This is a genomic window from Rhodococcus sp. 15-2388-1-1a (assembly GCF_002259145.1).
Classification (GTDB): domain Bacteria; phylum Actinomycetota; class Actinomycetes; order Mycobacteriales; family Mycobacteriaceae; genus Rhodococcoides.
Genome location: NZ_NPFP01000022.1, coordinates 1 through 55,838 on the forward strand (window position 1 = coordinate 1; position 55,838 = coordinate 55,838).

The 55,838-nt window shown below is 65.3% G+C and carries 57 protein-coding genes, 4 tRNA genes, 1 pseudogene and 2 riboswitches (1 of these 64 running past the window's edge); of the genes and pseudogenes, 39 read left to right on the forward strand and 23 right to left on the reverse strand.

Going from position 1 to position 55,838, the window contains the following annotated elements:
* The 5 genes and pseudogenes from CH302_RS30635 to CH302_RS14580 all read left to right on the forward strand — a co-directional run.
* Positions 1–113, forward strand: a pseudogene (locus CH302_RS30635) (citrate/2-methylcitrate synthase); the annotation flags it as partial.
* Between the two features lie 69 nt (positions 114–182).
* Positions 183–1,304 carry a phosphoserine transaminase gene (gene serC, locus CH302_RS14565; protein ID WP_037187390.1) on the forward strand — a complete coding sequence of 374 codons (1,122 nt, stop codon included), beginning with the start codon at positions 183–185 and terminating at the stop codon, positions 1,302–1,304.
* A 91-nt stretch (positions 1,305–1,395) separates the two neighbouring features.
* On the forward strand, positions 1,396–2,067 hold the full coding sequence (locus CH302_RS14570; RefSeq protein WP_037187391.1) for a rhomboid-like protein: 672 nt from the start codon (positions 1,396–1,398) through the stop codon (positions 2,065–2,067).
* Between the two features lie 112 nt (positions 2,068–2,179).
* Positions 2,180–3,085 (forward strand): septation protein SepH, encoded by a 906-nt coding sequence (gene sepH, locus CH302_RS14575; protein ID WP_037187393.1) that lies wholly within the window; start codon positions 2,180–2,182, stop codon positions 3,083–3,085.
* An 83-nt stretch (positions 3,086–3,168) separates the two neighbouring features.
* Positions 3,169–3,939 carry a DUF6928 family protein gene (locus CH302_RS14580; protein ID WP_441347076.1) on the forward strand — a complete coding sequence of 257 codons (771 nt, stop codon included), beginning with the start codon at positions 3,169–3,171 and terminating at the stop codon, positions 3,937–3,939.
* 114 nt (positions 3,940–4,053) lie between these two features.
* Here CH302_RS14580 and CH302_RS14585 read toward each other — a convergent pair whose 3' ends face one another.
* Together CH302_RS14585 and CH302_RS14590 are read right to left on the reverse strand one after the other, a co-directional pair.
* Complete coding sequence (locus CH302_RS14585; RefSeq protein ID WP_037187396.1) at positions 4,054–4,323, reverse strand: DUF2537 domain-containing protein; 270 nt, start codon at positions 4,321–4,323, stop codon at positions 4,054–4,056.
* Positions 4,320–5,123, reverse strand: a complete 804-nt coding sequence (locus CH302_RS14590; protein WP_037187398.1) for a TrmH family RNA methyltransferase — start codon at positions 5,121–5,123, stop codon at positions 4,320–4,322. The genes CH302_RS14585 and CH302_RS14590 overlap by 4 nt, the downstream gene beginning before the upstream one ends.
* Before the next feature lie 116 nt (positions 5,124–5,239).
* Here CH302_RS14590 and CH302_RS14595 point away from each other — a divergent pair, with 116 nt between their 5' ends.
* A complete protein-coding gene (locus CH302_RS14595) occupies positions 5,240–6,439 on the forward strand; it encodes a GNAT family N-acetyltransferase (protein WP_037187401.1) in 1,200 nt (399 codons plus the stop codon).
* Here the strand turns inward: CH302_RS14595 and CH302_RS14600 are convergent.
* A complete protein-coding gene (locus CH302_RS14600; protein WP_037187402.1) occupies positions 6,436–7,749 on the reverse strand; it encodes an MFS transporter in 1,314 nt (437 codons plus the stop codon). The genes CH302_RS14595 and CH302_RS14600 overlap by 4 nt on opposite strands.
* A gap of 144 nt (positions 7,750–7,893) precedes the next feature.
* On the opposite strand from CH302_RS14600, the gene CH302_RS14605 reads away from it, so the two are divergent.
* The 5 genes from CH302_RS14605 to CH302_RS14625 are packed head-to-tail and all read left to right on the forward strand — an operon-like array spanning position 7,894 to position 11,595.
* Positions 7,894–8,121 (forward strand): hypothetical protein, encoded by a 228-nt coding sequence (locus tag CH302_RS14605; RefSeq protein ID WP_176460708.1) that lies wholly within the window; start codon positions 7,894–7,896, stop codon positions 8,119–8,121.
* Positions 8,118–9,053 (forward strand): ABC transporter ATP-binding protein, encoded by a 936-nt coding sequence (locus CH302_RS14610; RefSeq protein ID WP_037187404.1) that lies wholly within the window; start codon positions 8,118–8,120, stop codon positions 9,051–9,053. The genes CH302_RS14605 and CH302_RS14610 overlap by 4 nt, the downstream gene beginning before the upstream one ends.
* Positions 9,050–9,823 (forward strand): ABC transporter permease, encoded by a 774-nt coding sequence (locus CH302_RS14615; RefSeq protein WP_037187405.1) that lies wholly within the window; start codon positions 9,050–9,052, stop codon positions 9,821–9,823. The genes CH302_RS14610 and CH302_RS14615 overlap by 4 nt, the downstream gene beginning before the upstream one ends.
* A 39-nt stretch (positions 9,824–9,862) precedes the next feature.
* Positions 9,863–10,993 (forward strand): sensor histidine kinase, encoded by a 1,131-nt coding sequence (locus tag CH302_RS14620; RefSeq protein ID WP_052047311.1) that lies wholly within the window; start codon positions 9,863–9,865, stop codon positions 10,991–10,993.
* A complete protein-coding gene (locus tag CH302_RS14625) occupies positions 10,990–11,595 on the forward strand; it encodes a response regulator transcription factor (RefSeq protein WP_037187407.1) in 606 nt (201 codons plus the stop codon). The genes CH302_RS14620 and CH302_RS14625 overlap by 4 nt, the downstream gene beginning before the upstream one ends.
* A 7-nt stretch (positions 11,596–11,602) precedes the next feature.
* Here the strand turns inward: CH302_RS14625 and CH302_RS14630 are convergent, their stop codons facing one another.
* The 3 genes from CH302_RS14630 to CH302_RS14640 are packed head-to-tail and all read right to left on the reverse strand — an operon-like array spanning position 11,603 to position 14,864.
* Positions 11,603–12,874 carry an MFS transporter gene (locus tag CH302_RS14630; RefSeq protein WP_094649965.1) on the reverse strand — a complete coding sequence of 424 codons (1,272 nt, stop codon included), beginning with the start codon at positions 12,872–12,874 and terminating at the stop codon, positions 11,603–11,605.
* A 57-nt stretch (positions 12,875–12,931) separates the two neighbouring features.
* A complete protein-coding gene (locus tag CH302_RS14635; protein ID WP_037188786.1) occupies positions 12,932–13,360 on the reverse strand; it encodes a MarR family winged helix-turn-helix transcriptional regulator in 429 nt (142 codons plus the stop codon).
* A gap of 52 nt (positions 13,361–13,412) precedes the next feature.
* A complete protein-coding gene (locus CH302_RS14640) occupies positions 13,413–14,864 on the reverse strand; it encodes an NCS2 family permease (protein WP_037187411.1) in 1,452 nt (483 codons plus the stop codon).
* A gap of 59 nt (positions 14,865–14,923) precedes the next feature.
* Between CH302_RS14640 and CH302_RS14645 the strand changes: the two genes are divergently transcribed.
* Both CH302_RS14645 and CH302_RS30085 read left to right on the forward strand, forming a co-directional pair.
* Positions 14,924–15,163 (forward strand): DUF2530 domain-containing protein, encoded by a 240-nt coding sequence (locus CH302_RS14645; protein WP_037187412.1) that lies wholly within the window; start codon positions 14,924–14,926, stop codon positions 15,161–15,163.
* Positions 15,164–15,304: 141 nt separating this feature from the next.
* Positions 15,305–15,448, forward strand: a complete 144-nt coding sequence (locus CH302_RS30085; RefSeq protein ID WP_155289340.1) for a hypothetical protein — start codon at positions 15,305–15,307, stop codon at positions 15,446–15,448.
* On the opposite strand, the gene CH302_RS14650 is transcribed toward CH302_RS30085, so the two are convergent.
* The 3 genes from CH302_RS14650 to CH302_RS14660 are packed head-to-tail and all read right to left on the reverse strand — an operon-like array spanning position 15,417 to position 19,700.
* Positions 15,417–15,968, reverse strand: coding sequence for a phosphatase PAP2 family protein (locus tag CH302_RS14650; RefSeq protein ID WP_176460709.1), 552 nt, complete (start codon positions 15,966–15,968; stop codon positions 15,417–15,419). The two genes, CH302_RS30085 and CH302_RS14650, sit on opposite strands and share 32 nt — an antisense overlap.
* Positions 15,958–18,678 carry a sacsin N-terminal ATP-binding-like domain-containing protein gene (locus CH302_RS14655; protein WP_230596142.1) on the reverse strand — a complete coding sequence of 907 codons (2,721 nt, stop codon included), beginning with the start codon at positions 18,676–18,678 and terminating at the stop codon, positions 15,958–15,960. Before CH302_RS14655 ends, CH302_RS14650 begins: the two co-directional genes overlap by 11 nt.
* 23 nt (positions 18,679–18,701) lie before the next feature.
* A complete protein-coding gene (locus CH302_RS14660) occupies positions 18,702–19,700 on the reverse strand; it encodes a DUF3027 domain-containing protein (protein ID WP_082323470.1) in 999 nt (332 codons plus the stop codon).
* 41 nt (positions 19,701–19,741) lie between these two features.
* Between CH302_RS14660 and CH302_RS14665 the strand changes: the two genes are divergently transcribed.
* Genes CH302_RS14665 through CH302_RS14675 form a run of 3 tightly spaced genes read left to right on the forward strand, consistent with a single transcriptional unit; the run spans position 19,742 to position 22,846 of the window.
* Complete coding sequence (locus CH302_RS14665) at positions 19,742–20,572, forward strand: glutaminyl-peptide cyclotransferase (RefSeq protein ID WP_037188792.1); 831 nt, start codon at positions 19,742–19,744, stop codon at positions 20,570–20,572.
* A gap of 4 nt (positions 20,573–20,576) precedes the next feature.
* Complete coding sequence (locus CH302_RS14670) at positions 20,577–22,337, forward strand: MFS transporter (RefSeq protein ID WP_196250534.1); 1,761 nt, start codon at positions 20,577–20,579, stop codon at positions 22,335–22,337.
* Positions 22,334–22,846, forward strand: a complete 513-nt coding sequence (locus CH302_RS14675; protein WP_037187417.1) for a DUF2771 domain-containing protein — start codon at positions 22,334–22,336, stop codon at positions 22,844–22,846. The genes CH302_RS14670 and CH302_RS14675 overlap by 4 nt, the downstream gene beginning before the upstream one ends.
* Before the next feature lie 13 nt (positions 22,847–22,859).
* On the opposite strand, the gene CH302_RS14680 is transcribed toward CH302_RS14675, so the two are convergent.
* Positions 22,860–23,276 carry a cold-shock protein gene (locus CH302_RS14680; protein ID WP_170945744.1) on the reverse strand — a complete coding sequence of 139 codons (417 nt, stop codon included), beginning with the start codon at positions 23,274–23,276 and terminating at the stop codon, positions 22,860–22,862.
* A gap of 198 nt (positions 23,277–23,474) precedes the next feature.
* Here CH302_RS14680 and CH302_RS14685 point away from each other — a divergent pair, with 198 nt between their 5' ends.
* The 3 genes from CH302_RS14685 (at position 23,475) to CH302_RS14695 (ending at position 25,167) form a co-directional block, all read left to right on the forward strand.
* Positions 23,475–23,693 (forward strand): hypothetical protein, encoded by a 219-nt coding sequence (locus CH302_RS14685; protein ID WP_037188795.1) that lies wholly within the window; start codon positions 23,475–23,477, stop codon positions 23,691–23,693.
* Between the two features lie 2 nt (positions 23,694–23,695).
* A complete protein-coding gene (locus CH302_RS14690; RefSeq protein ID WP_037187421.1) occupies positions 23,696–24,070 on the forward strand; it encodes a YccF domain-containing protein in 375 nt (124 codons plus the stop codon).
* Between the two features lie 276 nt (positions 24,071–24,346).
* A riboswitch (cyclic di-AMP (ydaO/yuaA leader) is annotated at positions 24,347–24,547 on the forward strand.
* Positions 24,548–24,555: 8 nt separating this feature from the next.
* Positions 24,556–25,167: a transglycosylase family protein gene (locus CH302_RS14695; RefSeq protein WP_037187423.1), complete on the forward strand. Its 612-nt coding sequence runs from the start codon at positions 24,556–24,558 to the stop codon at positions 25,165–25,167.
* 77 nt (positions 25,168–25,244) lie between these two features.
* On the opposite strand, the gene CH302_RS14700 is transcribed toward CH302_RS14695, so the two are convergent.
* Positions 25,245–25,433: a hypothetical protein gene (locus CH302_RS14700; RefSeq protein ID WP_008719333.1), complete on the reverse strand. Its 189-nt coding sequence runs from the start codon at positions 25,431–25,433 to the stop codon at positions 25,245–25,247.
* 61 nt (positions 25,434–25,494) lie between these two features.
* On the opposite strand from CH302_RS14700, the gene CH302_RS14705 reads away from it, so the two are divergent.
* From CH302_RS14705 to CH302_RS14715, 3 genes are all read left to right on the forward strand, one after another.
* Positions 25,495–27,786, forward strand: a complete 2,292-nt coding sequence (locus CH302_RS14705) for a helicase-associated domain-containing protein (RefSeq protein WP_037187425.1) — start codon at positions 25,495–25,497, stop codon at positions 27,784–27,786.
* Positions 27,787–27,875: 89 nt separating this feature from the next.
* The gene (locus CH302_RS14710; protein ID WP_037187427.1) at positions 27,876–29,531 is read left to right on the forward strand and encodes a DNA repair helicase XPB; all 1,656 of its coding nucleotides are present in this window, start codon (positions 27,876–27,878) and stop codon (positions 29,529–29,531) included.
* A 39-nt stretch (positions 29,532–29,570) separates the two neighbouring features.
* The gene (locus tag CH302_RS14715; protein WP_037187429.1) at positions 29,571–30,239 is read left to right on the forward strand and encodes a DUF3239 domain-containing protein; all 669 of its coding nucleotides are present in this window, start codon (positions 29,571–29,573) and stop codon (positions 30,237–30,239) included.
* 16 nt (positions 30,240–30,255) lie between these two features.
* Here CH302_RS14715 and CH302_RS14720 read toward each other — a convergent pair whose 3' ends face one another.
* Positions 30,256–31,242: an LLM class F420-dependent oxidoreductase gene (locus CH302_RS14720; protein WP_037187432.1), complete on the reverse strand. Its 987-nt coding sequence runs from the start codon at positions 31,240–31,242 to the stop codon at positions 30,256–30,258.
* Positions 31,243–31,304: 62 nt separating this feature from the next.
* On the opposite strand from CH302_RS14720, the gene CH302_RS14725 reads away from it, so the two are divergent.
* Both CH302_RS14725 and CH302_RS14730 read left to right on the forward strand, forming a co-directional pair.
* Positions 31,305–32,477, forward strand: a complete 1,173-nt coding sequence (locus CH302_RS14725; RefSeq protein WP_037187434.1) for a pyridoxal phosphate-dependent aminotransferase — start codon at positions 31,305–31,307, stop codon at positions 32,475–32,477.
* Positions 32,474–33,499, forward strand: a complete 1,026-nt coding sequence (locus CH302_RS14730; protein ID WP_037187437.1) for an AraC family transcriptional regulator — start codon at positions 32,474–32,476, stop codon at positions 33,497–33,499. Before CH302_RS14725 ends, CH302_RS14730 begins: the two co-directional genes overlap by 4 nt.
* Here the strand turns inward: CH302_RS14730 and CH302_RS14735 are convergent.
* Positions 33,492–33,917 carry a VOC family protein gene (locus CH302_RS14735; protein ID WP_037187439.1) on the reverse strand — a complete coding sequence of 142 codons (426 nt, stop codon included), beginning with the start codon at positions 33,915–33,917 and terminating at the stop codon, positions 33,492–33,494. The two genes, CH302_RS14730 and CH302_RS14735, sit on opposite strands and share 8 nt — an antisense overlap.
* 59 nt (positions 33,918–33,976) lie before the next feature.
* Between CH302_RS14735 and CH302_RS14740 the strand changes: the two genes are divergently transcribed.
* Complete coding sequence (locus CH302_RS14740; RefSeq protein WP_037187441.1) at positions 33,977–34,597, forward strand: alpha-ketoglutarate-dependent dioxygenase AlkB; 621 nt, start codon at positions 33,977–33,979, stop codon at positions 34,595–34,597.
* A gap of 11 nt (positions 34,598–34,608) precedes the next feature.
* On the opposite strand, the gene CH302_RS14745 is transcribed toward CH302_RS14740, so the two are convergent.
* Positions 34,609–35,697 carry a 3-deoxy-7-phosphoheptulonate synthase gene (locus CH302_RS14745; RefSeq protein ID WP_037188796.1) on the reverse strand — a complete coding sequence of 363 codons (1,089 nt, stop codon included), beginning with the start codon at positions 35,695–35,697 and terminating at the stop codon, positions 34,609–34,611.
* A 257-nt stretch (positions 35,698–35,954) separates the two neighbouring features.
* Positions 35,955–36,150, forward strand: a riboswitch (cobalamin riboswitch).
* A 130-nt stretch (positions 36,151–36,280) separates the two neighbouring features.
* On the opposite strand from CH302_RS14745, the gene metE reads away from it, so the two are divergent.
* From metE to CH302_RS14775, 6 genes are all read left to right on the forward strand, one after another.
* Positions 36,281–38,536 carry a 5-methyltetrahydropteroyltriglutamate--homocysteine S-methyltransferase gene (gene metE / locus CH302_RS14750; protein ID WP_037187443.1) on the forward strand — a complete coding sequence of 752 codons (2,256 nt, stop codon included), beginning with the start codon at positions 36,281–36,283 and terminating at the stop codon, positions 38,534–38,536.
* A 107-nt stretch (positions 38,537–38,643) separates the two neighbouring features.
* Entirely contained in the window at positions 38,644–39,687 is a 1,044-nt protein-coding gene (locus tag CH302_RS14755) for an ABC transporter substrate-binding protein (protein WP_037187445.1), read from the forward strand.
* A gap of 96 nt (positions 39,688–39,783) precedes the next feature.
* On the forward strand, positions 39,784–40,242 hold the full coding sequence (locus CH302_RS14760; RefSeq protein WP_037187447.1) for a MarR family winged helix-turn-helix transcriptional regulator: 459 nt from the start codon (positions 39,784–39,786) through the stop codon (positions 40,240–40,242).
* Complete coding sequence (locus tag CH302_RS14765) at positions 40,239–40,664, forward strand: organic hydroperoxide resistance protein (RefSeq protein WP_037187450.1); 426 nt, start codon at positions 40,239–40,241, stop codon at positions 40,662–40,664. Before CH302_RS14760 ends, CH302_RS14765 begins: the two co-directional genes overlap by 4 nt.
* A gap of 11 nt (positions 40,665–40,675) precedes the next feature.
* On the forward strand, positions 40,676–41,671 hold the full coding sequence (locus tag CH302_RS14770) for an NADP-dependent oxidoreductase (RefSeq protein WP_037187452.1): 996 nt from the start codon (positions 40,676–40,678) through the stop codon (positions 41,669–41,671).
* 89 nt (positions 41,672–41,760) lie between these two features.
* A complete protein-coding gene (locus tag CH302_RS14775) occupies positions 41,761–42,678 on the forward strand; it encodes a pseudouridine synthase (RefSeq protein WP_037187454.1) in 918 nt (305 codons plus the stop codon).
* Here CH302_RS14775 and CH302_RS14780 read toward each other — a convergent pair.
* Complete coding sequence (locus CH302_RS14780; RefSeq protein WP_052047315.1) at positions 42,605–43,732, reverse strand: hypothetical protein; 1,128 nt, start codon at positions 43,730–43,732, stop codon at positions 42,605–42,607. The two genes, CH302_RS14775 and CH302_RS14780, sit on opposite strands and share 74 nt — an antisense overlap.
* 98 nt (positions 43,733–43,830) lie before the next feature.
* On the opposite strand from CH302_RS14780, the gene CH302_RS14785 reads away from it, so the two are divergent.
* Positions 43,831–44,415, forward strand: a complete 585-nt coding sequence (locus CH302_RS14785; RefSeq protein ID WP_037187456.1) for a helix-turn-helix domain-containing protein — start codon at positions 43,831–43,833, stop codon at positions 44,413–44,415.
* 90 nt (positions 44,416–44,505) lie between these two features.
* Positions 44,506–44,805: an ANTAR domain-containing protein gene (locus CH302_RS14790; protein WP_037187457.1), complete on the forward strand. Its 300-nt coding sequence runs from the start codon at positions 44,506–44,508 to the stop codon at positions 44,803–44,805.
* A gap of 12 nt (positions 44,806–44,817) precedes the next feature.
* On the opposite strand, the gene CH302_RS30440 is transcribed toward CH302_RS14790, so the two are convergent.
* The 6 genes from CH302_RS30440 to CH302_RS14820 all read right to left on the reverse strand — a co-directional run bounded on the left by CH302_RS30440 (position 44,818) and on the right by CH302_RS14820 (position 47,017).
* Positions 44,818–45,120 (reverse strand): hypothetical protein, encoded by a 303-nt coding sequence (locus CH302_RS30440; protein ID WP_037187459.1) that lies wholly within the window; start codon positions 45,118–45,120, stop codon positions 44,818–44,820.
* Between the two features lie 84 nt (positions 45,121–45,204).
* Positions 45,205–45,780, reverse strand: a complete 576-nt coding sequence (locus CH302_RS14800) for a DUF6584 family protein (protein WP_037187461.1) — start codon at positions 45,778–45,780, stop codon at positions 45,205–45,207.
* Between the two features lie 84 nt (positions 45,781–45,864).
* Positions 45,865–45,941: transfer RNA gene (locus tag CH302_RS14805), tRNA-Phe, on the reverse strand.
* Positions 45,942–45,997: 56 nt separating this feature from the next.
* Positions 45,998–46,071: transfer RNA gene (locus CH302_RS14810), tRNA-Asp, on the reverse strand.
* Between the two features lie 125 nt (positions 46,072–46,196).
* Positions 46,197–46,269, reverse strand: a tRNA-Glu gene (locus CH302_RS14815).
* Between the two features lie 79 nt (positions 46,270–46,348).
* Positions 46,349–47,017: a TetR/AcrR family transcriptional regulator gene (locus CH302_RS14820; RefSeq protein ID WP_037187463.1), complete on the reverse strand. Its 669-nt coding sequence runs from the start codon at positions 47,015–47,017 to the stop codon at positions 46,349–46,351.
* A 652-nt stretch (positions 47,018–47,669) separates the two neighbouring features.
* Between CH302_RS14820 and CH302_RS14825 the strand changes: the two genes are divergently transcribed.
* From CH302_RS14825 to phoU, 6 genes are all read left to right on the forward strand, one after another.
* Positions 47,670–48,923, forward strand: coding sequence for a lipase family protein (locus tag CH302_RS14825; RefSeq protein ID WP_052047316.1), 1,254 nt, complete (start codon positions 47,670–47,672; stop codon positions 48,921–48,923).
* Positions 48,924–48,990: 67 nt separating this feature from the next.
* Positions 48,991–49,066: transfer RNA gene (locus tag CH302_RS14830), tRNA-Lys, on the forward strand.
* 271 nt (positions 49,067–49,337) lie between these two features.
* On the forward strand, positions 49,338–50,294 hold the full coding sequence (locus CH302_RS14835) for an acyl-ACP desaturase (protein WP_094633024.1): 957 nt from the start codon (positions 49,338–49,340) through the stop codon (positions 50,292–50,294).
* Positions 50,295–50,418: 124 nt separating this feature from the next.
* On the forward strand, positions 50,419–51,558 hold the full coding sequence (gene dusB, locus CH302_RS14840; RefSeq protein ID WP_037194624.1) for a tRNA dihydrouridine synthase DusB: 1,140 nt from the start codon (positions 50,419–50,421) through the stop codon (positions 51,556–51,558).
* 118 nt (positions 51,559–51,676) lie between these two features.
* Entirely contained in the window at positions 51,677–53,617 is a 1,941-nt protein-coding gene (locus tag CH302_RS14845) for an LCP family protein (RefSeq protein ID WP_037194622.1), read from the forward strand.
* Between the two features lie 66 nt (positions 53,618–53,683).
* Positions 53,684–54,358: a phosphate signaling complex protein PhoU gene (phoU, locus tag CH302_RS14850; protein WP_037194620.1), complete on the forward strand. Its 675-nt coding sequence runs from the start codon at positions 53,684–53,686 to the stop codon at positions 54,356–54,358.
* Between the two features lie 122 nt (positions 54,359–54,480).
* Here the strand turns inward: phoU and pstB are convergent, their stop codons facing one another.
* Both pstB and pstA read right to left on the reverse strand, forming a co-directional pair.
* Positions 54,481–55,257, reverse strand: coding sequence for a phosphate ABC transporter ATP-binding protein PstB (pstB, locus tag CH302_RS14855; protein ID WP_037194618.1), 777 nt, complete (start codon positions 55,255–55,257; stop codon positions 54,481–54,483).
* A 37-nt stretch (positions 55,258–55,294) separates the two neighbouring features.
* A protein-coding gene (gene pstA, locus CH302_RS14860; protein WP_037194616.1) for a phosphate ABC transporter permease PstA crosses the window boundary here: on the reverse strand, positions 55,295–55,838 show its 3' portion. The gene runs 365 nt beyond the window's last position; only the last 544 of its 909 coding nucleotides appear in the window; its start codon lies off the right edge, out of view — the gene reads right to left on this strand; it ends in the stop codon at positions 55,295–55,297.

The following is a 55,838-nucleotide window of genomic DNA, read 5'->3' on the forward strand; positions in this document are numbered from 1 at the left end:
CACACATCCTGGAACAGAAGCGCCTGGGCAAGCTCGTCCGACCGGCCGCCCTCTACACCGGCCCCGAACCCCGCACCCCCGAGTCCGTCGACGGCTGGGACCTGATCCGGTAGTCGACGGTGTCATGACACCCGACTAGCCTGTGGAGGCCATATTCCATCGACGCTAGGACGCGCTACTCCATGGCCGATTTGCCGATCATTCCCGCCGATCTCCTGCCCGCCGACGGACGCTTCGGTTGCGGCCCGTCCAAGGTTCGCCCCGAGCAGCTGCAGTCCCTGGTCGACGTCGGCGCTTCCGTGTTCGGCACCAGCCACCGTCAGAAGCCCGTCAAGGACGTCGTCGGACGCGTGCGCAGTGGCCTGAAGGATCTGTTCTCGCTGCCCGAGGGCTACGAGGTCGTCCTCGGCAACGGTGGCACCACCGCGTTCTGGGACGCTGCTGCCTTCGGCCTCATTCGCGAGAAGTCGCTGCACCTGACCAACGGCGAGTTCAGCTCGAAGTTCGCCTCGGTGGCCAAGAACAACCCGTTCATCGGTGATCCGATCGTCGTCAAGGCCGAGCCGGGCAGTGCGCCCGAGCCCACCTCCGACCCCTCCGTCGACCTCATCGGTTGGGCGCACAACGAGACCTCTACGGGCGTGGCCATCCCGGTCAGCCGTCCGGCCGGCTCCGAGAACGCCCTCATCGCGATCGACGCCACCTCCGGTGCGGGCGGTCTGCCGGTGAACGTCGCCGACTCGGACGTCTACTACTTCGCTCCGCAGAAGTGCTTCGCCGCCGACGGTGGCCTGTGGATCGCGCTGATGAGCCCGGCCGCGCTCGAGCGCGTCAGCGAGATCGCTGCCACGGATCGGTGGGTCCCGGACTTCCTGTCGCTGCCGATCGCCGTCGACAACAGCAGCAAGAACCAGACGTACAACACCCCGGCCGTGGCGACCCTGCTGCTCCTCGCCGACCAGATCGAATGGCTCAACTCGCAGGGCGGCCTCGATTGGGCCACCAAGCGCACCGCCGATTCGTCCTCACGCCTGTACGACTGGGCCGAGAAGAGCGAATTCGCGACGCCGTTCGTGACGAACCCGGATCACCGCAGCCAGGTCGTCGGCACCATCGACTTCGACGAGAAGGTCGACGCAGCTCAGGTCGCCAAGATCCTGCGCGCCAACGGCGTCGTCGACACCGAGCCGTACCGCAAGCTCGGCCGCAACCAGCTGCGTGTCGGTATGTTCCCGGCCATCGAGCCGGACGACATCACCGCACTGACCAAGAGCATCGACTGGGTCGTGTCCACGCTGAGCTGATTACCAGCAAGCTCACAGCTACAGCGCTCCCTTCGCGGCATACACTTGCTATCAAGTAAGCAAGCGTAACGACCGCGGAGGGAGCGCTCGTATGTACAGGCTCCTGGCATTCGCGCTACGGATTCGGGTGACTCTGGTGTACTGCGCGCTCGCGGCAGCGGGAATTATCGCGCTGGGCCAGATCGGCCCGCACGATCGCTGGCACGTACTGCATGCGGCGAGCACCAATCTGCACAATCTGACCGACGGCCACCTCGCCACCCTCGTCACGAGCGTCTTCCTCACCGAAGGACGGGTGAACTGGTTGTGGTTGGCCGCGGTCGCCCTGTTGTTCGCCGTCGCCGAGTGGGTCTCCGGCTGGCGACGCTTTCTGCTGACCTTCAGCGCCGGACACCTCGGTGCGACGGCATTGGTGGCCACGGGCCTGCTCATCGGCATTCACAACGACTGGCTCGCGGACTCGTTGGCGATGGCCGTCGACGTCGGCGTCAGCTACGCAGCGGCAGCGGTCGCAGGATCGATGATCAGGTATCTGCCGATGCCGTGGCGTGCGGGCTGGGCCGCCCTGTGGATCGGCGTCGTCGCCTTCAGTGGAGTGTCGGACCCGTCCTTCACCGCCGTCGGCCACGCGATTGCCCTGACCATCGGCCTCGGCCTCGGTGCCCTCTACCTTCGTAGGGACGCATCGACGTTGTCGCACAAAGCAATTGATGGAACATCGACCGAATGGGTGCAGCCGAGCCCGCAGCTGTCTACCCTCTGATAGGGAAACGATCGTCGGCGGAAGCGATGCGTGTCGAACACCCGCCGAATACGGCAGGTGAACTAGGCTCGAATTCGACGGTATCGCGAGCCGGCGCGATGAGGAGGTCAAGGTGCGAGACTTACGTGTGGTGGGTCTCGAGGCCGACGGAAAGTTCGTCGTGTGCGCAGATCCCAAGACCGGCGACAGATTCCGGCTTCCAGCCGACGACAAACTCCGCGCGGCCTCACGCGGCGACATCGCTCGACTAGGACAGATTGAGATCGAAATGGACAGCTTGCTTCGGCCGAAGGAAATTCAGGCCCGTATTCGCAGCGGAGCGACCATCGAACAGGTTGCCGCCGACTCCGGAATGGCCATCAGCCGCGTCGAGGTGTTCGCTCACCCGGTGTTGCTCGAACGCTCGCAGGCCGCGTCGATGGCCCAGTCCGGTCATCCACTGCGCCACGACGGTCCGGCCGTGCAGACCCTGCTCGAGATCGTCACCCTCGCTTTCCGCGCTCGCGGCCACAACCTCGACGACGCGACGTGGGACGCCTGGCGCGACGAGGACAACAAGTGGGTCGCACAGCTGAAGTGGCAGGCCGGCCGCACCACCAACAAGGCGCACTGGCAGTTCCTGCCCGACGGCCACGGCGGCACCATCGCGCCGCTCGACGACACCGCACACGAACTGATCGATCCCGACTTCGGACGTCAACTGCGCGGTCTGGCACCGGTCCGCGCACTCACGTCCTCCGAGGACCTCGTCGACGACGACGAGGCCTCGCAGCAGAGCTTCGACGAGTACTACGGCACCACAGCCGACAGCGAGATCGACGTGGAGACCATCGAGGTCGAGGTGGACGATGCGCCTGCTCCCGAGCCCGAGCAGCCGCGCGAACCGGTGGCCAGGGAGCCCAGGCCCGCACCCAAGCCTGCCGCCGGTCACACCAGTGGCAAGGACAAGCGCGGCAAGCCGGCCATGCCGTCGTGGGAGGACGTCCTGCTCGGAGTTCGCAGCAGCGGCCACAACTGAGTTCCGATGTGACCGATGTGCCGCGCGGTGCAGAACCGCCGACGCTCACACCGTAGGCTTCCCAGGAAGTAACGGAGAGAGAGGTGCCGGTAGTGGGGGCCAAAGCATCAACGATCTGGTACGTGGACGCACCGGATCCCATTTCTGTACTCCGAGAGGCCAACACCTCGGACTGGAATGCTGCGACCGCACTCGTCGGACGTCTGTACCCCCACCTGACGGCAGTGCCCCTCGGACAGGGCCCGATATCGACCTCGGCAGGCGTGGACGACGATCACGTCTTCATCGGTTGCTACCCGGGCGTCACCGTGGTCTGCGGATCCAATCTCGCGGTGCCCACACCGTCGACGCTTCCCGAATCCTTCACTCGCCCTCTGGCGTCCGAGCACACCTACCTCGTCGCCTCGGATCCCCAACACGCCTGGGGTGCGTTCGCGTACTGGGAGCGCGGAGAATTCCGCCGATCCTTCAGCGCCACTCCGGTGTACATCTACGAGGACGCGGGCCTGCCACTGGTGTGGGAGCGGTCGTTCTGGGCCGGTGAGCACCCGCTGATCTATCCACCCGGAGTGATGCCGGATCCGCAATCGCTGCCGTTCCACCCGCAGGAATTCGCCGAGGCCGCCAACGCCGAGTGGCTCGGATTCCGCTACACCGGCGCACCGCACGCGGACGAATTCGATCCGAACACCCTGCCGGTCTGCGGCTTCACGATGTACGTTCCGGGGCAGGAGCCACCGCCACCGAACCAGCAGAGCCGAAGCTCGAACGGCCGTGGCGCACAGGAACCGATGCCCGACGCCCCCGAGGAACAGGCACCGCGACCGAAGAAGCGTTGGTTCTCGCGCAAATAGTGGCTCGGGTGGGCACAGTTGCACGCAACCACCGCTGATCGACGGGTTTCCGCCGATTGTCGACGGTAGTGCGCAACTCTGCCCGCTGTCGGAGACCGACGAAGAAGACGACTGTCAGAACGCCAGCGCCGCCAGTGCCACGAAGCTCAGGATGGAACCGATTCCGGCTCCGTACACGGCCCAGCGCCACACCGGTATCGTGAGCCACCGCATGACCGTCGGTGCCGCACCCGCGACGACGATCATGTTCAGACCGATCGCCAGCAGCGGGTGAATTCTGGCCAGTTCCAGACCGAAAGCCGTCAGTGCCACACTCACCAGCGCCGCCGAGATCACGGCGATCGGGATTCCGGTCCAGCGGACGCCCGGGTCGTGGTCGTTCACGTCAGGCGCACACGTTCGTAGAACCCCATCGCAGCGGCCGTCGCCACATTGAGTGAATCGGTGCCGGGTGCCATCGGGATACGAGCGCGAATGTCCGTGGCACGCATGGCATGTTCGGTCAGACCCGGTCCCTCCGCGCCGAGCAACAACGCCACCTTCTCCCCCGTCATCGCCGCCGCAAGCGACACCGCCGACGGATTGGGTGTCAGCGAGATCAGCTGAAAACCGTGCGCGCGAACGCGATCGAGACCGCGCGGCCACTCGGGCACCTTGGCGAACGGCACTCGCAGCACATGCCCCATCGATACCCGCACCGACCGTCGATAGAGCGGATCAGCGCACGCGGCCCCGAACAGCACTGCATCCACCCCGAGACCGGCCGCGTTGCGGAACATCGACCCGAGATTCTCGTGGTCGTTGACGCCCTCGAGGATCGCCACCGTCTTCGCGTCGGCCAACACCTCGTCCAGATCGAGAGCCGGTGGCCTGTTCGCCGCTGCCAGCACGCCGCGATTGAGATGGAATCCGACGACCTCGGCCATCACCTCCGCCGACGTCCGATAGAACGGGACGTCGGAATCTGCCAGATCGTCGCGCAAGGTGTCGAGCCGTCGATCCACGCCCAGCAGGCTGATCATCGGGAAGCGCGAGGTCAGCAGGCGCTGCGCGACCAACACGCCCTCGGCGATCACCAATCCCTTGCCCTCGGGCAGGTCGGGTCGCCGATCCGAGGAGTTGAGATCGCGAAAATCGTCCAGTCGCGGGTCCGATGGGTCGTCGATATCGATTACATGCACCACGTGCCCATCTTGTCACCCGGCATTTCTGGCAGTCCCTCGGCGAAGGCCTCCTTCTGTACGGCAGATTTTTCGGGTCGTTCCGCGGGCTCCACTCCTGTATGGAAAAGTAAAGAGCGATGACTACCGACGAATCGATCACCATCCGCACCGCCACCGACGACGACTGGGATGCCGTCGCGCTGCTCGACGCCCACGCATTCGGCGAGCACCAGAACGCCGAGGACCTGGCCGAGACACAGATCCTGACCCAGTCCGAGCACGTGTACCTGGCGTGGGACGGCGAGACCCCGGTGGGTGTGGCCATGCACTTCCCGATGTCGGTCACCGTTCCCGGTGGTGCGCAGGTCGAGGCGTCCGGAGTCTCCTGGGTGTCGGTCGCACCGACGCATCGTCGACGCGGCATCCTGCGATCGATGTTCACCCAGCAGCACCGCGCACTGAACGACGCCGGCGCACCCCTGTCCCTGCTCACGGCCAGCGAGGCGACGATCTACGGACGCTTCGGGTACGGGCCGGTGACCGAGGAGATCAGCGTCTCGATCGACCGACGATTCGCGCAGTTCCGCAAGGACGCTCCCCCGGCAACCGGGGTGCGGCTGATCGAGTCGGCCGAGGCCGCCGGACTGCTGCCCGACATCTACCACCGGTGGCAGCAGCAGACCGCAGGCGCGCAGCCCAAGCCGCCGATCCGCTGGGAGCGGTTCTTCGCCGACCGCGAGAACCGACGCGGCGGACTGACGGCTCTGTTCTTCATCGTCCATCCCGACGGCTATGTCGCCTACCGACGCGGACGCAACCCGAGCCGAGTGGTGGTGGAGGAATTCATCGCGGTGACCGACGACGCGTACGCCGCGCTGTGGCAGATACTCGTCGGAGTGGACCTGGTCGACACCATCGAGGTACGGCAGGCCCGAGACGAAGTACTGCCGTTCCTGCTGACCAACAATCGGCTACCGAAAGTCACGGCTCACCACGACGCACTGTGGGGCCGCATCATGCACGTCGAGGCAGCGCTCGAGGCGCGTACCTACGCGCTCGACACCTCGCTGGTCATCGCGGTGCGGGATCCCTTCCTCGATGCGGGCGGCACCTACTCGCTGACCGTGACCGACGGTCGTGCGACCTGCACCCGGGTGGAGTCCGAACCGGACATCGAACTCGACATCGACGTGCTCGCGAGCATCTACTTCGGCACCCATCGAGCCCGCTTGTTCGCCGCGGCCAACCGCCTCACCGCACGCAACGAGGAATCTCTGCATGCGCTGGATCTGACGTTCGGAACAGCGCGCCCGGCCGTCATGGGTTGGGGTTTCTAGAGCCGGCTGTTCGGCGCATCCAGCGCGGTGGCCGAGCCACCTCGCATCCAGAGGGCGGCACCCAGCGTCACCGCGAGCAGCAACGTCAGGTAGACGATGAAGTCGACACTGCCGTGGCTGCTCGTGGCGTGGTAGATCAACGGTGCCGTGCCTCCGAAGAGGGAGTTCGCCACGGCGTAACCGAAGCCGACGCCCAACGCACGAATGTGCGCGGGGAACACTTCGGCCTTGGCGATGCCGTTCACCGACAGGTAGCACGTGAGGACGAGGAACGCGCACACCAGGATGGCGAAGACCGCAGGCGGAGACGTCACCCGGGTGGTCGCCAGCACCAGTGCTCCGGTCGCCGGTATCCCCAGCGCCCCGAACGCAACGAGAAGGGGCTTTCTTCCGATGCGGTCGCTCAGTGCGCCGCCGACCGGCTGCAGCACCATCAACACCACGAAGGCCGCGAGCACGAGCCCGGTCGCGACGAGCTCTCCCCCGGTGCCGTCCGCAGCGAAGAACGTCTCGCGAACGATCGAGGGAACCGTGACCGTGTAGGTGTAGAACGCCGCACTCCCTCCCGCGGTCAGCAAGAACACCCAGACGAGCGGACGCCGGTGATCGCGAAACAACGCTCCCATCGTGGCGTCTCGGTCCGCCCGGGGTGCTCCCGGTTCACGGGGCGCGCGATCGAGTCCGCGCGCCCACCACAGCGATGCGAGGCCCGCCGCACTTCCCGCGGCGAACGCGAGGCGAAAACCCCATTCGGAGATTGCCGCGCGGTCCGTGCTCGCGAGGAGCACGAGTAGACACGTCTGTGCGAGCACGAGGCCGCCGACGATGGTCGCGGCCTGGAACGACGCGAAGAATCCGCGATGTCCTCGCGTGCCCGATTCGGAGAGCAGCACCGTCGCCGCCGCGTACTCGCCGCCGGTTGCGATGCCTTGGACGATGCTCACGACCGCGAGGATCACCGCGGCCCAGGCGCCGATGTCGTGGACGGTGGGAGTGACCGCCAGAGCGACCGATCCGGCCGACATCAGCGTGACCGCAGCGACGAGCGCGAACTGTCGGCCTCGCACGTCCGCGAGCCTGCCGAACAGCCACGAACCGAGCGGTCGGACGACGAAGGTCAGTGCGAAGAGTCCGTAGACGTACACGAGTGAATTGGTCGAGGCCGGATCGAAGAACTCGGTCCGAAAATACGGCGCGAAGGTCGCGTAGAGGTAGAGGTTGAACCACTGCACGAGGTTCGGTACCGAACCCGCCAGAATGACGCGTACCTGCCTACGACGGTCGGAGCTCGCCGACTCGGTGCGATTCACGTGCTGAAAGTACCCGAATACCTGGCACACAGGGAGCAGTCGGACAGCGCATGACTTTTGTCATGGCTACACCGTGACGGTGTCACCTCAGGTCATGATGCGCTGCACTGTTTTCGGTGGTTCGGGCGCAGCAGACTCGTAGTCATGAAGCAACCAGACGAAGGAAACCTGTTCACCGATCTGATGGAGCTCGGACCGGCTCCGACGATGGCGCGTGAGATCGTCGTCATCGTCATCAGTCTCGCGATCATCGCCGTGCTGTTCGCGATCGTCGGCGCATCACTTCCGGCGTTCGTCGCACTCGGCGTCATCGTCGCGTTCATGGGCGTGCGGTTCGTCATCGGACTCCGCCACTGGGAGAAGCAATCATGACCATCATCGAAGTCGATGGCATGACTCGCCGCTACGGCTCGGGCAAGAACGCTTTCGAGGCCGTCAAGGCGCTCGATCTGAAGGTCGCCGAGGGTGAGCTGTTCGGCCTGCTCGGCACCAACGGTGCCGGCAAGACGTCCACTCTCGAAGTCATTCAAGGACTTTCACGGCCGAGTGAAGGCACGGTGCGGATTCTGGGAATGGATCCGGTGTCCGATCGCCGCAAAGTTCGACCGTCTCTTGGCATCATGCTGCAGAAAGGCGGCCTGCCCCAGGATCTGACCACCGCGGAGAGCCTGCGGATGTGGGCGGGCACGTGCAGCAATCCACTGCCGGTGGACGAGGTGCTGGGGCGAGTCGACTTGGCCGACCGCGCCGATACCCGGGTGAAGCTTCTCTCGGGCGGCGAGCAACGCAGACTGGATCTGGCGTGCGCCATCATCAGCCGTCCTCGAGTGCTGTTCCTGGACGAGCCCACCACCGGTCTCGATCCCGAAAGTCGCCGCAACACATGGCGGCTGATTCAAGAGCTGAAGAATTCCGGCGTGACGATCATGTTGACGACGCACTACCTGGACGAGGCCGAGTCGCTGTGCGATCGACTCGCGATCATGCACCGCGGCAGGGTCGTTCGCAGTGGAACGGTCGACGAGGTGGTCGCGGACCATCCGGCGAAGATCGAACTGCAGGCCCCCGGTACCGCGCTGCCGACACTGCCCGGTACCGCCATCGACGTCTCGGGAGACACCATCTCGATCCAGACGTCCTCGGTACAGGACACGTTGACCGACCTGCTCGTGTGGGCCCGCACCAACGGGGTGACCCTGCACGGACTCGACGCCCGCGCGGCATCACTCGAAACCGTATTCCTCTCCATTGCAGACGAATTCGACAATCCTGACTTCACACACACGAAGGTGATGAGCGCATGAGCACGATGACCGCACTGTCACGAGCAGAGTTCACACTGCTCGGACGCAACCGAGTACTGCTGTTCAACGCGTCCGTCATACCTCTCGTACTACCGCTGGTCATGCTGATCATCAGCAGTCGCAGCGACGACGGATTGACCGACGTGGGCGTCGGAGCGGCGCTCGAGTTCTTCGCCCTGTTCCTGCTGGTGTTCATGGTCTACTACAACATGCTCTCGATCTACGCCACACGTCGAGACGAGTTGGTGCTCAAGCGACTTCGAACCGGAGAGAGTTCGGACATCCAGATTCTGCTGGGACCGGCGGTCCCCTCGTTCGTCCTCACCGTCGCACTGGGCCTGATCGTCGGAGCTGTAGTTCTGGCCTTCGGTGGGCCCATTCCTACCAACGCACTGCTCGTCGCCGTGGCCCTCCTCGGCGGAGCCGCATTGTTCGCCGCACTGGCGTTGATCACCTCTGCCTTCACTCGCAACGCCGAGGCCGCCCAGATCACCAGCCTGCCGGTCATTCTGATCGCCATGGCCGGCTCGGCCATGCTGCGCGACGTTCTCCCGGATTCGCTGAGCCGAGTCGTCGAGCTGACCCCGATGGCGGCCGTGTCGGACCTGCTGAACCTGGGCTGGTTCGGCACCACCACGCCCGGCGACGCGTCCATCGGCTTCGCTGCCACCTTCACCGAAGCCGGAATGCCGCTGCTGGTGATGCTCGCGTGGATCGTCGGCAGCCTCCTGATCGCCCGCACGCACTTCCGTTGGGAACCGCGGTCCTAGATCACACCCTTTCGTCGACCGTCTGCAAGGCTGGAGATCATGAAGTTGCACCAGTACCTCAATCCACTGCACGGCTGGAACGACAGCAGTGCAGTGGACAAGGTGCGCGTCTACACCCGCCAGTCCTTCCTGCTCATCACCGTCGGTGTTGCCGTCGGAGCGATGCTGACATCTCTGCAGTACGACGACTATCTGTCGATGGCAGCGACTGCTGTCTGCGCCGCCGCCGCTTTTGTGGTGGTGCAGCGCACCCCCGCGCTCGGCGGTGAGTCGACGGCCAGCCCACGAATTCCGTTGGCGATCACGGCAGTCGCCGCCGTGGTGCTGGTTGCCGGCGGGACCACGAGCAACGCACTGTGGGCCGCCGTACTCGTCACCACTGCGGTCGCGACCCTGATTCCGTTGCGATGGTCCCTGGCGGCGGCTGTGGCCGCTGCTGTGATCGCGGCGGCTGTGGGAACCCCGGCAGTGGAAACTCTGATACTCGGCATCTTCATCGCCTTCATGGCGTTCACCGTGCAACTGTCGGCGTGGTTGCTGCGCATCGTCACCGAACTCGACGCCACTCGCGACGCTGCTGCCGCACTCTCGGTTGTCGAGGAGCGACTGCGATTCTCTCGAGATCTGCACGACGTCGTCGGACGCGCACTTTCTGCCATCGCCGTCAAGAGCGAACTCGCCGCGACGCTGGCTCGCCGGGGTGACGATCGAGCGGCGGGCCAGATGGACGAGGTTCGCCTGCTGGCCCAGGAATCCATGGCCGACGCCCGAAAGCTGGTTCGCGGCTATCGATCGGTCGATGTGGCATCGGAACTCGACGGAGCTCGATCACTGCTGTCCGCCGCAGGTATCTCCACCGAACTGGTCGGCGAGACATCGGTTCTGTCCGAGCGCGCGGCCGAGGCGGCCGCCTGGGTGGTCCGCGAGGGAGTGACGAACATTCTGCGCCACTCTGCTGCCACTTATTGCCGGATCGAGCTGACCGACAACAGCATTCGCCTGACCAACGACCATCCCAGTGCATCGTCCGGCCGCGACGACGGCACAGGACTGAGCGGGTTGCGGGAACGATTGGTCGCGGTCGGAGGCACCCTGAACACGGAGAAGACCTCCGAGGAATTCACCCTCACCGCGGCACTACCGATCGAGAACCCTAGGACGACATCATGATTCGAGTTCTACTGGCCGACGACGAGAATCTCATTCGTTCGGCGCTTGCGACCATGCTCGATCTGGAGGACGACATCGAGATCGTCGGGCAGGCCGACTCCGGCGAAAAGGCGTTGACCGTCTCGGCCTCTCTCGCCCCCGATGTCGCCGTGTTGGACCTGCAGATGGGCGGGATCGACGGCATCGAGACGGCCCAGAAGATCGCCGAGATGCTGCCCACCTGCGCGTCAATCATCGTCACCAGTCACGGCAGGCCGGGCTATCTGAAGAAGGCGCTCGAAGCGGGTGTGCGCGGATTTCTGCCGAAGACGACCTCGGCGGCGACCCTGGCCGAGGTGGTGCGCACCGTGCACGGCGGCGGGCGCTACGTCGACCCCACGCTGGCCGCGGAAGCCATCGGAGCCGGAGACTCGCCGCTCACTCCGCGCGAGGCCGATGTGCTCGAGTTCGCCGCCGACGGCGCGTCGATCGCGGAGATCGCACGGCGGGCCCATCTTTCGCCCGGCACCACCCGCAACTATTTGTCCGCTGCCGCGGCGAAACTGGGTGCAGCGAACCGACACGAGGCCTGCGCTCTCGCTCGACGCCACGGCTGGATCTGACCCACCGTCACACCTTTGTGCTCACGGCGACGGTATCGAGGGTGGGGAGCCGGTGACCGTCGGCGGGCGGTACCACGGTGATCCGCAAATTGTTGTGCCGCAGTAGATACACGGCCGCGAAGAGGCCGGTCGCCAGAGAGATGGCCCCACCGAACAGCAACGGTGCCCGCGGATCCAGGGCGTCGGCGAGCCAACCGAGAACCGGACTGCCCAGTGGAGTACCGCCGAGGAAGCACAGCATGTAGATGCCCATCACGCGTCCGCGCATGTCGGACGGCACCGACATCTGCAGAATGTTCATCGCCGACGTCGTGAACGTCAGTGTCAGGGCACCGGTGGGAATCAGCAACAGTGCCACGAGCAGATAGTTGGGCATCAATCCGACGAGCAGCTCGAAGGCTCCGAATGCGATGACGGCACCGATGAACAGCCGCAGGCGCGGCGCGCTCGCCCGCCGCGCAGCCAGAGTCGCTCCGGCCAACGTGCCCACTGCCAGGGTTGTCGAGAGCAGACCGTAGGCGTCTGCTCCGCTCCCGAACGTGTTGCGCGCCAACACCGACAGACTCAGCGGAAAGTTGAGGCCGAACGTCGAGACCATGAAGACCGTGGCCAGCAGGACTCGTAGGTCACCGCGCCCCCAGACGTACCGAAATCCCTCCCGCACCTGCCCTTTGGCGCGTGGGGCCGGTTCGACGCGGAAGAGCTGACCGACGTTCATCGCCACGAGGGCACCGAACACCGCCGCGAACGACACGGCATTGATGAGAAACACCCAGCCGGTGCCGACGAGGGTGATGAGCACTCCGGACACGGCAGGCCCGACGATGCGCGCCATGTTGAAGGTCATCGAGTTCAGCGCGATCGCATTGGCGAGGGTCTCTTTGCCGACCATCTCGATGGTGAACGATTGTCGCACCGGAGCGTCGATCGCGGACGAGCAGCCGAGGATGAATGCGATGACGTAGACGTGCCACAGCTCGACCATCCCTCCGACGTCGAGCACGCCGAGCACCAGACCGCATACCGCGGCGAAGACCTGGGTGATCATGAGTAGCTTGCGCTTGTCGTAGCGGTCTGCCAGGACCCCACCCCAGACCGAGAGGAACAGTGTCGGCCCGAACTGCAGGGCCATGACGATGCCGACGGCGAAGCCGTTGCCGCCGGACAGCGTCAGAACGAGCCAGTCCTGGGCAACCCGCTGCATCCACGTGCCGACCAACGAAACGATCTGCCCCGACGCCCACAATCGGTAGTTGTGAGTCTTCAGGGCGGCGAACATCGTCGAGCTGGAGGTACGGGAAGCAGGGGCCACCATTCAGATAATAACCCTAGGTAACTACTCGGAGTCGCTCACGAGGGCCCCGATGATCGTCACCGCGTCACGGAGTGTGTCGAGCTGCTCGGGCCCGAGGCCTGCGAGCTGCGCGGTCATCCACGCTTCGCGGGCACTGGCCTCGTCGGCGATCAGCTCTCGACCGGCCGGTGAGAGCGAGACGATCACCTGCCGCCCGTCGGTCGGATGTGGGGTGCGCGCCACCAGACCGAGTTCGGCCAACGATGCGATCACCCGCGTCATCGACGGCGGCTGGACCTTCTCTCGCGCGGCCAATGCACCCGGCGTCATATCGCCCTCCCGACTCAGCGTGGCCAGAGCCGACAGCTGAGTGAGCGAGACTTGCGAGTCCACTCGCCTACCCCGAAGGTGGCGAGTCAGCCTCACCACCGCAAGCGACAGATCGCTTGCCAATTCCCGATTGTCCTTCACACCATTTCCCGACGTCACAGCGCAGAGAATACGCCCTGGTACCGACCCCGCATCATGTAACCGCCTCGGTGATGGGTCCGACCGCGAAATATGCAACAAACAGCAGTGCAACGATCCACAACAGGGGGTGTACCGACTTCGCGCGGCCGGACCCGACCGCGAGTATCACCCAGGTGATGAAACCGACGCCGATCCCGTTGGCGATGGAGTAGGTGAAGGGCATCACCACGATGGTCAGGAACGCGGGAAGCGCGTAATCGAAGCGGCGGAAGTCGATGTCGAGAACCTGCCCGATCATCAGCGCACCCACCACGACCAGTGCCGGAGCAGCCGCTTCGATCGGAACGACGGCCGTGAGAGGGGTGAAGAACATGGCCAACAGGAAAAGCAATCCGGTCACGACGTTGGCCAGCCCGGTACGCGCACCCTCGGCGATTCCGGAAGCCGATTCGACGAACACGGTGTTCGACGACGCCGATGCGCCGCCTCCGACGATTGCGCCGGCCCCCTCGACGACCAGAGCCTTACCGATGTTCGGCAGCTTTCCGTCCTTGTCCAGTTTCGCTTCCTTGCCCAGCCCCGTCATCGTGCCCATCGCGTCGAAGAAGTTCGCGAGGACGAGCGTGAACACCAGCAGACTCGCAGCCAACACACCGATGCGGGTGAACGCTCCGAAGAGATCGACGTTGCCCACCAGGGACAGATCGGGCGACTGCACCAGCTGTGCAGGCAACTGCGGCACCGACAGATTCCACCCCTTGGGGTCGACACCGTTGGACGGACCCACATCGGTGACGGCCTCGACGATCGCCGCCAGCACCGTTGTGACCACGATGCCGATCAGCAGACCGCCGCGCACCTTGCGCACCACCAGCACGCCCATCAGCAACAACCCGAACACGAAGATCACCGTCGGCCACGACGCGATGGACCCGTCGATGCCGAGCCCGACGGGAACCGTCGTGCCCGCGGCGTCGGGGATACGTCGCACGAAGCCGGAATCGACCAGACCGATGAAGGCGATGAACGCGCCGATACCGGCGGCGATCGCCGCCTTGAGCTCGGCCGGGATCGCGTTGAACACCGCCGTGCGGAATCCGGTCACCGCCAGCAGCACGATGATGATGCCGTCGATGACGACGAGCCCCATCGCCTCCGGCCACGTCACCTGCGGTGCGATCGTCACGGCGAGCAGGGTGTTGATGCCCAGGCCCGCCGCGATGCCGAACGGGTAGTTGGCGATGATGCCGAAGGCGATGCTCATGAATCCGGCCACCAGCGCGGTCACGGCGGCAACCTGGGCGACCGGCAGGATGTTGCCGAGCACATCGGTCTTGGCGGCCGCGTCGTCGGCGGAGAAGCTGCCCAGAATCAGCGGATTGAGGACGACGATGTAGGCCATGGCCACGAAGGTGACCACGCCTCCTCGGACCTCGGATCCGACCGTCGAGCCTCGTTCGGTGATCTTGAAGTAGTTGTCGAGTAGCCGCGACGACAATTGCATGAGCGAACGATAAAGCACACCGCGAGACTTGGGGAAATATGGTGGCGTAGCGTGATTTTGTGACCGACCTCCCGCAGATCCCGCGCAGCCTCACCGATCCGGTGCCGGTGTTGGCCATCGGCATCCTCGGCTGGATTATCGCGCTCGTGGTGTTCACAGCGACCGGGGACCGCACCGACGATGCGCTCGCCACGTGTTGGTCCGGCATCGCAGTCGGTGCCGTAGGGTTCGGAATCTTCCTGATGCAGAGAGCGGCGTCACGTCGCGGAAGCAAAACCGCCCAACGCGGCCTCGATTGAGATCAGGATCACGTAAGCCCGGTCACCACACCGCCCCTGAGGTGGGCAAACTAACCCCTCAGCCGGTTGAGTAACACAAAGTTAACGTGGACCATGGGTTATGTCAGATAAAGCAACCTCTTGATCCACGAAAGCCAGGCCATGAAGCTCGTCTCTCAGTACCGCAATCGCCGTAACCACGTCCGCTCGCTCCGCGCCCTCTACGCACGCGCCAACGCTGTCTCCAGCCCGGCCATGCGCGACGAGCTGCTCGTCATCGCCCAGCGCTCGGATTTCTCTCGCTGATCAGCCTGACGGCATAGATCCACCCCAGCCCCCACAGGGCACCGAACACCCAGCCGGCCAGCACGTCCGTGGTCCAATGCGCACCCAGGTAGATCCGAGAGAATCCGATCAGCAGGGACGCGACCACAGGTAACACGAGCAGTACCGGCCGATGCAGCCACGGCGTGGACGATCGCAGCATCACAGCGATCGCCACCGTGGCAAGCACCATCGACATCATCGCGTGGCCGGACGGAAACGAATGGCTCGCAATATCCACCAGCCGCTCCGGAATCGGTGGCCGCTCCCGCGCGAACGCGAATTTGAGCGCATTCATCAGCCCCCACCCGGTGAGCATCGCTCCCGCGACCATCCAGGCGTCGACATTCCGCTTGGACGTCAGCAAAGCTCCCCACGCCGCTGCCGACAACACGAACATCATGAGCGTGTTTCCCACCGTGGTGATGATCCAGAACATCGTCGTGACCCACCCGACTCGATGCTCCACCATCCAGTCCAGGATCACACCGTCAAACCCCACGAGGTCGCTCCCAACTCTGCGAACAATGCACCGTTCCGTCGGCGGTCACCCACCACGGGACTGTTCGATCTCCACTGACAGCTCGCTCGCCGCTCTCGTCACCGGACAGCCGCACCACGAGTTCGCGATGCACCACCACCCCGCCGGACGGCAGCGGCAATCCCATGACCGCACAGGCCGATACAGCCCCGGGTTCCCGGTCCCAGGAGCTGACCCTCCCCGTTCCGAGTACCTCGCCGCTGATCGCCTCCGACGCCGACCTGATGTCGAGCACGTCGGCCAGTACCGCGGCGGTGGCCATATCCGAGAGCACGGCCACCTCCGGTGGTACGACGCTCGCCAGCCACGGGGCATCGATCACCAGCGCATCCGACGCGTCCACGACTGCGCCGCCGAGGGTGCGGACACGATCCGGTGGGTCGATGTCCGACACGTCGATACGCCGCTCCGCCACAGCGGTGGCGATGAGGGTGTGGGTTCGCGTGATCACCGCAGGGGTCGGATTCCGCTGTGGATCCGACAGCGCTCGCAACAGAATTCGAGCAGTGTCGACGCTGTCACAGAACGACGCGCTCAGCACGGCGTGCAACTCGTCGGCACGCGGATGATCCAGCGGATCGAGTAGCCCGGCGAACGTCTCGTCGGACGGTGCCCGAAAGCTGATCGGACGCGAATCATGCAGTCGCGCATGGTGCCCGATCCACCACGCGGTGTAGCCGTCACGATCGGCCAGTGCCGCACGGGTGCTCGGGTCGTCCAACAGTACGGTCAGCGCCTCCGACCAGCCGTCCGATCGAACGAGGTCGAGATCCCGGACCGCGAGGAGTGTGTCCGGCTCCTCGGACAGGCCCGACCACCATGCGGACTCGTCGTCGAGATCGTGATCCGGCCCGGTCGGCAGTTCGTCACGCACCACCGAAAATCCCCACCCGACGCCCACTGCTCGCAGCGCCCGCTCACCGAACCTGTCCACCACCGCAGGCGCGAGCACACCGAACGGTGAATCCTGTATCAGCAGATCTGCCAACGGCGCTCCGGGAAGCAACAATTCGTCGGCATTGCGCAGTTCGCCCCCGTCGTCTTCGAGGGGCAGGCCGCCGAGCCAACCGGGTAGTTCGCCCGCCTCTCCCGCCAACGCGAGCACGGCGGAGACCAGACCGTCGACCTCCTCGCTCTCGTCCCAGTCGAGATCGTCCAGCGCCGCCTCGAGCGCCGGGTCGGTGAGCAGCTCGGTCGCAGTCGCCTCGCGGGCACCCAGCCGCGTCAGCAGCGGACTCACCGCGTCCGGGTGCACCAGCCTCACCCAGGTGACCGCCGCCGAGGCGTCGGAGCCGATCACCGTCGTCCGCGGGCCGGTCACCGTACGACCGTCTGCGAGCGGAACAGGCAGTGCAGCAAGCTCTTCCGCAGCCACACCGTCGACCACGAGTGGGGTCAACGCGTCGAACAGTCGCCGCCACCAACTCGGCTCGCGATCGAGCCCACCGACCATTTCCGCCAGCCTCGCCAACCCGATGCGGTGCACACCCACTGCCGCGAGCGCCGAGGCATACCGCGCACCCGACAGTGATGCGTCGACCGGATTCGGTACGACATCGACCAGCGCCGAGACGAGTTCCTCGGAGGTATCCGCGACGACGTTCGCTCGCTCGGGCACGAGGTCGCGTCCGTCCGCACCGGGAAGCCATGGCGCGCAGGACAATCGACGAAACACGAGTTCACGCAGTGCGCCGTCGACCTCACTGCGAGCGAATCCGACCTCGGGCACGAACGACACCCTGGATGCGGCAGGCAGCGAGGCCACGAAGTCCCCGTACCCGTGCGCTACCGCGTCGAACGAGACACCCGGCAACACGCGTCGCCGATCGGGTTGCATCGGCACATCGGCAATGACCAACGCGGGCAACGACAGTAGCTCGTCCGACCGAGTCGGAGCGCGCAGCACATCGGGCGGAGCGGGAACGGGCAGACCGTCGACAACCGGAGCGAGCCAGCGGGCAGCCGGGGTGGTGAACTGCCGCCAGGTTCGCGCACCGATCGTGATCTCGGAGGATCGGTCGTCCAATTCGATTCTGCTGCAGCCGATCACGACGCCGTCGATCTCGATGGAGTTCAATGCCTCCAGTTCGAGCAGCAGGTCGACGGCCTCGTCCACAAAGCCTGCTGCGACAGAATCCGCCGCTACCTCGGCTCGCAATGTCAACACGATCTCGGTGTCGAAGCCCTCGGCGGGCGAATCTGCGACCGGCCATGCGAGCCGCAGCACCGGCACGCCGGTGTCGGGCAAGGGCAATCCTCGCTCGGCCAGTGCCTCGAGCGTGCGCCGTGCGCTGAACGCCACGCCGCCGTTGCGGGAGCGCACCTCGATCTCGTCGGACACCGATCGCACGGCGGTGAACCCGACCCCGAATTGTCCGACGCCGGGATCCATCGCCCCCTTGGCCGAAGCCCGCAGCGCGGTGAGGGCATGTACGCCCGAGACATCGAGCGCCGCACCGGTATTGGCGACATGCAGAGCGCCGAACCTATCGGTCCACACGGCCAGACGGCCCGGGACGCCGGCACGCTGCGCGGCGTCCGCCGCGTTCTGAGCCAGCTCGGTCAGCAGACGATCGCGGTAGCCCCCGCGCACCAGATCGGACTCGGACGCCGAGTCTTCCCGAAGCCGGGTGGGAGAAGAGCCCCACGCCGCGAGAATCGACTCCCGCAACGACCCGGTGTCGAACGGGTCTATCAGCTCGGAGATGCCGAAGCTTCTTCCTGCGCAGCAACATCGGTGTTGCTCGACGCATCATCGGCGACGGGTTCGGCGTGGTCGGCCGCCACGACCTCGGCAGCCGCCGACTCCTCGGAGGCAGCCGACTCTTCCGGGGCAGCCGAAGCCTCTTCCGTCGTCTCGGCGGTGTCGGTGGTCTCGGCGGTGTCGCTTGTCTCGGTGACAGCAGCAGGCTCGACCGGAGCGACCGGCGAGGCGATGACGTCGAGTGCAGCGTCGTCGTACGGCTCGAATTGCGGCGATCCGGCTCCGGTGGGGAGTTCGGTGTCGGAGTGCGCTCCGCAGCCGTACTCGGCATGCACCACGTGTCCGTCGGCCGCGAACTCGTTGCCGCACACACCGAAAGCGGCGGACAGCGAGCCGGCGATGGGGAGGTAGAAGCCACACAGCCCGCAGGTCGACGGCGCGGCCTTGGCCATCTCGGTATCGGGACCGAAGTCGCCGTCGTGCCAACGCTGGGCGGCGTCGAGGCGTCCTTCGAGGCTGATGACCTTGGTTCGGCCGAGACCGATCTCGCCCGCCACCTCGTCGACGGCAGGGTCACCGGATTCGACGTACCCGGGTACGAGCCGGGGATCGTCCTGGCGCGGAGACAGTAGATCGCCGGGGCCCAGATCACCGGGACGGATGCGCTCGTCCCAGGGCACCCAGGACGGAGCCACGAGGGCATCGGGTCCCGGCAGCAGAACCAGCTCGCTGACCGTGGCGTGATCCGCGTCCTCCGGGGCGGCGACCACAACGGCCCACTGCCATCCGCGATACCCCTCGAGATCGCTGGCGAACCGGTGAGTGGCCGCACTGGCGTCTTCGGCGGTGACCCCGAGGTACTCGCCGATACCGCCCTCTCCCAGGTCGAGCAGAGCCTGCCGCGCGAGGTCCGCGGCATCGGCCAAGACGGGGCGGATGGAATCGAGCTCTGGAGAAGATACGAAACTCACACATTCAGTTTGCCGCATCGACTCGGTGACGCCCAGTTCGGGCTGCCATCATGGGTGCAATGACCGCCCGCGCCCGCACCTTCGTCGCCGCCCTCACCTCGGTACTGGCAGTCGCTGCCTGCTCGTCGACGACGCAGCCGACCCCGGTGACGTCGGACTCGGTTCCGACACTGACCACCGAGGTCGTGCGCGAATACGACCGCGGCAAGGACGCCTTCACCCAGGGCTTCGAGATCGACGGCGACGTGCTCTACGAGGGCACCGGACTGGAAGGATCGTCGTTCGTCAGGCGGACATCGCTCGACACGATGACCGAACTCGACCGCGTCGACCTGCCGTCCGACCTGTTCGGCGAAGGCATCACCGTCGACGGCGACACCCTGTGGCAGATCACCTGGCAGGACGGCGTCGCGATCGCCCGCGACCGAGACACCCTCGCCGAGCAACGTCGAGTGAACTACGACGGCGAAGGCTGGGGGCTGTGCACGCAGGCATCGGCCGACCGCCTCGTGATGAGCGACGGTTCGTCCACCCTCACCTTCCGCGACCCCACGTCGTTCGACGCCGAGGGCACCGTGAACGTCACTCTCGACGGCAATCCGGTGGAGCGTCTGAACGAACTCGAATGCGCCGACGACGGATCGGTGTACGCCAACGTGTGGCAGACGTTCGACATCATGCGCATCGACCCCGAGACCGGCGCGGTGACGGCCGTCATCGACGGCACCCCCCTGTGGAATTCGATGTCGGCCTCTCAACGAGGCGGTGCCGACGTGTTCAACGGCATCGCGCAGATTCCCGGCACCGACCGATTCCTCGTCACCGGCAAATACTGGCCCACGATCTTCGAGGTGCGATTCACCGATACCGCTCCGGTAGGACAGAATTGACACCGTGACCGATCCACGTCTCCCCCACACCCCACCGGGTGCGGACGATTCAGAACAGGATCACTCCGCAGGCTCCGCTCACGCCCCCGAGCAGAACGGTGCTCCTGACCGACCCGGTCACTCCGCAGGCTCCGCTCCTGACACCCTCGAGCACCCCGGTCTGGCGAACTACCCGCCCGCTGTTCCTCTCACGCCCACCCATGTTCCGAGTCGACGTCAGCCGCTGCCGCCGTTGCACCCGCCGCGTACCGAGCAGATCACTGCGGCGCGCGGCAAGGCCGGTGCACGCAAGCCGCCGCCGATGCCCAAGAAGCTGACCGTCACCCGCGTCGCAGCCATGCGCGGACGCGAACTGACCGGTAAGGGAATCGCGTCGTTCCAGCGAGCCGCGAAGGCCGACGGTGCCGACAAGTCCGGTCTCACTGCACTGACCTACGCGACCATGGCCAACTTCGCATCGGATGCAGCGCTGGCGATCGCATTGGCCAACACTCTCTTCTTTTCCGCGGCCACCGGTGAGGACAAGACCAAGGTCGCGCTGTATCTCGTCATCACCATCGCGCCGTTCGCGTTGATCGCGCCGCTCATCGGACCGCTGCTCGACCGATTGCAGCAGGGCCGACGCATCGCGCTCGCCACGTCCTTCGGGCTGCGCACCGTGCTGGCGGTGGTGCTGGTGTTCAACTTCGACAGCTGGGTGCTGTATCCGGCCGCGCTCGGCATGCTCGTCCTCAGCAAGTCCTTTGCGGTGCTCAAGAGCGCGGTGACGCCGCGAGTACTGCCACCGGAGATAGACCTCGTTCGCGTCAACTCCCGTCTGACGGTGTTCGGACTGCTCGGCGGCACCATCGCGGCCGGTGCCGTCGCAGGCGGCATCGCGTTCGTCGCAGGCTCGCCGGGAGCCCTGTGGTTCGTCGCGGCGATCACCGTGCTCGGGGCCTACCTGAGCATGCGCATCCCGTCCTGGGTGGAGATCACCGAGGGCGAGGTGCCCGCAACCCTGAGCTACCACGCAGAGCAGCACGGTGGACACGATTACGCCGGAAGCGGTGCTCCGACCGAGAACCTCCGCCGCACGACCTCGTCCCCGCCGACGTCGAGCAGCACCAAGAACCGCAGACAGCCCCTGGGCCGGGCCGTCATCGTCGGTCTGTGGGGTAACGGCACCATCCGGATTCTCACCGGCTTCCTGACGCTCTACATCGCGTTCGTCGCCAAATCCCGTACCGAACACGAGCCGCTTCAGCAGGCCGCGATGCTCGGACTCGTCGGAGCCGCCGCCGGTCTCGGCAACTTCTCGGGCAACGCGCTCGGTGCCAGGATCAAGCTCGGCCGGCCATCCCTTGTGGTTCTTCGGTGCACGCTCGCCGTCACGGTGGTGGCCGTCGTCGCCGCGATCACCGACAGCCTGCTCACCGCAGCGGTGGCCGCGCTCGTTGCGTCGAGCGCCAGTGCACTCGCCAAGGTCTCCCTCGACGCATCCCTGCAAGCCGACCTGCCGCCGGAGTCGATCGCGTCCGGATTCGGCCGATCGGAAACCGTCATGCAGCTGTGCTGGGTCCTGGGCGGCACGCTCGGCGTGCTGCTCCCCACCGAGTACTGGCTCGGTTTCACCGTGGTCTCGGTGTTGCTTACGATCGGGCTCGTGCAGACATTCCTCACCTACCGCGGCAGATCACTTCTGCCCGGCTTCGGCGGCAACCGCCCCGACCACGTCGAACAAGAAGTGTCCGACGGTTCCTTCGGCGAAAACGTGACCAAGTGAATCTCGCTCCCCGCACCAAGAAGATCGCCGCCCTGACCGCAACGGGTCTGCTCGTCGTCGCCGTCGCGTTCGTCGCGGTGCTCGCCCTGCTGATCGGGAACGCGCCGGAGAAGGAACCGGTCGTCTCCGCATACGCCAACGGCCGGGCCGTCGACGTGGAGCCGTACCTGTACTGCGCCGTCAGCGACCCGCTGTGCACCAATGTCGGAGAGACCACCGAGATTCAGGTCGGCAAGGCCCCTGCGGTGCAGCTCTCGCTCCCCGAGGCCGTCTACTCGGCACCGTGGGTACTCGCCCTGGTCTACGGCGACGACAGCGGAAATGTCGTCGAGGACAGCGCGTTCAACGAACCCGGAACCAGGCTCAGTGTCACGGTGCCCACCACGGACGACAGCGACCGAACCCTGCTCGGAATCGAAATTCGTCTGCCCACCGGCATCATCGACACCGACACCAATCAGGAGGGCTTCGTCAGCCACGCCATCTGGTCGATCGGCACGCGCCCGTAGTCGGTCCCCGAGATCAGCTGTCGAGCTCGCGGGCGACGGCCCGGACCACCTCGGAGATGCGCTGAGCGATCTTGCGGTCCGGGTACTTGCCCTTGCGGAGCTCGGGCTGCACGGTCGCTTCGAGCAACGTGATCATGTCCTCGACCATCCCGTGCAGCTCGTCGGGGGTGTGCTTGCGCTCGACGGGTTCGCGGCGGGGGCTGCCGGTGTTCTGACGCACCGACGGGGCCGGCTCGAGCACCTTCAGGCTCAGTGCCTGCGGTCCGCGACGTCCCGCGGCCATACCGAACTCGACTCGCTGACCGGCTTTGAGGCCCTCGACGCCCTCGGGCAGCGCCGAGGAACGCACGTAGACGTCCTCGCCTTCCTCCTGCGAGAGGAATCCGAATCCCTTGTCGACGTCGTACCACTTCACCTTGCCGGTCGGCACTGAGCTCACCCGTTCATCTGTTGCTGTAGAAAGTTGCGTTGTTCGTGGGACCGATGTTCGGCCCGCACGAGTTTCGCGCCCCACGAGAACGTAGGACGCGAATACGTCAGTCTAGCGCGGTGATCCCGGATAGAGCATTCGAGTTGTTCCCTGCACCGCGCTCTTCACAGTGCCCCGTTTCGCACTACCGTGGTGTACGTGGACACAACGACCCGTAAGAGCAGCACCGCTCTGCTGCGCATCGCGCTGGCCCTGTTCGCGATCGGCCTCGTCGCCATCGTCGCGATCCTCATGTTTCCGATCTTTTCCGACGCCAAGCCCCCACTGGGGCTGTACCTGACGGCCATGTTCTCCGCGCCGACCGGCTTCGTGTTGGCCCTGGTGTACGCGCTGGCATCCGGACGAAGGGCGCGCTGACCATGCGGTTGATACTGAACGTCATCTGGCTGGTGTTCGGCGGCCTGTGGCTGGCGCTGGGCTACTTCCTCGCCGGACTGCTGCTGTGCATCCTGATCGTGACCATTCCGTTCGGCATCGCGTCGTTCCGCATCGGCGTCTACGCGCTGTGGCCGTTCGGGTCGACGATCGTCGACAAGCCGGGATCCGGGTCCGGCGCGCTCGTCGGGAACGTGCTCTGGCTGATCCTCGCCGGGTGGTGGTTGGCACTGACTCATGTGGTCACCGCCGTCGCGATGGCGATCACCATCATCGGCATCCCGTTGGCGATCGCGAACCTGAAGATGATTCCCGTATCCCTGATGCCCCTCGGCAAGGACATCGTTGCCGTTCGGTGACCTTCCGAACCGCTTCCGGTCGATGTGACTTCCATCACATCACGCTCCGGTAACGGGTAGGCAACGGACAGGGGTTCAATGCCCGGCACGTCCACTAGCTGGGCCGACTCGAGAGACCCGAAAGGGGTACGAAATGCGCTCTCGACGACACCTCGAAATCGACAGTTACCAAATAGTGACGTAAGGCGGGAATTTCAGTACGGTCAGCAGCGGCCGGAAAGTTCGGCCGAATTCCGACCCGCAGCGCCAAACCTCGTCCCGCGGGAACCGGAACACCCTCGACGATCACCCAGGGGACGAGGACGGGGGACCCACGTCCTCCACGGACAACCGGGAAGTTGTAGCGACTCACGAAGTCGCACCGACTTCCCTTGGGGTGAAGCCCAATTGCCCACTCGCAGGAGTGAGCGAAAAGGCCGGGCTACCTCTCAGCCCGAACCCGACAGCTGACCTCGCAGGCGCGTGTGGAGAGGATTTCAACTCGTATGAGCGGACGTCATCGCAAGCCGAGCACCACTGGCAAGACCGTCGCAAAGGTCGCTGTCACCGGAGCCATCATGGGCACCGCAAGCATCGCCTTCACCGGCACCGCCAACGCGGCACCGGATTCCGACTGGGACCGACTGGCACAGTGTGAGGCCGGCGGCAACTGGGGCATCAACACCGGTAACGGATTCCAGGGCGGGTTGCAGTTCTCCCCCAGCACCTGGAACGCACACGGCGGCCAGCAGTACGCGGCCACGGCCAACCAGGCCAGCCGCGAAGAGCAGATCGCAGTCGCAGAGAAGGTCCTCGACTCGCAGGGCTGGGGCGCATGGCCGTCCTGCTCCTCGAGCCTCGGACTGAGCAGCGCGCCCACCGAGCGCAGCGTTCCGGTCACCCCCAAGGCACCGGAAGTTCCCGCACTGCCCGACCTGACGTCCATCCCGGCAGTCGACAACTCGGCCGAGGTCGTCGAGGGCATCGTCACCGCCGTCCAGAACATCACCAACGATCCGCAGATCGCCTCGTTCGTGCAGAACGCGGCCCAGGGCATCCAGCTCGATCCGCAGATCGTGAACTTCTACCAGGCCAACAAGGCATTCCTGCCTCAGTAAGCGCCCGCGACGGTTCAGCTCGTACGAAAAAAGCCCCCGACGGATGTCGGGGGCTTTTTCGTGCTCGAGTGCCGCAGCTAACGATTGACCACGGTCACCGGATGGGCATAGGGGAGGTCTTCGACCGGCAGCGGGAACTCCGTGTCTTCGCCGAAGGGTGACAAGCCACCCGAGCGAGCGGACGAGAGTTCGGTCACCGCGTGGTCACCGCGAGCGGTTTCCGGCCAGCCTGGATCGACATAGGGCTTCTTCGACTTGTTCACCATGCGCCTATTTTGACACCTGCCCTGCGGCAAGCACCAGCCCAGGTCTCTAATCTGATAGACGATGACCGACACGACTGCGCACCGACACACCGACACGCCCCCGGATCTGCCTCAGTGGATCGCAGCTCGCAGCGACGCCGAGCTGATCAGGGCCATGTCGCTGCGTCCGGATCTGACCGCGCCGCCGCCCGCATCCCTGGCCGTGCTGGCCGGTCGGGCCGAGCAGCGCCGGTCGATCCTGCACACCGCGGACACCCTCGACACCCTGGCCCTGACGGTGCTCGAGATCCTCGCCGTCGAAGAGGCGTACGAGCGGCCCGTCACCCGCGCCGCGCTGCTGGCCGTGGTCGCCAAACGCGCACCGGCCAAGAGCGTGGACAAGGCACTGGCCCAGCTGCGCGAACGCCTGCTGGTGTGGGGCGACGCAGCCGGTTTCCGGATCGGCGCCACAGCGGCGGACGCGGTGCCGTGGCGCATCGGCCGCGCTCTCGACCCGGTGGACAACCTCACCGAATCACACATCACCGCGGCCCTCGCCGAACTCGGTGACGGCGAACGCAGTCTTCTCGAGACCCTCGCCAGATCGTCCCCGACCGGCCGTACCCGCGACGCCGCACCGGGCACGCCGCCGGATCGACCCGTCCAGAAGCTGCTCGCCGCAGGCCTACTGATCTGGTTGGACGAGCAAACCGTCGAGCTTCCCGTCCAGGTCGGGCAGATCCTGCGCGGCGAACCGATGTCGGACCCACGCTCGCTCGCCGAACCCAAGCTCGCCACCGGCACGTATTCGCTCGCCGATGTCGACGCCGCTGCCGCAGGAGAGGCACTCGAGCTGGGTCGGCACTGCGTCGCAGTGATCGAGGCACTGTCCGCTTCTCCTGCACCCGCTCTCAAGGCCGGCGGCCTCGGAGTGCGCGAGCTCCGCAAGATCAGCAAGGCAACCGGCCTCGACGACGACCGAGTGAGTGTCCTCGTCGAGTTGCTGGCGGCCGCCCATCTCATCTCGAGCGGAACACCGGACCCGGTTCCTGCGTCCGACAACGGCGACGACTACTGGGCGCCGACCCCTGCCGTCGACGCATGGCTCACCGCAGCCCCGGCGGCCCGCTGGCACACCCTCGCCTCCGCTTGGCTCGAAGTGCCGCGGGCACCGTGGGTCATCGGGATGCGTGACCCCAACGACAAGCCCATCGCCGCCCTGTCCGAGGAAGTCCGCTCTCCTGCCGCACCGCGGGATCGACGCATGATCCTGGAATTGCTCGCCGAACTCGGCAGTGGGCACGCAGCGCAGCCCGCCGACCTCGCCCGCACCCTGGCGTGGCGTCGACCCCGGTGGTCGGGGCGCTTCGGCGTCACGCCCGTCGGACATGTCCTCGCCGAGGCAACGGCTCTCGGCATCGTCGCCCGTGGGGCGATCTCGACCCCGGGCCGCTCCCTGCTGCACGACGGCAATGCCGAGGCCGACATGCGTGCGGCCCTGCCCGAGCCCATCGACTACGTCCTGGTGCAAGCCGATCTCACGCTGGTGGCACCCGGCCCGCTCGAGCCGGACCTGCAGGATCGAATCGAACTGGTCGCCGATGTGGAATCCGCGGGCGCAGCCACGATGTACCGGATCAGCGACACCAGCCTGCGCCGCGCTCTCGATGTGGGACTGAGCGCCTCCGAGCTGCACACGTTGTTCGCCACCCACTCGCGCACGCCGGTGCCCCAGGCCTTGACCTATCTGATCGACGACGTGGCTCGTCGGCACGGCCGGCTACGAGCAGGCGTCGCCGCGTCGTTCGTTCGATGCGAGGATCCGGCATTGCTGGCCGAGGTGATGTCGTCCCCGGCGGCCGAATCGCTGGTCCTGAGAGCGCTGGCTCCGACCGTCGCGATCTCCCAGGCCCCGCTCGCCGAAGTGCTCACGGTCCTGGCCGGAGCCGGGTTTGCGCCTGCGGGCGAGGACTCGTCCGGCACCATCGTCGATCTGCGATCCCGCGGGTCGCGGGTATCGGCGAGGCGGCCACGCCAGGCGTTCCGCACTCCGGCCGTCCCCACCGAGGAACAGCTGGGTTCGTTGGTGCGCGGGATGCGCGCTGCCGACAGAGCAGCAGGCAACGGCGGCGCAGTGGTGCGGGCCGACGGATCTCGGGCCAGCAGCACCGCGACGATGACGCTGCTGCAGACCGCGGCGAAGGTCAAACGGAGCGTGAGCATCGGCTACGTCGATGCCCAGGGCGTGGCGACCCATCGCATCGTCGATCCGATCAGCATCGGCGGCGGCCAACTCGACGCGTTCGACCCCGCCACCGGTGGGGTTCGGCGCTTCACGCTGCACCGGATCACCTCGGTCGCGTTGGTCGAGTAGACCGGGCTCACGTGCACGCACGCCCCTACCTGTGGACAATGGAGAAGTTGCGCTCTTTCGGGCGCAGCAGATGTCTCTAGGAGGAACCCGTGACCGACGGCCCGCTGATCGTCCAGTCCGACAAAACGCTGTTGCTCGAGGTCGATCACGAACTCGCGGGTGCAGCGCGGGCGGCCATCGCACCGTTCGCGGAGCTCGAACGTGCCCCCGAGCACGTGCACACCTATCGCATCACCCCGCTGGCACTGTGGAACGCACGTGCCGCAGGCCACGACGCCGAGCAGGTGGTCGACGCGCTGGTGAACTTCTCGCGTTACGCGGTACCGCAACCGCTGCTGGTCGACATCGTCGACACCATGGCGCGCTACGGCCGGTTGCAGTTGGTCAAGAGCCCGATACACGGTCTGGTCCTGATCAGCCTCGACCGCGCAGTGCTCACAGAGGTGATGCGCCACAAGAAGATTGCGCCCATGCTCGGCGCGATGGTCGACGAGGACACGGTGATCGTGCATCCGAGCGAACGCGGCCACGTGAAGCAGATGTTGCTCAAGATCGGCTGGCCTGCCGAGGACCTCGCCGGCTACGTCGACGGAGAAGCCCACCCCATCGAGCTCGACACCGAGGGCGGCAACTGGACGCTGCGTGACTACCAGGAGATGGCGGCCGATTCGTTCTGGGCCGGCGGCTCGGGCGTCGTCGTACTGCCCTGTGGCGCGGGCAAGACGATGGTCGGCGCAGCAGCGATGGCCAGAGCCAAGGCGACCACGCTGATTCTGGTCACCAACACCGTCGCCGGTCGGCAGTGGAAACGCGAACTCATCGCACGCACCTCGCTCACCGAGGAGGAGATCGGCGAGTATTCGGGAGAGCGCAAAGAGATTCGCCCTGTGACAATAGCCACGTATCAGGTGATCACGCGTCGTACCAAGGGTGAGTACAAGCACCTCGAGCTCTTCGATTCCCGCGACTGGGGATTGGTGATCTACGACGAGGTGCATCTGCTCCCCGCGCCGGTGTTCCGGATGACGGCCGATCTGCAGTCGCGTCGACGCCTCGGCCTCACCGCGACGCTCGTCCGCGAGGACGGCCGCGAGGGCGACGTCTTCTCGCTGATCGGGCCCAAGCGCTACGACGCGCCGTGGAAGGACATCGAGGCACAGGGCTGGATCGCCCCGGCCGAGTGCATCGAGGTTCGCGTCACCCTCACCGATGCCGAGCGCATGTCGTACGCGGTCGCCGAGCCCGAGGAGCGCTACAAGCTGTGTTCGACGGCGCACACGAAGATCGCCGTCGTGAAGTCGATTCTCGCCAAACACCAGGACGCTCCGACGTTGGTCATCGGTGCGTACCTCGACCAGCTGAACGAGCTCGGTGAAGCGCTGAACGCTCCGGTCATTCAGGGCTCGACCAAGAACAAGGAACGTGAAGTGCTGTTCGACGCGTTCCGCAAGGGCGAGATCCAGACGCTCGTGGTGAGCAAGGTGGCGAACTTCTCGATCGACCTTCCGGAAGCCTCCGTTGCAGTGCAGGTTTCGGGAACGTTCGGCTCCAGGCAGGAAGAGGCTCAGCGCCTCGGCCGTCTGCTCCGACCGAAGCACGACGGCGGTCAGGCACACTTCTACTCGGTGGTCTCCCGCGACACCCTCGATGCCGAGTACGCAGCCCACCGTCAGCGTTTCCTCGCCGAACAGGGCTACGCCTACCGCATCACCGACGCGGACGATCTGCTCGGTCCGGCGATCTGAGACTTCGGGTCGGCTCGGTGCCGTGCTAGGAATACCTGTGTGCGCAAGTTCGAGTTCCCTGTAGACGTAGCCCACGCGAAGTCGGTCAACGAGACGTTCACCGAGCTTCGCCGGTTGCGGGCATCCGCAGCTCTCACCGCGGTGTTCCTGATCGCGCTGGGAGCGTGGTTCATCTGGATCGCGGCCCCGTGGTCGTACATCCTCGGCGTGGTGTTCCTGATCGGCGCGGCCACCTCGCTCTGGGTGATGCTGTGGGCGCCCCGAAAGATGGGTTCCATCGAATCGCAATATGCTGCAGGCGATCTGGTGCCGGCGGTGGTGGCCGAGAAGCTACCGAGTGGAGCAATACTGCTGGCCCTGGTCGATATCGCGAAGCCGGAGGTCGACGAGCCGCACTTCGTGTTGATCACCCGCGTCGTGCGGTCGCTTCCCGGACACGCCGTCGAGCGGGGCGCACAGGTGCCCGCGGTGTCGGTTCTCGCGGACCGTGGCCGAAACACCGGCGGTCGAACGTGGCAGTTGGCCTCGGCGATGCCCATCGCATGGGGAACCACCGATCCGGCAGTCATCACACGCGCCGTCGAGGAGATCACCGAGGGTGAGTGGGCGTTGCTGCACGCCAACATCGGCCTGTCGGAGAAGGTCCGCACGGCCAAGAACCAACAGTTGCTCATCGATCCTGCGGATCTTCCCGACGACCTGCGCTAGAGCCTGCAGCAACGACCTAAGCCAGTGCGGCGATCACTTCCCGCTCGAAGAGTTCGATGCCGGAGCGGTCGTAGGCCGCTTCGGGGAAATAGAAGATGCCGTACGTCATCCCTCGGTCCTGCAGCGCCGTCAGGTTTTCGACGATCTGCTCAGGAGTTCCCACTGCGGGCATGCCGCGGTACGCATCGAGTGCGCTGTGCGCCTTCTCGGCACCCACGTACTCGGTCAGGCGAGCTTCGAGGGCGCGCAGTCTGTCTTCCACCTCGGCCTCGGTCGCGCCGATGGCGACGTTGTAGTTCGCCGAACGGACGATGGCATCGAAATCGGTACCCACGGTCGCGCAATGCTCGCGCAGCAGAGCAGATTTCGTGGCGAATCCGGTGGGGGTTCCGTCGAAGTTGGTGTAGTTCGCGTACTTCGCGGCGATCTTCAGAGTCACCTTCTCGCCGCCGCCCGCGATCCACAGCGGAATGCCTCCCTCCTGCAACGGTAGGGGTCGCACCACGGCACCGTCGATCTCGTAGTACTTGCCGTCGAGGAACACCTCTCCGGCCGTCCATGCCTGCTTGAAGATCTGCACACCCTCGTCGAGCCTGCCCAATCGTTCTCCGGCAGAGGGGAACCCGTAGCCGTAGGCGCGGAACTCGTGCTCGTGCCAGCCGCCTCCGATGCCCATCTCGACGCGGCCGCCGGAGATGATGTCGACGGTGGCAGCAACTTTGGCGAGGTAGGCCGGGTTGCGGTACGCCATCGCCGTGCACATCTGTCCCAGCCTGATGCGTGACGTGGATGCGGCCAAGGCGGACATCAGCGACCAGGCCTCGTGCGTCGCCTCGTCGGTCGCGGTCGGAACGGTGTGGAAGTGGTCGTAGACCCACAGAGATTCCCACGGACCGGCCTCGGCGGCGAGCGCGTGATCGCGCATCGCACTCCAGTGCCGGGCAGGGTCGATACCGACGAGATCGAGACGCCACCCCTGTGGCACGAACAATCCGAATCGCATGACAGGCACAGTACAGACGCAGGGCGAAGGACCGGTTCCGGTCTGTGAACTACGCTGCAGGAATGTCCGAGTTGTTCCCCTCGCGCACAGTGGCACGGTTGCGCCCGTTCGCATCGACGATCTTCGCCGAGATGACCGCTCTCGCCGTCGAGAAGAATGCCGTCAACCTCGGGCAGGGCTTCCCCGACACCGACGGCCCACCGGCCATGCTCGAGGCCGCGCGTGAGGCCATCGCCAGCGGCCTCAACCAGTACTCCCCCGGCCCCGGCATGCCGGTGCTGCGCGCTGCCATCGCCGACGACAGGGCGGCCAGATTCGGTCAGAGCTACGACCCCGATTCTCAGATACTCGTTACCGTCGGTGCCACCGAGGCGATCTCGGCGTCCCTCCTCGGTCTGATCGAGCCAGGCGACGACGTCCTGTTGATCGAGCCGTTCTACGACTCCTACGCGGCCGCCATCGCTCTGGCCGGTGCCACCAGGACCGCCGTGTCGCTCGTCGCCGACGGCAACGGGTGGACCGTCGACACCGACGCCCTCGAACGCGCCGTCGGGCCCCGAACACGCATGCTGATCGTCAATTCCCCGCACAACCCCACCGGCACGGTCTTCGACCGCGACACCATGATCCGCATCGCCGACATCGCGGTGGCACACGATCTGTTGGTCCTCACCGACGAGGTCTACGAGCACCTCGTCTTCGACGGCCGCGTGCACACCCCGATCGCGACACTGCCCGGAATGTTCGAGCGCACCGTCACCGTGTCGAGTGCCGCGAAGACCTTCAATGCCACCGGATGGAAGACGGGCTGGGCGCTCGGCCCTTCCCGATTGATCGACGCCGTCCGCGCCGCCAAACAGTTCATGAGCTTCGTGGGCGGCACTCCGTTCCAGCCGGCCGTGGCCTACGCATTGGAGCACGAGCAGGCGTGGATATCGGCGATGCGCGACGGCCTGCAACGCAAACGAGACACGCTCTCGGACGCTCTCGCCGCCGCGGGAGCGGATGTGAAGTACAGCGCGGGAACGTATTTCGTCTGTGCCGACATCGCACCGATCGGGCATGGTGACGCCTACGAGTTCTGCCGTGCCCTACCGGATCTGGTGGGCGTCGCCGCCGTTCCGGTCACGGCGTTCGTGGACGAGCCCGCTCCCTGGAAATCGTTGGTGCGCTTTGCTTTCTGCAAACAGGACGAGGTACTCGCCGACGCGGCCGAGAGGCTACGGAAGTTGTGACTCCGCAACCGACGATCCCGGCGTACTTCGTGAGGCAGGCCGTCGACCTCGCGACGAAGAGCGGAGTGGACCTGACCTACCCACTGTCGATGGCCGGCATCGGAGCCACCATCCTCGACAATCCGACGGAGCGTCTGACCACTCGGCAGGTCACCGCGTTCACCCAGGCCGTCTGGACGATGACCGGCGACGAACTGTTCGGTCTCGCCGCAGTACCGGTGCGCCGCGGGAGCTTTCGCGTGGTGTGCCAGACACTCATACACACCGAGAACCTGTGGGCTGCACTGATTCGAATGTCCGAGACCATGCGGGTACTGATACCGGTGCGCCCCATGACGATCGATCGAACCGAAGAATCCACGGTCTTGACCGTGCACGTCACCCCCACCACCCATCTGAGCCCGGAAGGCAACCAGCTCGCCGAGCGACTGCTGACCGACTTCCTGTTGATTCTGTTGCACCGATTCGCGGCGTGGCTCATCGGTAGCCGGGTCAAGCTTCTGTCGGTGCAACTGCCCTACGCGCTGCCGGGACCCGAGGCGGGAAAGATGTACGACGCCATCTTCGGAACCCACGTGGAGTTCGGAACCGAGCTCGCCACACTGGAATTCGACAGCGCGGTGATGCGGGCACCGATCGTGCAGACCGAGGCGAGTCTGGCGGAGTATCTCGCGGAGTCGCCCAATCTGCTGTTCTCGTCCCGGGATTACGACAGCACTGCGTCGAGCCAGGTTCGCCGCGCCCTGGAAACCGGATTCAAAGGTGGCGCACCGGGAACCGACGAGATCGCGGCAATGCTGAACATCAGCCCACCGCACCTGCGACGAATCCTTCGGCAGGAGGGCACCTCCATCAACCAACTGCGCGAAGAGGTGCTGCGCGACGCAGCCATCTCCGGGCTCAGCCGCGGAGACAGCGTCGACGACATCTCTGCCCGGTTGGGCTTCTCCGAGCCCAGCGCGTTCCGCCGAGCCTTCAAGCGTTGGACCGGTCAGACCCCCGGCGCATATCGTCTCAGCTGACGCAGAACTCGTTGCCCTCGGGATCGGTCATCGTGATCCAGACACTGGGGCCCTGATGTCCTCGATGCAGCACCGACGCACCCCGTGCTTCCAGTTGCGTGACCACCGATTCACGCTCGTCGCCGACGCGGATGTCGAGGTGCAACCGATTCTTCACCGATTTCGGCTCGGCCACCGACTGGAACAGCACCCGTGGGCTGCCGGGTGACTCGGGATCGACGATCGCCGCGCCCGCCTGCCACACCAGAACGCCCTCGAACGTGATCGTGTCCTCTTCGCGGGCATGGCCGGCAGCGACCATCTCACGGATGAAGTCCTCGTTGCTGGGTTCGACCTGCCAGCCCAGAGTCTGCGCCCACCATTTCGCCAGCGCATGCGGGTTCGCACTGTCGACGACGACCTGAAATCGATATCCCATGACGGCACGCTACCGCCGTTCGCTGGAAATGGGAACACACGTTCGATACAGTGGCGGTCATGTCGCTCGCCATGCAGGGCTCGTTGTTCGGTGACGCCGACGGTGGCGTCGGGTCGCTCGAGTCCGTCACCCGTCGCGAACTGACACTCGGGGCGTGGGTGGACGTTCGCCCGGGCTGGTTGGCCGATACCCACCTGTTCGATTCGCTGGTGGACGCCGTCGACTGGCGGGCCGAGCGCAGGCAGATGTACGACCGCGTGGTCGACGTGCCGCGCCTGGTTCGGTTCTACGCCGAGCGCGAGCGGTGGCCCGACGCCGCACTGTACGACGCGCGCGACGCCCTCGACGAGCACTACCGCGCCGAACTCGGTGAATCGTTCGCCACCGCCGGATTGTGCTACTACCGCGACGGATCGGACAGCGTCGCCTGGCACGGCGACAACATCGGCCGCAGCGCCACCGAGGACACGATGGTTGCGATCGTATCGCTCGGCGCCACACGACAACTCATGCTCCGACCGCGCGGCGGCGGAACCTCGCTGAAGTTCACGCTCGGGCACGGCGACCTGGTGGTGATGGGCGGCTCGTGTCAGCGGACCTGGGAGCATGCCGTACCCAAGTCCACCCGCGCGACCGGCCCACGCATCAGCGTGCAGTTCCGACCCCGCGGGGTTCGCTGACACACGACGCGTCAACGCGCGGTCGGGTTTCGACGCTCCTCGACCGCTGCCGCAAGTGCGTCCAATTGCGTTGCCGTGGTGTCCCAGTCGAGGCAGGCATCGGTGATCGACTGCCCGTACACCAGATCGTCACGGCGGCCGAGTTCGAGATCCTGACGCCCCGCGACCAGGAAGCTCTCGAGCATCAGACCGACGATGCCGTGTTCGCCTGCCGCGACCCGCGCTGCCACGTCGGTGACCACGTCGACCTGCTTGTTGTGGTCCTTGCGGCTGTTGCCGTGGCTGGCGTCGATGACGACTCTCTCCGGTAGGCCCGACTTTCGCAGTCGCGCAACGGTATCGGAGACCGATTCGGCGTCGTAGTTCGGACCGTCGACGCCGCCGCGCAGAATGACGTGGCAATCCGGGTTTCCGACGGTACGGATCAGAGCCGCCTGACCGTCGAGATCGGTGCCGGGGAAGACGTGGCTCGCGGCGGCAGCGCGGGTGCCGTCGACCGCGACCTGGATGTCGCCCTCGGTGGAGTTCTTGATCCCCACCGGCATCGACAACGCACTGCACAGCTGGCGGTGCACCTGACTCGCCGCCGTTCGCGCACCGATTGCGCCGTAGCTGACCAGGTCTGCGATGTACTGCGGGGTGATCGGGTCGAGGAACTCGCACCCGACCGGTAGACCGAGCGCGGAAATGTCGAGCAGCAGTTGACGTCCCACGCGCAGGCCCGAATTGATGTCGAAGCTACCGTCGAGGTGCGGATCGTTGATCAAGCCCTTCCACCCGAGCGTCGTCCGCGGCTTCTCGAAGTAGACCCGCATGACGATGTGCAGTCGATCGCCCAGTTCGGACGCCTTGGCCGCGAGGCGTCGGGCGTAGTCGAGTGCAGCGTCGGTGTCGTGCACCGAGCACGGGCCGACGACGACGATCAGTCGATCGTCACGACCGTCCAGCACGTCGACCACGCCGGCGCGTCCGGTTCTGACGGTGGCCGAGATCGCGTCGTCCACTGCATGGTCGCGGCGCAGCACCGACGGGGCAACCAGCGGACTGATGCTGATGGTCCGCTGATCGTCGAGAGGTGGGGTATCGAGAGAGAGTGTCATGAGAGGGCTTTCCTGTTCCCAGGCCGGCTCCTCATGCTCCACACGCACTTCGAGCCGGTCTGTATCCGGCTCGTGGGGTGGAGGGTCAGCGCATGGCGTCGCTGGCTGACCCACCCGGGGCCGGCCTGCTAAACCAGAAATACGTGCGCTGCATGAAAAGCACCGTAGCAGATTCGTCGCGGATGCATCTATGCTCGTTCCTGCAGTCGGTTCGCCAGGTGTCCATGAGGAGCCCCGAAGTTCGCCACGGCGTCGAAGCGATGCGCAGCAGTTCCGGCGCATCGCGAGAGGGAACCCGGTGAGAATCCGGGACTGTCCCGCAGCGGTATGCAGGAACGACCGCCGTCACCACAAGCACTGAAGAGGCCTCTTCGGGAAGCGACGGCCAGTAGGAGTGGGCTCTTCGTCCACGCGCCCGCGAGTCCGAATACCTGCCGTCTGTGCTGCGCACGCCGTGCGCAGCGGTTCACCGCCTCGTGGAATGGGCGCGTAACCCTGGTACGGCTGCTCGTGGGGCTCTCCGGGATGTGCGCGTCCGAGAAGGCGGTGCACCGTCGATGCAGCAGTCACCTGGAGACCAACCGTGAGTATCGAATTCACTGCCACCGTTCTCGGCTCGGCCCGTATCGGACCGAACCGAGAACTCAAGAAAGCCGTCGAATCCTATTGGGCCGGAAAGCTCGACGCCGTCGGACTCGAATCCGTGGCGCGGACGTTGCGCGAGACCACCTGGCGAGAACTCGCAGCCGCCGGACTCGATTCCGTTCCGGTGAACACTTTTTCGTACTACGACCACATGCTCGACACCGCAGTGCTACTCGGAGCGCTGCCACCGCGAGTGATGGGACTGGGCACCGAACTGGACCGGTATTTCGCGGCAGCACGCGGGACCGACGCCGTCGCACCGCTCGAAATGACCAAGTGGTTCGACACCAACTACCACTATCTCGTCCCGGAGATCTCCCCCGACACCACCTTCTCCCTGCACTCGGAGAAAGTAGTGGACGATCTGAAGCAGGCTGTTGCGCTGGGCATTTCGGCGCGACCGGTGATCATCGGACCGATCACGTTCCTGCTCCTGTCCAAGGCAGTCGGCGGCGGCGCACCTCTGCTGGACCGCCTCGACGAGATTCTGCCGCTGTACGGCGAGCTGCTGACGACACTCGCCCATGCCGGAGCCGAGTGGGTCCAGATCGACGAACCTGCGCTCGTGGCCGATCGCACTCGGAGCGAGATCGACGCCGCGAAGAAGGCCTACGACTTTCTGAGTGCGGTGTCGACGAGGCCTGCCATATTGCTGGCGTCGTACTTCGGCGACCTCGGCGCTGCGCTACCCGTGCTGGCATCGACCGGAGTCGAAGGATTCTCGATCGATCTGACGGTGCCGGGCACCGTCGAGCAGGTTGCCGTGGTACCTGCGCTGGCAGGCAAGCACATCGTCGCGGGCATCGTGGACGGTCGCAACATCTGGCGAACGGATCTCGACCGGGCACTTGCAACGTCGGCGAGCCTGCTGGGCAGCGCGAAGAGCCTGGCAGTGTCGAGTTCGTGCTCGCTGCTGCATGTTCCGTACACCCTCGACGGAGAGACCGACATCGTCGATCCGCTCCGGTCGTGGTTGGCGTTCGGCGCCGAGAAGGTTGCCGAGGTGACACTCCTCGCCCGGGCGCTTCGAGACGGGACCGAATCGGTCTCATCCGAGCTCGAGCGGGCCCGCACCGCGCTCGATAGCCGTCGCACCGATCCGCGCCTGCACGACTCGGTCATCCGAGCACGCATGGAGGCGGGTGTCTCCGTCGACCGAACCCCGGCCGAGGAGCGTCGTCGAGCACAGGCCGAGCGGCTGGACCTGCCGTCGTTGCCGACGACCACCATCGGTTCGTATCCGCAGACCACGCAGATACGACTCGCTCGGGCAGCCCTGCGCACAGGTGCGATCGACGACGCCGAATACGCATCCCGGATGCAGTCGGAGATCGCCGATGTCGTTGCACTGCAGGAGAAGATCGGACTCGACGTGCTGGTGCACGGTGAGCCCGAGCGAAACGACATGGTGCAGTACTTCGCCGAACAGCTCAGCGGCTTCGCAGCGACGTCCAACGGCTGGGTCCAGTCGTACGGAACTCGGTGTGTTCGGCCGCCGATTCTGTACGGCGACGTCTCGCGTCCCGAACCCATGACCGTGAAGTGGTCGGAGTATGCGCAGTCGCTCACCGACAAGCCTGTCAAGGGAATGCTGACCGGCCCGGTGACGATTCTGGCGTGGTCGTTCGTCCGAGACGATCGACCGCTGGCCGAGTCCGCGTCCCAGATCGCCCTGGCGATCCGGGACGAGACGATCGATCTGGAGGCAGCGGGCATTCGCATCGTCCAGGTGGACGAACCTGCCCTACGCGAGCTGCTACCGCTGCGTGCGAAAGATACAGCGGCGTATCTGGAATGGGCGGTGCGATCGTTCAAGATCTCGACGTCCGGTGTCGCCGACGACACGCAGATTCACACGCATCTGTGCTACTCGGAGTTCGGTGAGATCATCGACGCGATCGTCGCCCTGGACGCAGACGTGACGTCCATCGAGGCGGCTCGCTCGCACATGGAGGTGCTCGACGACCTGAACTCCGTCGGCTTCGACCTCGGCGTCGGCCCCGGTGTGTACGACATCCACTCACCGCGGGTACCGAGTGTCGAGGAGATCACCGAGTCTCTGCGCGCTGCACTGAAAGCCGTTCCCGCCGAACGACTCTGGGTCAATCCCGACTGCGGACTCAAGACCCGCGGGCCGGCCGAGGTGGAACGGTCACTGACGAACATGGTGCAGGCGGCGACCGCGCTGCGCTGACACCGGGTGAGCGGAACTTCGGCCCCTGCTACGAAGTTCCGCTCACCTCGTTCGCGAGGTACAGGCTAGGCTTACCTGCCTACGCCCGCCCTGTGAAAGAGAACGAAGTGAAACGTCTACTGCTGGCCACCACGATCGCCGCGGTCACCGCACTGACCACCGTTGCCTGCGGCGGCACCGCCGAGCAGACGGCCACGCCTTCCACCAGCACCGAAGCGACCACCGGCGACGCCGTGACGGACGCACCGGGACCGACCGGCATCCCCGACGGCATGGGTTCGGGTGCCGCGGACGGAGTGTTCCCCCGCACGGTCGGCCACTTCGGCGGCTCCACCGAGATCCCCGCCGAACCGAAGAAGATCGTCGTGATCGCCACCGGCCAGCTCGACGCGGCCCTCACTCTGGGCGTCGTACCCACCGGAGTCGCCTACGGCGACGGAGCCGCACTGGTCCCGGACTACATCAGCTTCTCGTTCCCGCAGTACGCGGATCGGATGGACCGGTTCGTCGACGTCGGCAACCGGCAGGAAGTCGACATCGAGGCCATCGCCGCCATCGAACCCGACCTCATCCTGGCGAACAAGGCAGGCTCCGAAGACATCTACTCGACGCTGTCGACCATCGCGCCGACCGTACTGACCGAGGGCACCGGAGTGAACTGGAAGCAGGACTTCCTGCTTCTCGCCGACGCGTTGGGCCGTACCGAGCAGGCACAGACCTTCGTCGACACCTTCACGTCCGACGCTGCGGCACTGGGCGATTCGGTTGCCGGTGGCGGCACACCCACGGTCTCCTTCGTCCGCTTCACGGCGGATCGCGCACGCGTGTTCGGCATCCCGTCGTTTGCGGGATACATCGCCTGGGACGCCGGACTGGCCCGACCGGAAAGCCAGCAGTTCGACAAGACCTCGCAGGACTTCAGCGAGGAGGAGATCCAGCTCGCGAACGCCGATTGGGTGTTCGTCTCCAGCCAGGATGCCGAAGCCGATTCGAGCGCCGCGTCGTACACCACCAATCCGCTGTGGACCGGAATGAGCGCGGCCACCGAGAACCACATCGTGCGCGTCGACGACGACCCGTGGTACCTCAACGCAGGCCCGACGGCGGCAACCATCGTGCTCGACGGCCTGAAAGACGCCCTTCAGGGCTGACGCCCGGTGAGTGGAACCTCGAAGCAGACCACGAGGTTTCGCTCACATCCGCCAGATAGGTTGCGCACAACTTAACCGTGCACTACAGTTCTTGGAGTGACCAACGAACTCGCACTCGACCGTCAGGTGTGCTTCGCGCTGTACTCCGCATCGCGGGCTACCACCGCGGTGTATCGCCCGATGCTCGAGGAGCTCGGGGTCACGTACCCGCAGTACCTCGTACTGCTGGTGCTGTGGGAACAGGACGGGCGCGGCGTCAAGGACATCTGCGCCGAACTCGACCTGGACACCGGCACTCTGTCGCCGATGCTCAAGCGGCTCGAAGGTCTCGGATTCATCGAGCGTCGACGACTGAGCACCGACGAACGCCGCGTCGAAATCCACCTCACCGAGACCGGTAGCGCCATGCGCGCGAAGGCACTCGACCTCCCACGCAAGCTGGCCGAGAAGACCGGCATGGGAATCGACGATCTCGTCAAGCTCAAGGAATCGCTCGACGCATTGACGAGCGCTCTGCATCACACCGATTCGCGCACGACAGAAGGAGAATCATGAAGACCATCTACACCGCCGAAGCTCTCGCGACCGGAGAGGGCCGCAACGGCCACGCCCGCACCTCCGACGGACGTCTCGATCTCGACCTCGCCATCCCGGAGGCCATGGGCGGCAGCGGCAACGGCACCAACCCCGAGCAGCTCTTCGCCGCCGGCTATGCCGCCTGCTTCCACTCCGCACTGCAGATGGTGGCGCGCCAGGACAAGGCCGACGTCACCGATTCGGCCGTCGGCGCTCGCGTCGACATCGGACCCAACGACGCGGGCGGCTTCCAGCTCGCCGTCACCCTCGAGGTGACGCTGCCGAACCTGAGCCGCGAGGACGCGCAGGCCCTGGCCGACAAGGCCCACCAGGTCTGCCCGTACTCCAACGCCACCCGCGGCAACATCGACGTCACCGTCACCGTCACCGAAGACGAGTAAGAGGAAACACCATGAAGGCACACGAAATTCACCTCGCGTCCCGCCCAGAAGGCTGGCCGACCGAAGACAACTTTCGCGCGGAGGTCGTCGAACTCCCCGAACTCGCGGACGGGCAGATCCTCGTCCGCAACATCGTGATGTCGGTCGATCCGTACATGCGTGGTCGCATGAACGACGTGAAGTCGTACGTCCCGCCGTTCCAGATCGACGCCCCGCTCGACGGCGGTGCCGTCGGCGAGATCGTCGAATCCAAGGCCGAGGGTTTCGCCGTCGGCGACGCCGTTCTGCACGGTAAGGGCTGGCGAGATCTCGCCGTCGTTCCGGCGAAGGGTGCGAGCAAGGTCGACCTGTCCGCCGCGAAGGCGTCCGCATACCTCAGTGCGCTCGGAATGACCGGCACGACGGCGTACGCAGGCCTCACCGAGGTCGCCTCGTTCAAGGAGGGCGACGTCGTGTTCGTGTCCGGCGCTGCCGGCGCAGTCGGGTCGCTCGTCGGACAGATCGCCAAGGCGCTCGGCGCATCTCGGGTCATCGGCAGTGCCGGATCTCCGGCGAAGGTCGCCCGCCTGCTCGAGCTCGGTTTCGACGCGGCATTCGATTACCACGACGGCCCGGTCGCCCAGCAGCTCCGCAAGGCGGCACCGGACGGCATCGACGTGTACTTCGACAACGTCGGCGGCGAGCATCTCGAAGCCGCCATCGGTTCGATGAACAAGTACGGCCGAATTGCCATGTGTGGAGCCATCGCTCAGTACAACTCCACCGAGCCGACGCCCGCACCGCGCAATCTTGCTCTGGCCATCGGCAAGGAGCTGACGCTCAAGGGATTCATCGTCGGTTCGTACGCGCACCTCACCGAGGAATTCCGCTCGAAGATGACCCAGTGGTTGGACAGCGGCGCAATCGAATTCGACGAGACAGTCGTCGACGGTCTCGACAACGCTCCCTCTGCGTTCATCGGACTCATGAAGGGCGAGAACACCGGCAAGATGGTCGTCACCATCTGAGTCGGACCCGAAAGGTTCTACCGCAGTCCACACCCCGGTCGGGAATTCCGACCGGGGTGTTTCCATGTTCCACCGATTAGAGTCGATGCATGCCCGCCGCTCCCCTGCCGTTGCGCGACGGCCTCGACCCCACTCGGGTACGGATGCCCGACACGTCGAGCGGCATCACCGTGCTCGACTATCTGCGCGCCCGGTTCCCCCAGGACGCGGCCAGGCTGACCGAGAAGGTCGCCGGCGGCGAGATCGTCGACGCGGTAGGCGCACCCATCGATTCGACGACGGTCGCGAGACCGCGAGCGGACATCTACCTCTACCGAGACCCACCGGTGGAGCCGACGGTGCCGTTCTCCCTCGACGTCCTGCATCGCGACGAGAATCTACTGGTGGTCGACAAGCCGCACTTTCTGGCCACCACTCCGCGCGGTGCCTACGTCGCGCGGTCTGCCCTCGTCCTGCTCCGACGCCGGTTCGACCTGCCCGAGCTCAGCCCGGCGCACCGTCTGGACAGGCTCACCGCCGGGGTTCTGGTGTTCACCGTGCGACAGCAGGCCCGCCGGCCGTACCAGGAGCTGTTCGCTCAACGCACGATCACCAAGCAGTACGACGCGATCGCTCCACTCGCCCGGGACCTCGAACTCCCGTTGACGGTACGCAGCCGAATCATCAAGGAGCGCGGCGTTCTCCAGGCCCGCGAGGTACCCGGCGAGCCCAACGCCGAGACACTCGTCGAGCTCGTGGACACGCTCGGAGCCCACGGCCTGTATCGATTGCATCCTCGAACCGGCAAGACTCATCAACTTCGAGTTCACCTGTGCTCGTTAGGGATTCCGATCGTCGGGGACAATTTCTACCCCGAGTTCCGAGATGTCGCCGACGACGACTACTCCGACCCGCTCCGCTTGCTGGCACGCTCGATCGAATTCGTCGATCCGCTCAGCGGCCTGGTTCGACGGTTCGAGAGCAATCGGAGTCTGGATCCACCTGCTTCACAGCAGATTCGGCCGTGATATCGGCTATCTCGGCGGTACGGACCGTGATGCGATGTGAGATGACTGCGAGTGCGAACAGTCCGATCGCGACGTTCACCAGCGCGGCGAATCCCTCCTGAGCGAAGTCCACGAGCGCGTTGAGCAGAGTGAATATCAACGCGGACACGCGGAGTGTGCGCAGAGGCCAGAGCGGGCCCCGAGTGCGCAACCACAGCATCGCCGGTAGCGCCGTGGCGAAGGTGAGGCAGGCACTGACGAACAGGATCCCGCTTGCGATCCCCATCCCGTCGATGTCGATCGTCAGGTCGCGCCGATCGATGTGCAGCTCCCCGATGACGAGTTCGACGATCCCGAACACCACCCCGGCCCCGGAGATCAGAACCAACCCCCAGCCGACGACGGGAATCCACCGGGCGCTGGTGAAGAAGGCGGGAATCAGCCGGGGAACAGCGTTCCGCAGTGAGTGGGTACGCGACGTCGACAGACGACAGCGACCGAGCAGCAGTCTGATTCCGGCGACGGTGTCCGCGTCGGCACCCTCCGCCTCGGCCCGCGTGACCATCCGTAGCGCCCAGTCGCGTCGATGCTCGGGGAGGCCGTGCGCGACGCCGTCTGCGGCGATGGCAGCCGCGTTGGCCAGCGATTCGTCGACCGAGGGGCGGCGGAACTCCCGGACGATCCTGCTGAACACCAACAGCAGGACCACCAGGACGTACATGATCTCCGACGAGGGTCCGTAGAAGTAGTCGTTGTCCTTGGTGACGAACTTGCCGACTTCGTCGAGGAACAGCCCGAATCCGATCCCACCGAGCAGCACGGTGAACACCCGAACGCCGAACCCGATGAACATCCACCCGATCAGCAGAGCGAACATCATCGCCGCTCCGCCGTACAGGGCGTGAGCGATGTGGAGCGACTTACCACCCACCTGGGGGTAGTGGGTCAACTCCAGGTACGCCCTGGTGATCAGAATCGTCGCAATGGCGACGACCATGAACGCCTCGGATGCGGGACTTCCGTAGGCATCGCGGATCATGCCTCGGCGATGTGTGGTCCCCGAACGACCGGTCATCGATCGAGTATGTGCCGTCTGCCGTCGTTCACGGGCGGTTTTCGCACGTCATTGTTTCCGGGGTTGACAAATTCGGTTGCCGAAACTGCAATAGTGGCATGGACGAATCGAACACGAGTCTGGACGAGGTCATCGCAGGCCTCGGTCCCCGCCTCAAGCGCATCAGGATGGAGAAGAACACCACCCTGGCATCGCTGTCCGACACCACCGGAATTTCGATCAGCACACTGTCGAGACTCGAGTCCGGTGACCGCAAGCCCAGCCTCGAGTTGCTCTGGCCCATCGCTCGCGCCCATCAGATGAAACTCGACGATCTGGTGACTGCGCCGCCCGTAGCGGACCCTCGGGTGCGCACCACGGCCACCGTTCGCGAGCACGTGACGATCCTTCCCCTGACGCTGCGTCCTGGCGGCCTGCAGGCATACAAACTTCTGGTCCGACCCGAGGACTCCGAGCCTCGCCCAAGAACGCACGAAGGGTACGAGTGGCTCTACGTGCTGGACGGCACCCTTCGCCTCATTCTCGGCGAGCACGATCTGACGATGAAGGCCGGTGAGGCAGCCGAATTCGACACTCGTGTGCCGCACTGGTTCGGTGCCGTCGGAAACCGGCCCGTCGAGCTTCTGAGCCTGTTCGGACCCCAGGGCGAGCGTATGCACGTGCGGGCGAAACCGACGGTATGAAATGTCATGTCCGTGTGAGACAGTGAAGCCCGCTCGACGCCAGGATCCACTTCGGTCATCCGCACCGACCACAACATCTCGAGGAAAAAGATGACCGACAGACTGCCCGAATCGCCTGCATCTCGCACACACGTGGACATCGCAACCGGAGTGCTCATCGGGATCCACGGTGGATCCGTCGCCGACGCCATCGACGAGCTGTTCACGACCGCGCGAAATCACCGGGTCAGTCTGTTCGAGCTCTCACGCACGCTCATCACCGTCGCGGAGGGCCGCGACATCGAGCGATCGTCGGCCACCGATGCGGTGTACGAGGTGTGGGGCTCGGCGCTCGGCCGTCGGGGCGCAGAGGCGACCTTCGGCTTGGTCACCGATTCCGCAGCTGTCTGATCCAGCCGAGAGCTAGCCGCGAACGGATGGATCGCTGCGCAGTTCCGGAAAGCGCGCCGTCATCGCATCGACGTGTCGGTACATTTCGTAGAGCTCGGTTCGAAGCGTGGACGCCTCGGACTCGAACGCTCGGGCCTTGGATTCGGCGCGATCCGCGCGAGCTCGAAATGCCTTGGATTGGGCCCGCTCGATGGATGCCGAACATGTCTCGATGTGTTCGGCGAGTCCTCTCGCGAACACCCTCGCCTGCTCGAGGTTGACGGCATAGTTGTCGTCTCGCGGAGCCGGTGACGGCGCGCCGTTCGCTGTGCCCATGAAGACTCGTCACCCTCGATCGTCGGCCGGAATTTCTTTCGCGACTCTACGCTCGGCGTCGGACACTTCGTCCGTGAACCGGCGTCACCCGAAGACGAGTGCCAGGACCACCGATGCCGAGGTGGCAGCAATGGCGATGACGATGGTCGCCGCTATCGCGCGCTGCCGCACGGAGCGGTAGCTCGCGCCCGTCCGAGCACCGTCGACATCGGCATCGTCGGAATCGCCGTCCACGTCGTAGAAGTCGTCGGAATCAAGACCGTCCTCGTCGAAGTAGACGACGTCTCGCGGCGGCACCCATTGCTGGCCGTTGGCCTCGATCGCGGCTCCGAGCCGCGCCAGCCGTATCCGAGCGCGGGTCGGATACCAATCGGAGGGCGCGTGGATGGGCAGGGCCTGCGCCATCGTCAGGGGCGATCTGTACTGCTTTTCCAGGGCGGCGAACGCAGCGGACGCCGTGGGATCGTCGTCGGACTTGTCGGTGAGGAACCACGCCGCTCCGGCCGCCGCACGATCGCCGAGCACCAGATACGTGTACGCGAGCAATTCGAGGATGCCGGGCGACGTCGGGTTACGAACCAAGGCACCGACCAGCCGATCTCGAGCAGCGATGCTGTCTCCGCGCGCAAGATCCTCCTGCGCTCGATCGATCACGTCCACGCGTCGACAATAACTCGTGCACACGAAAAAGCCCCTGCCGGCCGACCGGAAGGGGCTTTCATCGTGCTTGTCGATCCAACACCGTGGTGGCCAGGGCCGGGATCGAACCGGCGACCTTCCGCTTTTCAGGCGGACGCTCGTACCAACTGAGCTACCTGGCCGGGCGGCACCGGTGAAACAATGCCATCGCAATGTCGGTACTTCCGTACCGATGTTGCGACCCTGACGGGACTCGAACCCGCGACCTCCGCCGTGACAGGGCGGCGCGCTAACCAACTGCGCCACAGGGCCTTGCTGTTGTTGCCGCGCTATTTCTAGCGCAGTAACTCTCCGAACTGCAAATCCGCATCTCGCCGTGAAGCGAAAAGAAGAATGCTGTACTGCCGACCGGATTGTCAATCCGATCTTTTCCTACGTACCCCCTACGGGATTCGAACCCGCGCTACCGCCTTGAAAGGGCGGCGTCCTAGGCCGCTAGACGAAGGGGGCCCGCCGAACTGCTTCGACGTTACCCTCAACGGCGTTCCGTTGGGAGCTGGGATAGCTTAGGACACTTTCGCTGTAAATCTCAAACCGGCAGGTCAGAGGCGGTTTTCGCACAGTTTTCGCCGTAGTGCTCCCACCCGTGCAGCTTGAATTCCGCGAGCCAACGCTCCGACGCCATGGCGAGCAGTACGACTTCCACGGACTCCTCGAAACGCTCGCGCAGATCCGCGTTGTCGGCCACCAGATCCGACATGTAGCGCTGACCCGCCATCGACGCGGCGAGCACTCGCACGAACTTGGCCGCATCGAACTCCGGCTTCAGGTCGCCCATCGCCAGCGCACGCTCGGCCTGAGCGAGCCCCTGAGCGCCCCAGACACGACCGCCACCCGAATGAACCTCCGCATAGAACTCCGGCTCGACGATCAGCCGGAACTCGGCGCGCACGATCACGTCGTTCTGGAAGTTCTGCGCGATGTCGTCCACGATCCCGCGTACGACGTAGAACGGATGTGCGGTGGTGTCCGCCCACTTCTCCGTGATGGCGACGTACCGATCCAGTCCCGCTCCGAGCACAGCTCGGGCCAGATCTTCCTTCGACTGGAAATGGAAGTACATCGCACCCTTGGTGGCATTGGAGCCCTCCAAGATGGTGTTGACGGATGCCGCTGCGTATCCACGCTTGGCGAACTCCGCCGCCGCCGCCTCTACGATGGCCGCCCGGGTCCGCCGTGCGCGCTCTTGTTGTGCCATTTACTCCGTGCCTCCGAGCCCCAAGCGCCCTGCGTATCCGCAGGTAGTACAGATAGAGAGTACTTCACCCGAACGACATACGAGTCGACTCACCTACGGTTCGCTTCGACACACACACCCGACCGAAAAATCGGTTAGGCAACCGAAACAAGCCGGATGGTATGATCTGCGCGGCTCGAGTGCGCTGCAGGGGGTGCGCACTCGAGCCGCTTTCTATCGGGCCCGCAACCGCAGGCGAACCAGCACTTCGTCGGACCTTCCTGGACCGAATCGCGCGCCGATCGACTCACCTTCGGCGTTGCCCGAGCCGCGGACGAGTTCCCCGAACCGGACGGTCGACACACCGTCCACGCCACCGCGGGAACCCGACCTGCATTCGGTTGAAAACCGAATTACATTTCGCGGTAACGCATCTCGAGTCCTGATTGTTTCGCTTTGCTCGTTAGCGTTTCAAATCTACTGCTCACCAACCGAATACACCGAGACGGTCGAGGAGCATCGGCCAAATCCATTGCCCGATAAACGATATGAGAAAGACCGGTCGGTAACGGTTTCGACACGTTCCCAGCCTTGCCCCGAGATCGCGTCCGTCCTGAATTACTGTGAAATGCATCACATCGGGAGTTCTGCCGATCGGAAGCGAGTGACTGCCATGAAGGTATCGATCCGCGCATGTCGTTCCATCACAACCTTGTTCGCGGTGGGCGTGCTCGCTCTGTCGACAACCGGCACCGCGGCCGCAGATCCCCTGGGCAACTTCGTGGCCCCCGTCGCCGATCCGGCTCTGTATCTACCCACCCCGCTGGGCGAGCCCTGGTTCGATCCACCCGCAGGCTACGAACAGCAACCTCCCGGAGCGGTGCTGGCGACCCGACGGGTGACCGTCGGACCTCTGTTCACGCCGGTCGTCTCGACCCAAATCCTGTTCCGTACCAACGATTCCAAGGATCGTCCGGTCGCGGGTGTCACTACGGTCATCGTGCCCTCGGCCCCATGGACGGGACCCGGGAGTCGGCCGGTGGTCGCGTACAACATGGCCATCGACTCACTCGGGAACACCTGCGCTCCGTCGTGGACCCTCCCCCGCGGCATTGCACCGGAGATCGTTCCGGTGCAGTCGTTCCTGGCGAAGAACTATGCCGTCGTCGTCACCGATCATCAGGGGCCGCGGCAGGGATACGCGGCCGGACCGATGGCGGGCCACGCCATCCTGGACGCCCTCCGCGCGATGGTGAAACTGCCCGAACTGGGCCTGCCTGCGGAGTCTCCGATCGCCGCGACGGGATATTCCGGCGGTGCCATCGCTTCCGGATGGGCCGCGCAGCTGGCTCCCACCTACGCCCCGGACGTGAATCTCGTCGGCGTGGCGTTCGGCGGTGCACCCACCGACTACCGCATTCTGCTGCGTTCTCTCAACGGAACGGTGGGGTCGACACTGTTCCTGTCGGCCACGCTCGGAGTCGCCCGAGAGTATCCCGAGATGTTCTCGTTGATGAACGCCAACGGTCTGCGCTTGGCCACCATCGCCAAGGACATGTGCATCTACCTGACCGCACCGGGCGGCCTGGTGGCACCCATCCCGGCACAGGCGCTGTCGGACATTCCGAACGTGGACCGGACACCGATCGCCGAACAGATCATCGCGTCGACCCGCATGGGTGGAGACCGGACACCGACCGTCCCCGTCTTCATCTATCACGGACAACAGGAGTTCTGGATTCCCAAGGAGGGAGTCGAGACCCTCTACGACGAATGGTGCGCTCAGGGTGCGAACGTGAGACTCGAGGAGTATCTCGGTGAGCACCTGATCGTCGCACTCAGCGGCATTCCGGGCGCGTACGCCTGGATCGACGACCGCCTGGCCGGTATTCCGGTGCCGAGCGGGTGCAGCAGCTTCGGACGTTGACCGGTCGGCACCACTGCCGGGGGTACTGCCCGCCGGCGCCGCGCGGCCCATTACACTTTCGAGCCGCGCCCCTATAGCTCAGTTGGTAGAGCTACGGACTTTTAATCCGCAGGTCGTAGGTTCGAGTCCTACTGGGGGCACCACACACCGTCCTGGTAACAGTGATCACACCTGTCCGGAACGTACACTCGGAAGTAACGATCGGCCGAGACAGAGCGACGTGCAGGGGGAACTGCAGCGTTCGTGAACTCGCGAAGGCCGGCCGGAGGATCGGCGCTCCGGGGGCACGTCGCGTCGATCGACACCGAACATCACGACCGCCGGAACAGCAAGTGAACAGGCACAACGAGGTTCACACCGAACCTACGGTGCCGTAAGCTGGACCGGTCGTACGCAATCTATGGAGGCGATCTAATGGCGAGGGATCTGACACAGCTCGAGCTTCTGCAAGAGCTGGTGCCCACTGCCGAGGACAATGTGAACCGTCACATCACGATGGCGCGGGAGTGGCACCCTCACGACTACGTCCCGTGGGACGAAGGTCGCAACTTCGCCGCACTCGGCGGCCAGGACTACGACCCGGAGCAGTCCAAGCTCTCCGACGTCGCACAGGCCGCGATGATCACCAACCTGCTCACCGAGGACAACCTGCCGTCCTACCACCGTGAGATCGCCGAGAACTTCTCCCAGGACGGTGCCTGGGGAACCTGGGTCGGTCGCTGGACCGCCGAGGAGAACAGGCACGGCATCGTCATGCGCGACTACCTCGTCGTCACCCGCGGCGTCGATCCCGTCGCCCTCGAAGAGGCCCGGATGATCCACATGACCAACGGGTTCGCCTCACCGGCAGGGTCGCAGACCGGTTTGCTGCACTCCGTCGCGTACGTGACCTTCCAGGAACTCGCGACGCGCGTCTCGCACCGCAACACCGGCAAGGTCTGCGACGACCCGATCGCCGACCGCATGCTCCAGCGCATCGCCGCCGACGAGAACCTGCACATGATCTTCTACCGCAACATCACCGGCGCGGCGATGGACATCGCACCCGACCAGACCCTCGACGCGGTCTCCGACATCGTGACGAACTTCGTCATGCCGGGCGCGGGGATGCCGAACTTCCGCCGCAACGGTGTGCTGATGGCCAAGCACGGCATCTACGACCTGCGTCAGCACCTCGAGGACGTCGTCTGGCCGGTGCTGCGCAAGTGGAGCGTGTTCGAGCGCAACGACTTCACCGCACGCGGTGAGAACAAGCGCGAAGAACTCGCCGCGTTCCTCGAAGACCTCGAGCGGCAGGCCACCAAGTTCGAGGAGATGCGCGATCGCTCCCTCGCCCGCGAACGTGCGAAGGCCGAAGCACGCGCGTCGTAAGCTCAGATCGGCTGGTGTGCCCGGTACCGACTTCGGTGCCGGGCACCACTGTTTTCCGGCGTCACCGTTCTCGGCCCACCGTCATCACCACGATCACGTTCCCTCCGTTCCAAAGGCTTCCCTCATGACACTGCAGATCGGCTCGCTGGAGTTGCGCAGCCCCGTCGTCCTCGCACCGATGGCCGGCGTCACCAATGTGGCGTTCCGCACCCTGTGCAGGGAGCAGGAGTTGGAGAGGGCAGGCAGTACCTCGGGTCTGTACGTGTGCGAGATGGTCACGGCGCGCGCGCTCGTCGAACGGCAGCCGGCCACGATGCACATGACGACCTTCGGCCCCACCGAGACTCCTCGGTCGTTGCAGCTCTACACCGTCGATCCGGACACCACGTACGCCGCGGCGAAGATGATCGTCGACGACGATCTGGCCGACCACATCGACATGAACTTCGGCTGCCCGGTTCCGAAGGTCACCCGAAAGGGCGGCGGTGCTGCGCTGCCCTACAAGCGGAACCTCTTCGGCCGCATCGTCGCTGCTGCGGTCAAGGCGACCGAGGGCACCGACATTCCCGTCACCGTCAAGTTCCGCGTCGGCATCGACGAGAACCACCACACTCACCTCGACGCAGGTCGAATCGCCGCCGACGAGGGCGCGGCGGCAGTGGCACTGCACGCCAGAACGGCCTCACAGCGTTACTCCGGCACCGCCGACTGGAACGAGATCGCTCGACTCAAGGAACATGTCTCCGGCATCCCGGTACTGGGCAACGGTGACATCTTCTCCGCCTCCGATGCAGTCCGCATGATGGCGGAGACCGGGTGCGACGGCGTCGTCGTCGGGCGAGGTTGCCTCGGCAGGCCCTGGCTGTTCGCCGAACTCAGCGCTCGCCTGAACGGCCGCCCCGAGCCCGTTCCCCCCACCCTCGGCGAGGTGGCCACGATCATCGCTCGCCACGCCGAGTTGCTGGCGCAGCATCACGGGGAGAAGAAGGGCCTGCGCGAATTGCGCAAGCACGTCTCCTGGTACCTGCGCGGGTTTCCTGCGGGGTCGGACCTCCGAGTCTCGATGGCGTTGGTGTCCACTCTCGGGGAACTGGACGACCTTCTGGCGCAACTCGATCCGACCGTTCCGTTTCCCAAGGACGCCGAAGGTCCCCGTGGTCGGCAGGGCTCGCCGGGCGCGGTGTCGCTGCCCGACGGTTGGCTCGACGATCCGGAGGACGTCTGTGTCCCCGCCGGTGCCGACCTGATGCATTCCGGCGGCTGATTCGCAGCTGACCAGCCGCCCACCTCGCACGAGTGGACCACGCCGCTCGAGTCAGTACTATGGCTGGGATTGCCGAGAAGGCAGCGCGTGCGTGTGATGGAAGGCCAGGTTCGAATTCGTGGGAGACGATCGAGAGTCGGGCCCGTCTGTGCCCGAGGGTCGCGCCCCATGGGAGCGCCCGCTGTCCTCAATCAGACAACCCGGCGCAATCGGACGATCCGGACAGCGCCCACCGCGATCCGAACGCCCCGCGACACCGGATCCGGAGCAGCCGCCGCAGCCCGGAGACAGCGGCAGGCTCGGTAAACGATCGCCGCGTAACGCCGACACCGTCTCGGTGGCCGAGTTGGTGGACAAGATGTCGCGCTCGGGATCGATGCGGCGGGTGCCGGCCGAGCGTCCCGACGCCGAAGAGCCGACCGAGATCATCGCCCCCATCACCGAGTCCACTCCCCCACCTGCCCGAACGGTGCCGCCGACCCCGGTGCCGCATGCGGCACCGGAACCGGTGGGTGCGCCCGCAACGGATCGCCCGGCTCTGACGCGGTTGGCGATGAGCCGGGTGCGTCGACGCCGTCGGGTGCGGATGATCGGCCGCAGCCTGGTCTCTCTCGTCGCGATCCTGGCGGTGGCCTTGACCGGAGTGGTGTGGGGATACCTACGCAACACCGATCAGGGATTTCTGCAGGTCGCCGCTCTCGATCCCGACTCGACCGACGTCGTCGACGCCGAAGGCCAATACGGCGACGAGACGTATCTGATCGTGGGCACCGACACCCGCACCGGGGCCAGCGGCGAGGTGGGTGCCGGAACCGTCGCCGACGCCGAGGGAGCCCGCTCGGACACGGTCATGCTGGTCAACATTCCGGCCGATCGCAGCCGCGTCGTCGCCGTCTCGTTCCCCCGCGACCTCGATGTCACGCGCCCCGAGTGCGAGCAGTTCGACAACGACACCAATACCTACACCGGGGAGATGTTCCCCGAGGCGTACGGCGACAAGCTCAACGCCACCTATGCCCTCGGCGGCCCGAAGTGCCTGGTCAAGACCATTCAGAAGATCTCGGGCCTGCGTATCGGACACTTCGTCGGGATGGACTTCGCCGGGTTCGAGTCCATGGTCGACGAGGTCGGAGGCGTAGAGGTCTGCACCGCGCAACCGCTGGTGGACTACGAATTGGGAGACGTCCTCCCCAACGTCGGAACGCAGCGCATCGACGGCCGAACCGCACTGAACTACGTTCGGGCGCGCAACGTCGAGTCCGAGGGCAACGGCGACTACGGCCGGATCAAGCGACAGCAGCGTTTCCTGTCGTCACTGCTCAGGTCTGCGCTCTCGAACAACGTGCTGCTCGATCCCGGCAAGCTCAACGGGTTCGTCAATGCGTTCACCTCGGACACCTTCGTGGAGAACGTCAAGACTCAGGACCTGGTGACGCTGGGACGCTCGCTGCAGAACGTGGACGCGGGTGCGGTCACCTTCCTGACCATCCCCACCACCGGCACCAACGATTACGGCAACGAGATCCCCAACGACGACGCAATCGGTGCGATCTTCCAGGCCATCATCGACGACGCTCCGCTGCCCGGTGAGGAACGCGCGGAGCCGGTGACACCCGACGTACCCGAACCTGCCGCCACACCCGACGCTCCGCTGTTGGCCGTCGATCCGGGAACCGTCTCCCTGCAGGTATCCAACGCATCGGACATCGCAGGCATGGCTCAGACGGCATCCGACGAGCTTGCGACATACGGATTCCAGATCCTGACGGTCGGCAACTTCTCGGGTACCGCCGCCCAGACCGTGGTGCGCTACTCCCAGGATCAGGAGGCGGCTGCGGCGACGGTCGCGTCGGCGATCCCCGGCGCTGCCATCGAACTGGCACCGAGCCTGAACAATGTCGTCGAGGTCGTGCTCGGCTCGAACTATCCCGGATACACCCAGTTTCCGACGGCATTCGGTACCGAAATCGATCCCACCCAGGTGGAAGGAACCACCGAGAGCGCGCCCCTTCCGGAGGATCTCTCGTTCACCAACGCCGCCGACGACACGTGCGCCTGAGTTCATTCATGCTCCGTTAACCCTCGGGACAGGGAACTGGTCGGTGTGACCTACTAAACTTCGCTCATGCGCGTCGCCTACAACGAACAGATGAACGAGCTTGCCGATCTCCTCGGAGAGATGGCGAGCCTGGCTGGTGCGGCCATGGAAAAGGCCACTCAGTCCCTCCTTCAAGCAGACCTGGTGCTCGCCGAGCAGGTCATTTCCGAACACGACAGGATCACCGAGCTCAGCGCGGTGTGCGAGGAGAAGGCCTTCACGCTTCTCGCACTGCAGGCTCCGGTCGCAGGCGATCTCCGTTCGGTGGTGGCCGGCATTCAGATCGTCGCCGACATCGACCGTATGGGCGCACTCGCACTGCACGTCGCCAAGATCACCCGTCGCAGGCACCCGAACCACGCCCTCCCCGAGGTCGTCAACGGGTACTTCGCCGAGATGGGTCGCCTCGCAGTTCAGATCGGTGCCTCCGCCCGTGAGGTCCTCGAGACCCGCGATCCCGAGCGCGCGGCGAAGCTGCAGGAGGAGGACGAGGCAATGGACGATCTGCACCGTCACCTCTTCACGGTGCTGATGGACCGCGAGTGGAGCCACGGAGTCGCTGCTGCAGTGGACGTGACCCTGCTCGGACGCTTCTACGAGCGGTTCGCCGATCATGCCGTCGAGGTCGGCCGTCGGGTGATCTTCCTGGTCACCGGCCAGCTTCCGGTCGACCTGCACCAGAACAACATTCCCACCTCTTAGAACCGCTCTTCGTCGAGTAGCGCTGCCCAGCAGCGCTACTCGACGACCGAATCCAGGCAAGCGCACAACGAGAAGAACCCCCGTCGAGCTTTCGCTCGACGGGGGTTCTCGCGTTCGTGTGGTTATCCGAAGCGACCGGAGATGTAGTCCTCGGTGGCCTTCTGCGTCGGATTGGAGAAGATCTTCTCGGTGTCGTCGATCTCGATGAGCTTGCCGGGCTTGCCGGTGGCCTCGAGGTTGAAGAAGCCGGTCTGATCGCTCACACGTGCGGCCTGCTGCATGTTGTGCGTGACGATCACGATCGTGAAGTCCTGCTTGAGTTCCTGGATCAGGTCCTCGATGGCGAGAGTGGAGATGGGGTCGAGGGCCGAGCACGGCTCGTCCATCAGCAGCACGTCGGGCGAGACGGCGATCGCGCGAGCGATGCACAGCCGCTGCTGCTGTCCGCCGGAGAGGCCGCCACCGGGCTTGTCGAGGCGGTCCTTGACCTCGTTCCAGAGGTTGGCACCCTTGAGCGAGCGCTCGGCGATCTCGTCGAGCTCCTTCTTGCCGCGGCCGCCCTGCAATTTCAGGCCGGCGACGACGTTGTCCCGGATCGACATCGTCGGGAACGGGTTGGGGCGCTGAAAGACCATGCCGATGGTGCGACGCACACCCACGGGGTCGACGCCGTTGCCGTAGATGTCCTCGCCGTCGAGCAGCACCGAACCTTCGACGCGCGCGCCGGGGGTGACCTCGTGCATGCGGTTGAGGGAACGCAGGACGGTCGACTTACCGCAGCCGGACGGTCCGATGAACGCGGTGACACTGCGCGGCGGGACGGCCAGAGTGACGTCGGAGACGGCATGGAACTTGCCGTAGTAGATGTTGACGTCTTTGAGATCGAGACGCTTTGCCATGTTCTTCGTTCCTTAGAATTCGCTGGAGTCGGGTGGGTCAGAAGTTCTTGGGCGAGAAGAACTTCGAGACCAACTTCGCGCCGATGTTGAGTATTGCGACGATCAGGATCAGCGTCAGGGCTGCTCCCCACATGCGCTCAGCGGTGAGCACGCCGGTTCCTGCTTTCTGCAGGTCGACCATCATGAGCGGCAGAGACGTCTGCGGCCCGGAGAAGATGTTGAAGTTGATGGCGGTGGCCGATCCCACCAGGATCAGCACCGGTGCCGTCTCACCCATCACGCGGGCCAGGGCGAGCATGATTCCGGTGACGATGCCGGACAGGGCCGTGGGGATGACGATCTTGGCGATGGTCTTCCACTTCGGCACACCGAGTGCGTAGGACGCCTCGCGCAGATCCTGGGGAACGATGCGCAGCATTTCCTCGGCCGAGCGCACTATCACGGGGATCATCAGGAGAACGAGAGCGAATGCGACGGCCACACCGGATCGCTGGAATCCGAAGGTGGCGATCCACAGCGCGTAGATGAACAGGGCCGCGACGATGGACGGCACACCGGTGAGGATGTCGACCATGAACGTG

What these genes read in the sequence shown, in the direction of transcription:
- serC (WP_037187390.1), top strand. Translation starts at nt 183, where the DNA reads ATGGCCGATTTGCCGATCATTCCCGCCGATCTCCTGCCCGCCGACGGA.
- CH302_RS14690 (WP_037187421.1), top strand. Translation starts at nt 23,696, where the DNA reads ATGCGGTTGATACTGAACGTCATCTGGCTGGTGTTCGGCGGCCTGTGG.
- CH302_RS14630 (WP_094649965.1), bottom strand. Translation starts at nt 12,874, where the DNA reads ATGTTCGCCGCCCTGAAGACTCACAACTACCGATTGTGGGCGTCGGGG.
- CH302_RS14660 (WP_082323470.1), bottom strand. Translation starts at nt 19,700, where the DNA reads ATGCGGCAAACTGAATGTGTGAGTTTCGTATCTTCTCCAGAGCTCGAT.
- CH302_RS14700 (WP_008719333.1), bottom strand. Translation starts at nt 25,433, where the DNA reads ATGGTGAACAAGTCGAAGAAGCCCTATGTCGATCCAGGCTGGCCGGAA.
- CH302_RS14740 (WP_037187441.1), top strand. Translation starts at nt 33,977, where the DNA reads ATGTCGCTCGCCATGCAGGGCTCGTTGTTCGGTGACGCCGACGGTGGC.
- CH302_RS14625 (WP_037187407.1), top strand. Translation starts at nt 10,990, where the DNA reads ATGATTCGAGTTCTACTGGCCGACGACGAGAATCTCATTCGTTCGGCG.
- pstB (WP_037194618.1), bottom strand. Translation starts at nt 55,257, where the DNA reads ATGGCAAAGCGTCTCGATCTCAAAGACGTCAACATCTACTACGGCAAG.
- CH302_RS30085 (WP_155289340.1), top strand. Translation starts at nt 15,305, where the DNA reads ATGAAGCTCGTCTCTCAGTACCGCAATCGCCGTAACCACGTCCGCTCG.
- CH302_RS14770 (WP_037187452.1), top strand. Translation starts at nt 40,676, where the DNA reads ATGAAGGCACACGAAATTCACCTCGCGTCCCGCCCAGAAGGCTGGCCG.
- CH302_RS14605 (WP_176460708.1), top strand. Translation starts at nt 7,894, where the DNA reads ATGAAGCAACCAGACGAAGGAAACCTGTTCACCGATCTGATGGAGCTC.
- CH302_RS14765 (WP_037187450.1), top strand. Translation starts at nt 40,239, where the DNA reads ATGAAGACCATCTACACCGCCGAAGCTCTCGCGACCGGAGAGGGCCGC.
- dusB (WP_037194624.1), top strand. Translation starts at nt 50,419, where the DNA reads ATGACACTGCAGATCGGCTCGCTGGAGTTGCGCAGCCCCGTCGTCCTC.
- CH302_RS14780 (WP_052047315.1), bottom strand. Translation starts at nt 43,732, where the DNA reads ATGACCGGTCGTTCGGGGACCACACATCGCCGAGGCATGATCCGCGAT.
- CH302_RS14725 (WP_037187434.1), top strand. Translation starts at nt 31,305, where the DNA reads ATGTCCGAGTTGTTCCCCTCGCGCACAGTGGCACGGTTGCGCCCGTTC.
- CH302_RS14775 (WP_037187454.1), top strand. Translation starts at nt 41,761, where the DNA reads ATGCCCGCCGCTCCCCTGCCGTTGCGCGACGGCCTCGACCCCACTCGG.
- CH302_RS14820 (WP_037187463.1), bottom strand. Translation starts at nt 47,017, where the DNA reads ATGGCACAACAAGAGCGCGCACGGCGGACCCGGGCGGCCATCGTAGAG.
- CH302_RS14720 (WP_037187432.1), bottom strand. Translation starts at nt 31,242, where the DNA reads ATGCGATTCGGATTGTTCGTGCCACAGGGGTGGCGTCTCGATCTCGTC.
- CH302_RS14790 (WP_037187457.1), top strand. Translation starts at nt 44,506, where the DNA reads ATGACCGACAGACTGCCCGAATCGCCTGCATCTCGCACACACGTGGAC.
- CH302_RS14665 (WP_037188792.1), top strand. Translation starts at nt 19,742, where the DNA reads ATGACCGCCCGCGCCCGCACCTTCGTCGCCGCCCTCACCTCGGTACTG.
- CH302_RS14620 (WP_052047311.1), top strand. Translation starts at nt 9,863, where the DNA reads ATGAAGTTGCACCAGTACCTCAATCCACTGCACGGCTGGAACGACAGC.
- CH302_RS14705 (WP_037187425.1), top strand. Translation starts at nt 25,495, where the DNA reads ATGACCGACACGACTGCGCACCGACACACCGACACGCCCCCGGATCTG.
- CH302_RS14615 (WP_037187405.1), top strand. Translation starts at nt 9,050, where the DNA reads ATGAGCACGATGACCGCACTGTCACGAGCAGAGTTCACACTGCTCGGA.
- phoU (WP_037194620.1), top strand. Translation starts at nt 53,684, where the DNA reads ATGCGCGTCGCCTACAACGAACAGATGAACGAGCTTGCCGATCTCCTC.
- CH302_RS14595 (WP_037187401.1), top strand. Translation starts at nt 5,240, where the DNA reads ATGACTACCGACGAATCGATCACCATCCGCACCGCCACCGACGACGAC.
- CH302_RS14745 (WP_037188796.1), bottom strand. Translation starts at nt 35,697, where the DNA reads ATGACACTCTCTCTCGATACCCCACCTCTCGACGATCAGCGGACCATC.
- CH302_RS14640 (WP_037187411.1), bottom strand. Translation starts at nt 14,864, where the DNA reads ATGCAATTGTCGTCGCGGCTACTCGACAACTACTTCAAGATCACCGAA.
- CH302_RS14610 (WP_037187404.1), top strand. Translation starts at nt 8,118, where the DNA reads ATGACCATCATCGAAGTCGATGGCATGACTCGCCGCTACGGCTCGGGC.
- CH302_RS14785 (WP_037187456.1), top strand. Translation starts at nt 43,831, where the DNA reads ATGGACGAATCGAACACGAGTCTGGACGAGGTCATCGCAGGCCTCGGT.
- CH302_RS14695 (WP_037187423.1), top strand. Translation starts at nt 24,556, where the DNA reads ATGAGCGGACGTCATCGCAAGCCGAGCACCACTGGCAAGACCGTCGCA.
- CH302_RS14735 (WP_037187439.1), bottom strand. Translation starts at nt 33,917, where the DNA reads ATGGGATATCGATTTCAGGTCGTCGTCGACAGTGCGAACCCGCATGCG.
- CH302_RS14835 (WP_094633024.1), top strand. Translation starts at nt 49,338, where the DNA reads ATGGCGAGGGATCTGACACAGCTCGAGCTTCTGCAAGAGCTGGTGCCC.
- CH302_RS14825 (WP_052047316.1), top strand. Translation starts at nt 47,670, where the DNA reads ATGAAGGTATCGATCCGCGCATGTCGTTCCATCACAACCTTGTTCGCG.
- CH302_RS30440 (WP_037187459.1), bottom strand. Translation starts at nt 45,120, where the DNA reads ATGGGCACAGCGAACGGCGCGCCGTCACCGGCTCCGCGAGACGACAAC.
- CH302_RS14570 (WP_037187391.1), top strand. Translation starts at nt 1,396, where the DNA reads ATGTACAGGCTCCTGGCATTCGCGCTACGGATTCGGGTGACTCTGGTG.